Source organism: Lutispora thermophila DSM 19022, assembly GCF_900142105.1.
GTDB classification, from domain to species: Bacteria; Bacillota; Clostridia; order Lutisporales; family Lutisporaceae; genus Lutispora; species Lutispora thermophila.
This window is the reverse complement of record NZ_FQZS01000003.1, coordinates 1720-59390: the sequence shown is the minus strand read 5'-3', so window position 1 is coordinate 59390 and position 57671 is coordinate 1720. Positions and strand designations below refer to the sequence as shown.

Annotated in this window: 61 protein-coding genes, 3 tRNA genes, 1 pseudogene and 2 riboswitches (1 of these 67 running past the window's edge); of the genes and pseudogenes, 4 read left to right on the top strand and 61 right to left on the bottom strand. The window is 35.8% G+C overall.

Translation table 11 applies throughout. The annotated features are described in order from the left end of the window. The 22 genes and pseudogenes from BUB48_RS00340 to BUB48_RS00235 form a co-directional block, all read right to left on the bottom strand. Nucleotides 1-499 carry the 5' end (the start) of a tetratricopeptide repeat-containing glycosyltransferase family 2 protein gene (locus BUB48_RS00340; RefSeq protein WP_073023350.1) on the bottom strand. 821 nt of this gene lie to the left of the window's left edge, so 499 of the gene's 1320 nt are visible here — the first part of the coding sequence; it begins with the start codon at nt 497-499; its stop codon lies off the left edge, out of view. Between the two features lie 28 nt (nt 500-527). Further along, nucleotides 528-899, bottom strand: a complete 372-nt coding sequence (locus tag BUB48_RS00335; protein WP_073023348.1) for a hypothetical protein — start codon at nt 897-899, stop codon at nt 528-530. A gap of 32 nt (nt 900-931) precedes the next feature. Continuing rightward, complete coding sequence (gene rfbA / locus BUB48_RS00330) at nt 932-1789, bottom strand: glucose-1-phosphate thymidylyltransferase RfbA (protein ID WP_073023346.1); 858 nt, start codon at nt 1787-1789, stop codon at nt 932-934. A gap of 5 nt (nt 1790-1794) precedes the next feature. Continuing rightward, entirely contained in the window at nt 1795-2877 is a 1083-nt protein-coding gene (gene rfbB, locus BUB48_RS00325; protein ID WP_073023344.1) for a dTDP-glucose 4,6-dehydratase, read from the bottom strand. A 14-nt stretch (nt 2878-2891) separates the two neighbouring features. Beyond that, on the bottom strand, nt 2892-3455 hold the full coding sequence (rfbC, locus tag BUB48_RS00320; RefSeq protein ID WP_073023342.1) for a dTDP-4-dehydrorhamnose 3,5-epimerase: 564 nt from the start codon (nt 3453-3455) through the stop codon (nt 2892-2894). An 11-nt stretch (nt 3456-3466) separates the two neighbouring features. Beyond that, nucleotides 3467-4366, bottom strand: coding sequence for a dTDP-4-dehydrorhamnose reductase (gene rfbD / locus BUB48_RS00315; protein ID WP_073023340.1), 900 nt, complete (start codon nt 4364-4366; stop codon nt 3467-3469). Nucleotides 4367-4391: 25 nt separating this feature from the next. Further along, on the bottom strand, nt 4392-5468 hold the full coding sequence (locus tag BUB48_RS00310) for a DegT/DnrJ/EryC1/StrS family aminotransferase (protein WP_073023338.1): 1077 nt from the start codon (nt 5466-5468) through the stop codon (nt 4392-4394). An 11-nt stretch (nt 5469-5479) separates the two neighbouring features. Beyond that, nucleotides 5480-8707, bottom strand: coding sequence for a glycosyltransferase (locus BUB48_RS00305; protein ID WP_073023336.1), 3228 nt, complete (start codon nt 8705-8707; stop codon nt 5480-5482). Then, complete coding sequence (locus BUB48_RS17440; protein ID WP_175548313.1) at nt 8707-12000, bottom strand: glycosyltransferase; 3294 nt, start codon at nt 11998-12000, stop codon at nt 8707-8709. Before BUB48_RS17440 ends, BUB48_RS00305 begins: the two co-directional genes overlap by 1 nt. Before the next feature lie 169 nt (nt 12001-12169). After that, nucleotides 12170-13000, bottom strand: a complete 831-nt coding sequence (locus BUB48_RS00290; protein WP_073023334.1) for a flagellin N-terminal helical domain-containing protein — start codon at nt 12998-13000, stop codon at nt 12170-12172. Nucleotides 13001-13245: 245 nt separating this feature from the next. Continuing rightward, nucleotides 13246-13470: a carbon storage regulator CsrA gene (gene csrA / locus BUB48_RS00285; protein ID WP_073023332.1), complete on the bottom strand. Its 225-nt coding sequence runs from the start codon at nt 13468-13470 to the stop codon at nt 13246-13248. Further along, nucleotides 13470-13898 carry a flagellar assembly protein FliW gene (fliW, locus tag BUB48_RS00280; RefSeq protein ID WP_073023330.1) on the bottom strand — a complete coding sequence of 143 codons (429 nt, stop codon included), beginning with the start codon at nt 13896-13898 and terminating at the stop codon, nt 13470-13472. Before fliW ends, csrA begins: the two co-directional genes overlap by 1 nt. Nucleotides 13899-13911: 13 nt before the next feature. Next, nucleotides 13912-16191, bottom strand: a complete 2280-nt coding sequence (gene flgL, locus BUB48_RS00275; protein ID WP_073023328.1) for a flagellar hook-associated protein FlgL — start codon at nt 16189-16191, stop codon at nt 13912-13914. Between the two features lie 12 nt (nt 16192-16203). Next, the gene (gene flgK, locus BUB48_RS00270) at nt 16204-17679 is read right to left on the bottom strand and encodes a flagellar hook-associated protein FlgK (RefSeq protein ID WP_073023326.1); all 1476 of its coding nucleotides are present in this window, start codon (nt 17677-17679) and stop codon (nt 16204-16206) included. 11 nt (nt 17680-17690) lie between these two features. Continuing rightward, entirely contained in the window at nt 17691-19136 is a 1446-nt protein-coding gene (flgK, locus tag BUB48_RS00265; RefSeq protein WP_073023324.1) for a flagellar hook-associated protein FlgK, read from the bottom strand. A 10-nt stretch (nt 19137-19146) separates the two neighbouring features. Then, nucleotides 19147-19614, bottom strand: coding sequence for a flagellar protein FlgN (locus BUB48_RS00260; protein ID WP_073023322.1), 468 nt, complete (start codon nt 19612-19614; stop codon nt 19147-19149). A gap of 31 nt (nt 19615-19645) precedes the next feature. Beyond that, nucleotides 19646-19951, bottom strand: a complete 306-nt coding sequence (flgM, locus tag BUB48_RS00255) for a flagellar biosynthesis anti-sigma factor FlgM (protein ID WP_073023320.1) — start codon at nt 19949-19951, stop codon at nt 19646-19648. Nucleotides 19952-20036: 85 nt separating this feature from the next. After that, nucleotides 20037-20456: a TIGR03826 family flagellar region protein gene (locus BUB48_RS00250; RefSeq protein ID WP_073023318.1), complete on the bottom strand. Its 420-nt coding sequence runs from the start codon at nt 20454-20456 to the stop codon at nt 20037-20039. 16 nt (nt 20457-20472) lie between these two features. Then, entirely contained in the window at nt 20473-21045 is a 573-nt protein-coding gene (locus BUB48_RS00245) for a ComF family protein (protein ID WP_139249842.1), read from the bottom strand. Continuing rightward, nucleotides 21046-21168, bottom strand: a pseudogene (locus tag BUB48_RS19005) (hypothetical protein); the annotation flags it as partial. Further along, entirely contained in the window at nt 21131-23377 is a 2247-nt protein-coding gene (recD2, locus tag BUB48_RS00240; protein ID WP_073023314.1) for an SF1B family DNA helicase RecD2, read from the bottom strand. The gene recD2 and the pseudogene BUB48_RS19005, both read right to left, overlap by 38 nt. A gap of 29 nt (nt 23378-23406) precedes the next feature. Continuing rightward, a complete protein-coding gene (locus BUB48_RS00235) occupies nt 23407-24018 on the bottom strand; it encodes a hypothetical protein (RefSeq protein ID WP_073023312.1) in 612 nt (203 codons plus the stop codon). A gap of 197 nt (nt 24019-24215) precedes the next feature. Between BUB48_RS00235 and BUB48_RS00230 the strand changes: the two genes are divergently transcribed. Continuing rightward, the gene (locus BUB48_RS00230) at nt 24216-25538 is read left to right on the top strand and encodes an HD domain-containing phosphohydrolase (protein ID WP_073023310.1); all 1323 of its coding nucleotides are present in this window, start codon (nt 24216-24218) and stop codon (nt 25536-25538) included. A gap of 28 nt (nt 25539-25566) precedes the next feature. On the opposite strand, the gene BUB48_RS00225 is transcribed toward BUB48_RS00230, so the two are convergent. From BUB48_RS00225 to BUB48_RS00210, 4 genes are all read right to left on the bottom strand, one after another. Beyond that, a complete protein-coding gene (locus BUB48_RS00225; protein WP_073023308.1) occupies nt 25567-25713 on the bottom strand; it encodes a YvrJ family protein in 147 nt (48 codons plus the stop codon). 16 nt (nt 25714-25729) lie between these two features. After that, a complete protein-coding gene (locus BUB48_RS00220; RefSeq protein ID WP_073023306.1) occupies nt 25730-25948 on the bottom strand; it encodes a DUF2922 domain-containing protein in 219 nt (72 codons plus the stop codon). Nucleotides 25949-25987: 39 nt separating this feature from the next. Further along, complete coding sequence (locus BUB48_RS00215) at nt 25988-26209, bottom strand: DUF1659 domain-containing protein (RefSeq protein WP_073023304.1); 222 nt, start codon at nt 26207-26209, stop codon at nt 25988-25990. Between the two features lie 153 nt (nt 26210-26362). After that, on the bottom strand, nt 26363-26728 hold the full coding sequence (locus tag BUB48_RS00210; protein ID WP_073023302.1) for a helix-turn-helix domain-containing protein: 366 nt from the start codon (nt 26726-26728) through the stop codon (nt 26363-26365). Nucleotides 26729-26977: 249 nt separating this feature from the next. Here BUB48_RS00210 and BUB48_RS00205 point away from each other — a divergent pair, with 249 nt between their 5' ends. Then, nucleotides 26978-27172 carry a Spo0E family sporulation regulatory protein-aspartic acid phosphatase gene (locus BUB48_RS00205; RefSeq protein WP_073023300.1) on the top strand — a complete coding sequence of 65 codons (195 nt, stop codon included), beginning with the start codon at nt 26978-26980 and terminating at the stop codon, nt 27170-27172. Nucleotides 27173-27189: 17 nt separating this feature from the next. On the opposite strand, the gene BUB48_RS00200 is transcribed toward BUB48_RS00205, so the two are convergent. The 10 genes from BUB48_RS00200 to BUB48_RS00155 form a co-directional block, all read right to left on the bottom strand. Next, nucleotides 27190-27699 carry a sigma-70 family RNA polymerase sigma factor gene (locus BUB48_RS00200; protein ID WP_073023298.1) on the bottom strand — a complete coding sequence of 170 codons (510 nt, stop codon included), beginning with the start codon at nt 27697-27699 and terminating at the stop codon, nt 27190-27192. 124 nt (nt 27700-27823) lie between these two features. Continuing rightward, the gene (locus tag BUB48_RS00195; protein WP_073023296.1) at nt 27824-28261 is read right to left on the bottom strand and encodes a YaaR family protein; all 438 of its coding nucleotides are present in this window, start codon (nt 28259-28261) and stop codon (nt 27824-27826) included. Between the two features lie 158 nt (nt 28262-28419). Beyond that, on the bottom strand, nt 28420-30141 hold the full coding sequence (locus tag BUB48_RS18385; protein ID WP_073023294.1) for a flagellin N-terminal helical domain-containing protein: 1722 nt from the start codon (nt 30139-30141) through the stop codon (nt 28420-28422). A gap of 23 nt (nt 30142-30164) precedes the next feature. Then, a complete protein-coding gene (gene fliS, locus BUB48_RS00185) occupies nt 30165-30602 on the bottom strand; it encodes a flagellar export chaperone FliS (protein WP_175548312.1) in 438 nt (145 codons plus the stop codon). A gap of 54 nt (nt 30603-30656) precedes the next feature. After that, complete coding sequence (locus tag BUB48_RS00180; protein ID WP_073023290.1) at nt 30657-30950, bottom strand: EscU/YscU/HrcU family type III secretion system export apparatus switch protein; 294 nt, start codon at nt 30948-30950, stop codon at nt 30657-30659. Then, nucleotides 30947-32857 (bottom strand): hypothetical protein, encoded by a 1911-nt coding sequence (locus BUB48_RS00175; protein ID WP_175548311.1) that lies wholly within the window; start codon nt 32855-32857, stop codon nt 30947-30949. Before BUB48_RS00175 ends, BUB48_RS00180 begins: the two co-directional genes overlap by 4 nt. A gap of 116 nt (nt 32858-32973) precedes the next feature. After that, nucleotides 32974-34164 carry a methionine adenosyltransferase gene (metK, locus tag BUB48_RS00170; RefSeq protein WP_175548310.1) on the bottom strand — a complete coding sequence of 397 codons (1191 nt, stop codon included), beginning with the start codon at nt 34162-34164 and terminating at the stop codon, nt 32974-32976. 262 nt (nt 34165-34426) lie between these two features. Further along, nucleotides 34427-34525, bottom strand: a riboswitch (SAM riboswitch). Nucleotides 34526-34668: 143 nt separating this feature from the next. Continuing rightward, a tRNA-Tyr gene (locus tag BUB48_RS00165) sits at nt 34669-34753 on the bottom strand. 315 nt (nt 34754-35068) lie between these two features. After that, nucleotides 35069-35144, bottom strand: a tRNA-Val gene (locus tag BUB48_RS00160). Nucleotides 35145-35155: 11 nt separating this feature from the next. Then, nucleotides 35156-35231 (bottom strand) — tRNA-Pro (locus BUB48_RS00155). Nucleotides 35232-35451: 220 nt separating this feature from the next. On the opposite strand from BUB48_RS00155, the gene yyaC reads away from it, so the two are divergent. Further along, a complete protein-coding gene (gene yyaC / locus BUB48_RS00150; protein ID WP_073023286.1) occupies nt 35452-35967 on the top strand; it encodes a spore protease YyaC in 516 nt (171 codons plus the stop codon). A 415-nt stretch (nt 35968-36382) separates the two neighbouring features. Here the strand turns inward: yyaC and fabZ are convergent, their stop codons facing one another. The 8 genes from fabZ to spoIID form a co-directional block, all read right to left on the bottom strand. After that, nucleotides 36383-36805 carry a 3-hydroxyacyl-ACP dehydratase FabZ gene (fabZ, locus tag BUB48_RS00145; protein ID WP_073023284.1) on the bottom strand — a complete coding sequence of 141 codons (423 nt, stop codon included), beginning with the start codon at nt 36803-36805 and terminating at the stop codon, nt 36383-36385. 1 nt (nt 36806) lies between these two features. Beyond that, nucleotides 36807-37169 carry a rod-binding protein gene (locus BUB48_RS00140; protein ID WP_084524277.1) on the bottom strand — a complete coding sequence of 121 codons (363 nt, stop codon included), beginning with the start codon at nt 37167-37169 and terminating at the stop codon, nt 36807-36809. 19 nt (nt 37170-37188) lie between these two features. Further along, the gene (gene flgG, locus BUB48_RS00135; protein ID WP_073023282.1) at nt 37189-37983 is read right to left on the bottom strand and encodes a flagellar basal-body rod protein FlgG; all 795 of its coding nucleotides are present in this window, start codon (nt 37981-37983) and stop codon (nt 37189-37191) included. 12 nt (nt 37984-37995) lie between these two features. Then, nucleotides 37996-38778, bottom strand: a complete 783-nt coding sequence (flgF, locus tag BUB48_RS00130; RefSeq protein WP_073023280.1) for a flagellar basal-body rod protein FlgF — start codon at nt 38776-38778, stop codon at nt 37996-37998. Nucleotides 38779-38932: 154 nt separating this feature from the next. After that, entirely contained in the window at nt 38933-39958 is a 1026-nt protein-coding gene (mreB, locus tag BUB48_RS00125) for a rod shape-determining protein (RefSeq protein WP_073023278.1), read from the bottom strand. 183 nt (nt 39959-40141) lie between these two features. Then, the gene (gene spoIIID, locus BUB48_RS00120; protein ID WP_073023276.1) at nt 40142-40396 is read right to left on the bottom strand and encodes a sporulation transcriptional regulator SpoIIID; all 255 of its coding nucleotides are present in this window, start codon (nt 40394-40396) and stop codon (nt 40142-40144) included. An 82-nt stretch (nt 40397-40478) separates the two neighbouring features. Continuing rightward, a complete protein-coding gene (locus BUB48_RS00115) occupies nt 40479-41270 on the bottom strand; it encodes a M23 family metallopeptidase (protein WP_073023274.1) in 792 nt (263 codons plus the stop codon). A 53-nt stretch (nt 41271-41323) separates the two neighbouring features. Further along, nucleotides 41324-42280, bottom strand: coding sequence for a stage II sporulation protein D (gene spoIID / locus BUB48_RS00110; RefSeq protein WP_073023272.1), 957 nt, complete (start codon nt 42278-42280; stop codon nt 41324-41326). Between the two features lie 267 nt (nt 42281-42547). Here spoIID and BUB48_RS00105 point away from each other — a divergent pair, with 267 nt between their 5' ends. Beyond that, on the top strand, nt 42548-42697 hold the full coding sequence (locus BUB48_RS00105) for an aspartyl-phosphate phosphatase Spo0E family protein (RefSeq protein WP_084524276.1): 150 nt from the start codon (nt 42548-42550) through the stop codon (nt 42695-42697). 17 nt (nt 42698-42714) lie between these two features. Here BUB48_RS00105 and BUB48_RS00100 read toward each other — a convergent pair whose 3' ends face one another. The 17 genes from BUB48_RS00100 to BUB48_RS00020 all read right to left on the bottom strand — a co-directional run bounded on the left by BUB48_RS00100 (nt 42715) and on the right by BUB48_RS00020 (nt 57585). Then, nucleotides 42715-43467, bottom strand: a complete 753-nt coding sequence (locus BUB48_RS00100) for a YwmB family TATA-box binding protein (RefSeq protein ID WP_073023270.1) — start codon at nt 43465-43467, stop codon at nt 42715-42717. A gap of 184 nt (nt 43468-43651) precedes the next feature. Next, nucleotides 43652-44317 carry a CoA transferase subunit B gene (locus BUB48_RS00095; protein WP_073023268.1) on the bottom strand — a complete coding sequence of 222 codons (666 nt, stop codon included), beginning with the start codon at nt 44315-44317 and terminating at the stop codon, nt 43652-43654. Between the two features lies 1 nt (nt 44318). Then, the gene (atoD, locus tag BUB48_RS00090) at nt 44319-44972 is read right to left on the bottom strand and encodes an acetate CoA-transferase subunit alpha (protein ID WP_073023266.1); all 654 of its coding nucleotides are present in this window, start codon (nt 44970-44972) and stop codon (nt 44319-44321) included. Nucleotides 44973-45041: 69 nt separating this feature from the next. Continuing rightward, nucleotides 45042-46190 (bottom strand): non-hydrolyzing UDP-N-acetylglucosamine 2-epimerase, encoded by a 1149-nt coding sequence (gene wecB / locus BUB48_RS00085; RefSeq protein ID WP_073023264.1) that lies wholly within the window; start codon nt 46188-46190, stop codon nt 45042-45044. A gap of 51 nt (nt 46191-46241) precedes the next feature. Then, complete coding sequence (locus BUB48_RS00080) at nt 46242-47300, bottom strand: MraY family glycosyltransferase (RefSeq protein ID WP_073023262.1); 1059 nt, start codon at nt 47298-47300, stop codon at nt 46242-46244. Between the two features lie 152 nt (nt 47301-47452). After that, complete coding sequence (locus BUB48_RS00075) at nt 47453-47908, bottom strand: deoxycytidylate deaminase (protein WP_207648295.1); 456 nt, start codon at nt 47906-47908, stop codon at nt 47453-47455. Nucleotides 47909-47928: 20 nt separating this feature from the next. Next, a complete protein-coding gene (gene upp, locus BUB48_RS00070) occupies nt 47929-48570 on the bottom strand; it encodes a uracil phosphoribosyltransferase (protein WP_073023260.1) in 642 nt (213 codons plus the stop codon). Between the two features lie 161 nt (nt 48571-48731). Continuing rightward, nucleotides 48732-49181: a ribose 5-phosphate isomerase B gene (rpiB, locus tag BUB48_RS00065; RefSeq protein ID WP_073023258.1), complete on the bottom strand. Its 450-nt coding sequence runs from the start codon at nt 49179-49181 to the stop codon at nt 48732-48734. A 92-nt stretch (nt 49182-49273) separates the two neighbouring features. Further along, entirely contained in the window at nt 49274-49738 is a 465-nt protein-coding gene (locus BUB48_RS00060; protein ID WP_073023256.1) for a low molecular weight protein arginine phosphatase, read from the bottom strand. 3 nt (nt 49739-49741) lie between these two features. Continuing rightward, a complete protein-coding gene (locus BUB48_RS00055) occupies nt 49742-50782 on the bottom strand; it encodes an L-threonylcarbamoyladenylate synthase (protein ID WP_073023254.1) in 1041 nt (346 codons plus the stop codon). Nucleotides 50783-51051: 269 nt separating this feature from the next. Beyond that, on the bottom strand, nt 51052-51801 hold the full coding sequence (locus BUB48_RS00050; RefSeq protein WP_073023252.1) for a ZIP family metal transporter: 750 nt from the start codon (nt 51799-51801) through the stop codon (nt 51052-51054). Nucleotides 51802-51887: 86 nt separating this feature from the next. After that, the gene (locus tag BUB48_RS00045; RefSeq protein WP_073023250.1) at nt 51888-52307 is read right to left on the bottom strand and encodes a P-II family nitrogen regulator; all 420 of its coding nucleotides are present in this window, start codon (nt 52305-52307) and stop codon (nt 51888-51890) included. Between the two features lie 47 nt (nt 52308-52354). Beyond that, on the bottom strand, nt 52355-53494 hold the full coding sequence (locus tag BUB48_RS00040) for a cation:proton antiporter (RefSeq protein ID WP_073023247.1): 1140 nt from the start codon (nt 53492-53494) through the stop codon (nt 52355-52357). Between the two features lie 228 nt (nt 53495-53722). Then, nucleotides 53723-54793 carry a peptide chain release factor 1 gene (prfA, locus tag BUB48_RS00035; protein WP_073023245.1) on the bottom strand — a complete coding sequence of 357 codons (1071 nt, stop codon included), beginning with the start codon at nt 54791-54793 and terminating at the stop codon, nt 53723-53725. Nucleotides 54794-54798: 5 nt separating this feature from the next. Beyond that, nucleotides 54799-55671, bottom strand: a complete 873-nt coding sequence (gene prmC / locus BUB48_RS00030) for a peptide chain release factor N(5)-glutamine methyltransferase (RefSeq protein ID WP_073023243.1) — start codon at nt 55669-55671, stop codon at nt 54799-54801. Then, entirely contained in the window at nt 55665-56567 is a 903-nt protein-coding gene (locus BUB48_RS00025; RefSeq protein ID WP_073023241.1) for a DUF1385 domain-containing protein, read from the bottom strand. The genes prmC and BUB48_RS00025 overlap by 7 nt, the downstream gene beginning before the upstream one ends. 232 nt (nt 56568-56799) lie before the next feature. Next, nucleotides 56800-57585, bottom strand: a complete 786-nt coding sequence (locus BUB48_RS00020) for a transglutaminase-like domain-containing protein (RefSeq protein WP_084524274.1) — start codon at nt 57583-57585, stop codon at nt 56800-56802. 13 nt (nt 57586-57598) lie between these two features. Beyond that, nucleotides 57599-57671: riboswitch (cyclic di-GMP riboswitch) on the bottom strand.

Here is a 57671-nt window from a genome sequence, read left to right as displayed (position 1 = left end):
CACTAATGCCTATATTTTGGGATTTTATTGCAATTCCATCTAAAGGTACGATTTGCTCATGAATAATTCCTTCATATTTGTAGTGTTTTCTATTAAACAGTCTAGCAATTCTGTCTCTAGATTTCTGAACTTCTTTGATTTTATCATAATAAGAAAAATTAAGTATTATTTCTATCCTGCCTATTGCTTTTTCATTTTGAGACAAAAAATTTTGCACTTGTAATTTATCAAAATGAATTAGAAACTCATCTGCATCTAACACTAAAATCCAATCATTAGTAGCTTTTGAAATCGAAAAATTTCTAGCTTTCGAAAAATCATCAACCCAATCAAAGTCGTAAACCTTATCAGTATATTTATAGGCAACTTCTTTAGTTTTATCTTTTGATCCTGTGTCAACTACTATTATTTCATCGACATAGTCACCAATACTATTTAAGCATTTATCAAGATTCGCTTCTTCATTCTTTACTATCATACATAGGCTTATTGGTATCATTTCATCACCCATTTAATCAATATTTGCATTATGAGATCACATATGGCCTTAAAACTCTTTCAATCTCTTTTTTCCATACCAAGAAACTTGGAACAATACCTTTCTCTATTTGCTCCGATACATAAGCCTCCTTACCTTGCTCATAACTCTTTATTACATTATCCATATTATACTTAATAGATGTAGTAAAAGCGGCCAAATTATTTTCTGGTAGTTCACTCTCCATGGGTTGTATAGAGTTATAGATACTATCTAAAGCATCAACTATATCTTTAATAACAACTAATGCTTCTTCGTATTTCAATTCTGTTAGTTGTACTTGTACATAATCCAATCCTTCTTTCATAGTATCTAGGAGTTCCAGTATTCTTTCTATTACTTCACGATATCTATCCATCATAATCAACCTCTCTGTGATTTTTTTTATATATCTTATAATGCCATCAGATACTTTCCATATTCTGTCTTCATCAATGGCTCTGCCAAAGCATGAAGTTGTTCTTTTGAAATAAATCCATTTCTATATGCAATTTCTTCAATACAAGCTACATATAAACCTTGCCTTTTTTGAACAGTCTGAACAAAGTTGCTGGCTTCTAACAGAGCATCATGAGTTCCTGTATCCAACCATGCAAATCCTCTTCCCAATACTTTTACTTTCAGTTTTTTATTATTCAAATATTCCTTGTTTACATCTGTGATTTCCAATTCGCCCCTGGCAGAAGGCTTTAGATTTTTCGCAATATCAACCACATTTTTATCATAAAAATACAGCCCTGGAACTGCATAGTTTGATTTAGGTTCTCTCGGCTTCTCTTCTATAGATAATACATTCCATTGATCATCAAACTCTACCACTCCATATGCTCTTGGATTATTTACATAATATCCGAATATATAAGCTCCTTCTTTTAAACTTGCAACTTCTCTCAAAATTCCAGTAAACCCATATCCATAAAATACATTATCACCTAATATTAAAGCTACTGATTCATCTTTTATAAATTCTTCTCCTATTATAAAGGCTTCTGCAATACCATTAGGTTTTAATTGCACTCTGTAAGAAAAATTCATGCCTAATTGACTGCCATCTCCTAGCAGCTCTTCATAAACAGGCAAATCCCTAGGTGTTGATATAATCAATATATCTCTTATACCAGCAAGCATTAGGACAGATAAAGGATAATAGATCATGGGTTTGTCATATATTGGAACAATCTGCTTGCTGATAGATTTTGTAATAGGGTATAAACGGGTTCCGCTTCCTCCTGCTAATATAATGCCTTTCAAAATAACTACCCTCTTTCTCTATCGATGTACATTTTCTTATAATAATCTTCATAAGCACCGGATGTAACTTCATCAAGCCACTGACTGTTCTCTAAATACCATTTCACAGTGAATTCTATTCCCTCTCCAAAAGAAGTCATAGCTCTCCATCCCAATTCATTCTTAATCTTCGTTGAGTCAATGGCATATCTTCTATCGTGCCCTTTCCTGTCTTTTACATATTTAATCTTATCTTCGCTTATTCTTTCTTTCCTGATGTCATCATCGGAAAGCAAATCTCTTAATGCATTTATAATTGTCTTAACTATATCGATATTTGTTCTTTCATTGCCTCCACCAATGTTATAAACTTGTCCTATTTGACCTTTATTCACTACCAAATCAATTGCCCGAGCATGATCTTCTACATATATCCAGTCTCTTATATTTCTTCCGTCTCCATAAACAGGTAAATCTTTTCCACTAAGACAATTATTAATCATAAGAGGTATTAGTTTTTCTGGAAATTGATAAGGGCCATAGTTATTTGAACATCTTGTGATATTAATTGGCATCTGATAGGTTTCAAAATATGATTTTACCAACAAATCTGCAGATGCTTTACTGGAAGAATAAGGGCTTCTTGGATCAAGAGGAGTAAACTCGCTAAAATAACCTGTCTCTCCTAAAGAACCGTATACCTCGTCTGTTGAAACTTGTAAAAATTTCTTTCCTTCCTCCCATTTCTCTCCCTTAAGCCATGCTTTTTTAGCTGCTTCCAGTAATACAAAAGTACCTTCAATATTGGTCCTTATAAACTCCATAGGGTTCTCTATACTTCTATCCACATGAGATTCAGCAGCAAAGTTAATCACATAATCTATATCATATTTTTGAAAAATGGAATCTACTAACTTACCGTCAGTAATATCTCCTTTAACAAAAACATAATTTTTATTATCTTCAATATCCTTCAAATTATTTAGATTTCCTGCATATGTAAGCTTGTCCAAATTTATGACAAAAATATCATCATACTTTTTCATTATATAATGGATAAAATTAGATCCAATAAACCCTGCTCCACCGGTTATAAGATAAGTCTTCAAACCAATAGCCCCCTTTATATATCATAACAAAATCCAGCTTCATTGAATGTCTTATAATTCTTATCTTTATCAGATAGCAGCAATTCTTCAACTCCACCTAAAGGCCATTTAATATCAAATGATGGGTCATTCCATGGATATCCACCTTCATCTTCGGGATGATAAAAATTAGTACATTTATATGTAAACTCAGCCTCATCAGACAAGACTAAAAAACCATGCGCAAAACCTTCAGGTATATACATTTGCCTTCCATTTTCCTCACTTAAATAACATCCATACCATTGCTTAAATGTTGATGAGTTTTTTCTCAAATCAACAGCTACATCAAATACTTCACCTTTGAGAACACGAACCAATTTCCCTTGTGGATATTTCTTCTGAAAATGCAGGCCTCTCAATACTCCTTTTTTTGATTTTGATTGATTATCCTGAACAAATCTAACATCCAGTCCTGCTTCTTTAAAAGCCTTCTCGTTATATGTTTCCATGAAATAACCTCTGTTGTCCTTAAAGATCTTTTGCTCAATAACATATAAACCTTCTATGCCTGTTTTATTAAAAACAAAATTACTCATCTATCTATCCCCTATAGCTTTAATGTATTTTTTATAAAATCTTTTAATGCCTCTTCCCAATACCTCATGTTATCACCTATGGTGCTTCTTAACATCATGTTGTCTAAACATGAATAGGAAGGACGCTTGGCTTTCCTTGCATATTGCTCAGAAGTTACCGGCTCCACAATACACCCTATACCGGCATACTCAACTATCTTGCATGCAAAATCATACCAACTGGCAATTCCATTTCCGGTACAATGGTAAATACCATACTCATCTGTAAAAGCCAACTTAAGTATGTGACCCGCTAAATCCTCCGCATTGGTTGGATTACCTATTTGGTCATTTACCACTTGCAGTTTGCCTTTTTCTTTGGCTAACCTCAAAATAGTCTTTACAAAATTACTTCCATTTTCTCCATAAAGCCATGAAGTTCTTATAATAAAATACCTGCTGCAAAATTCCCTCACATAATTTTCTCCCAATAATTTTGTTTTCCCATATACATTAATAGGACCTGGAACATCATACTCTCTATATGGCATTTTTTCACCATTTACAATAACTCCTTTACCATCAAACACATAATCTGTTGATATGTGAATAAGCTTTGCCCCAACAAATTCTGCAGCAATTGCAAGATTTCTAGGGCCTAAGGAATTTACTCGAAAAGCCTCTTCATAATTTTCTTCTGCTTGGTCAACATTTGTGTAGGCAGCACAGTTGATAATTACGTCAGGTTTTATTGCATTTATATATTCCAAAACAAAATTTTTATCTGTAATGTCAAACTCCTTTGATCTGCTTTTATCCAATATAATTTTTTCACTTGTTTCTAAAAAATAATTATTATAATCACACTCAAGACGTTTAGTTATTTCATGTCCTAATTGCCCAGTGTATCCTGTTAAAATAATTCTTTTCAATACTATCACCTGTTATTTCGTTTTTTCATACATTTTCTTTTATAATTTTGATAATCTTTTGTTGTTGCTCTAATTCAAGATTATAATATATAGGCAAACAAAGTATATTATTTGATATGTTATATGAGTTATTTGCTTCATATTCATCTACATAACTTAATGTATTTAAAGATGGATAGAAATATCTCCTAGGATAAATGTTATTTGCTTCAAGTTTTTCTTTTATTTTTAATAAAACTTTCTCAGAACTAACCACTATAGGAAAATATGAATAATTTTGGGTGCAATTTTTATTGATTACCTGCAACTTTATTTGATTTATACCAGAAAACTCATTTAAATAATTTTCATAGACTTTTTGTCTTCCTTTAATTATATTTTCTATATCATCCAAAACACAAAGTCCCATTGCTGCTTGAAACTCATTCATTTTGGCATTGATTCCTATGCCATCTATTGTATCCGGACCTGTTATGCCAAAATTAATAAGCTTACGAGCTTTATCATATAATTGATCTTCATTAATTATTAAAGCTCCTCCTTCTATAGTATGAAATACCTTAGTAGCATGAAAGCTTAATACAGATACATCTCCATAGTTAAGAATGCTTTCCCCTTTGTATTTCACACCAAATGCATGGGCAGCATCATATATAACTTTCAGATCATATTTTTGGGCTATCTTATCTATTTCTTCTACTTCACACCCATTGCCAAAAACATGAACGGGAAGAATAGCAGATGTATTCCTTGTGATCTTTTCTTCCAACTTGTTATAGTCCAAGCAAAATGTATCGGAATCTATATCTACGAATACAGGTTTAAGGCCTTCCCATACCAGACTGCTTGTAGTTGCAACAAAACTAAAAGGGGTGGTGATTACTTCACCCGTCAAATCCAAAAGTTTATAAGCTACTTGAAGTGCTAGAGTTCCATTTGATACTAAAATAATATGCTTTACTCCTAAGTATTCTTTAAGTCTTTTTTCTAATTCTTTAACCATTTGACCATTATTTGTAATCCAACCTGAATCAAATATTTTGTCTACATATTGTTTAAACTTTTCTACATCAGGTAGGTATGTTTTGGTAACATTAATCATTTTTTCACTCCTTATTGCTTATGAACAAGAATTAAATCTTCATAAGAATTAACACCGTATCTTTTGGATTCTTCTTCTGAAAACAATTCATTGTTGTTTATTATATTTAAACTAAAACCGGCATCTTCTAACCTTTTGAAAAAGTCCAATCCATAAATTCTAACATGGTCTTCCTGTCCGTAGTTTTCTAGTCTTTTTTCTTTTGATTGTATTGAATAATCTTCATATGATTTTTCTAGTACAGGTGAGTACGGTGTTTGCAAGACAGCATACCCATCTTTCTTCAATACCCGGAATAACTCCATCATAGCCTTCATGTCATCTTCTATATGTTCTAAAACATGATTGCATATAATAAAATCAAAGTATTCATTCTCAAAATGGATTTTTGTAATGTCCATCTTAATTATCTCGCTATCCATTGGATATAGATCACCGCATATATACTCCTTTGGTTTATAACTTTTTATTATTTTTCTTAAATTTGCTTCTGGAGCAATATGCAATACTCTACTTCCAGTTATCTTGCCCCATAACTTTAACCTGTCAAAATACATTTTTAGATGCCTTTCCCTATCATGACTATAGCAATAAGGACAAGAAAAATTCCTAACATCACTGCCAACTATTCTATATTTTTCTATAGACTTTGGCATTTTAACACTATAAGGTAGAAATCTTTCTACTTGATTTCCGCATATTACACATTCATGTTTATGTTTTGCTTCTTCTGCAATAATATCTATTGCATTTTTAAATGAATCAACCAAACTTTTCTTTAGACTACTATCAATCTTTTGGTGGGGAATATCTTTTAAAATAACATTATATGAGTAAAACCATTTAGTTATATAATTTATATACGCCATCTTACTGTCAATCAAACCAGTATCATAACTATCATCTATAATTTTTTTCCACTCATTAATCCCTGTATAAAAAACCTCTAAATTTTGTGAATTTTGATTACTATGTTGCCTGAAAAAACTTAATGATTCACACATATATGCAACTTTCCCTTTTTCCAGAAGTGAAAACCATGTAACCATATCAGCAATATTCATATAGTAATTGTTATTGTAATAGCCAAAACCATCTTCTAGAAGTGACTTTTTGAATAAAACAGTTGTTGGTTCTCCAATGAAGTTTATTAGTTTATCTAAACATAATAAACATAACTCATTTCCATTTATTATCGAATCTTTATCAACTATTCTCCTTGTTGAATTATCGTCTGGTAAATATTCACCATTTTCATCTATTAATTGTCTATGTGATGTTACTAAGCTAACATCATCTCTGCTTAAGAAATACCTCATCATTTTTTCTATCTTTGTAACATGAAAAATATCATCGTGGTATAAATAATTCACATATTCCCCTTTACTTCTATTAAGTAATTCATTTACATTTGTCATCCCATAATCCATTTTTTCCTTTTTATTTTTAAAGTATATAATATTTGAATATTTATTTAAATAAGGCTTAATAAATTCTTCTACCTCATTAGTTGTGCTATCATCACCAATTATTATTTCAATATTGGGATATGTTTGATTGATTGCACTTTCCAAAGCCTCTTTTAAGTACTTTGTTTGATTATATGCAGGAATGAGAATGCTAACTAAAGGTAAATCATTATTATCTTTATGCAAAATACCAATTTTATTATTCTCTTCCTTAAGCCAATCATAGTATTTCTTAAAGTTCTCATATTCTTCTGACTTAAAGCCTGCCTCATCTAACGGCTTGATTATATTTTCTTCACCATATTTAATAAATTTCCTCACAGTGTAAATATACTTATCATCATCTGATAGAAAACCTTTTTCTCTTCCTGTGATAACTTGATGTATATAATCTGTATAGCCTTTTAGAAGTATACCCAGATTATGCTGCTGTTGCCCTTCGTGAACTCTAAAATAGCTTAATACTTCATTAATGTATACTGCTTTTCCCATAGATAAAAGATTAAGCCATGAAGCTTGATCAACATTGCAACCATACTTTCGTCCATTGAATACACCAAATGGCTCCATAAGTTTATCTTTTCTAAATAACGCTGTTGTTGGCTCACCTATACAATTATAGATATTCATTAATATAAAATCGCCAAGTTCTATTCCATCAATAACCTTATCCTCATCAAATATTCTATCTGTACCTCTAAATATCTCTTTTATTTCACCATTACCATCTATTACAGCTCTATGCGATGTTACTAAAGTAATCTCTTGTTTATCATCAAAAATAAAGTAATTCATCATTTTTTCTATTTTAGTTTCTTCAAATAAGTCGTCATCCATTAGAAAGTTAATATACTCGCCTTGTGCCATCTCATATAGCTTAATATCATTATCAAATTGCCCCAGATTCTTCTCATTGTGATAGTATTTGATATTACTATATTTATTTAAATAATTATTCTTCATTAGGCACTCTGTTTCATCATTTGTACTATCATCGCCCACTATAATTTCAATATTTTTATATGTTTGATTCAAAGCACTTTCTAAAGCCAGCCTAAAGTATTCAGGACGATTATATGTAGGTATAAGAATACTTACTAATGGAAAAATATCTTTTGAATACTCTTCTAAAAATAATTTCCTATAATCTTCATATCTATTTTTAACATTTACAATACCACAATCATGTATCACCCAAGGGGATACTTGATTAGGAATGGCTACATCATAACCCGCTTTAATAAATTCTATACTTTGCGACAAATCATAAAAATGCCATCCATCAAATATATCTTGGCGCCATGGTATATCATATTGCGTAATCATAGTAAGTCCATCTATTGCTTGAACAGTTTCATAAGCGTTTTTTACTTCTTCAAAACTTAATAAACTGACTTTACCAGCATGGTTGTCATAAACTTTTCCATACTTATTCTTTGATTCCCACCATACTCCATTGGTTGGAATAACCTTAGCACCAACTACTCCTAACATACCTATTTTTTCATTGCTTTTAAATATATTTAATATATCCTTTATAAATGACCTGTTAATTATATACACATCTTGATGCAAGTATACTTTGTATTTTGCATCAGAAGCTTTCATTGCTTCATAATATCCTCTCGCCATGGATTCAGCATTTTCTACAGAAATACATTCAACTTCATATCCTTCCGGTATTTCCAGTTGATTAATATAATAGAGGGCTTCTCTATATAGCTGTTGATTATTGACACAACTTATAAAGCATATTTTGTTATTATTCATTATACTGCCTCCTCTATTTGCTGCTTAAGTTGCTGCAACTCTATATCCTCAGTAACATTAATTCTCTCTAAAAAATCTAAAGCAAGCTTATTTTCATTTATTTGATGCAACACATAAGAAATATTGTAAATAGTATCAGTATTTTTACTATCCAACCTAAATGCTTCTTTTAACAGATATAAAGCTTTTTCAACGAAATTAAATTGATAGTAAGTTATTCCGACAATATTAAATAAATTTACTTTATCAATTCCATATTTTAAGATAAGATTTTTCAATTCTTCAACTTCTATACTATAATTGCCAATAATCATTCTTAATCGTTCTAAATTATTCTCAAACTCTATATTATTATCTAGTCTTCTAATAATATTTAGATATTCTCCTTTTACATCAATACCATCATTAAATAAACTATAATCCATATTATCTAGGTCTTCTTTTTTATAAAAGGTAAGCTTCATATCATCTGACGATTCTACGGTACAATGTTTTTCCATAGAAAATATTCTTTGCCCGTTAACTTGAATTATCTCAAATTTAAAATCTCCTAATACATCTAGCAACTTCTTCTTTAATTTATTACTTAATGTCACTTCCCCTTGATATAAACAAATAAGCGCTTTCCCTTCATCCATTAAGTGACCTTTTACATTCGCTAAAATTTCTATAATGCTTGCTTCATCCTTTTGTGGCTCAGTAATAATAATGTAATCAAATGCATTTTTCTTAAATGCTTCTATATCTTTCAATTTTCCAATCTCTATATGAGCAAAGTGGTTAGTATTCACAATGGCTTCTTTTATAGTGTCTATTCCATATAATTTGGCTGAAGGAATGGCATTTTTTATATCTAGAAGTGTTCCACCGCCAGCGCATCCTATATGCAAAACTTTAATATCATCTTTTTTGCATTCTTTATATATAAGCTCTGTTATCTCTTTTTTAATTTCAATTATATGATAAGGATCAAATCCCCATTTTTTTGCAAACTTCTCTCTATTCTTCATCAGTAGTTCTCTATATTCTTTAGAAACCTTACCAAAGGATGCACTCCCAAAATGATGAATGAAGCTATCTTTGCATAGCATAAGCTTATAGCCTGCTTTTCTTATCCTGAAAGAATAATCGTCATCTTCAAAATTACCTGGAGTAAATATTTCATCCATCAGGCCTACTTTTTGCACTACTTCATTTTTTATAAGCATACAGAAGCCAACTAGTCTTAATCTCTCTTCCCATAAAGAATTATTGCTTATGTTATTACTTTCTGCAAAACGGATCATCTCATCCAAATTAGAATAATTAACAGGTATTGCTTGATAATTGGAACAAGAATTAGTTATAGCTCCTACTGCCCCTATATCTTTACTGCTATACAAACATTTTCTCAAATTATTCAGCCAATTAGGTGTAACTATGACATCATTATTCAACAATATAATGTCATTATTCTCCTTTGCTGCTTGTATCCCTTGGTTGCATCCCTTAGGGAAACCATAATTCTCATCATTTAGTATCAACTTTAAGTCTTTCTGCTCTTTTAACCAATCCACTGTCCCATCTGTAGAATGATTATCTACTACAATAATCTCATATGTACCTTTTTGAGTATACTTTCTTATGCTGTCTATACACAACTTGGTATATTCAAGATTATTGTACGTCAATATAATTATGCTTGTATTCGGAATTGTTGTCTCTGATGATATCAGTTGGTCATCTCTGGGATTTAATTCTTGTAATATTCTGTATATTTCATCTGCATCATTTTTTTCTTTAGCATATTTAAAAGCTTTTTCATAATGGTATATAGCCATTTGATTATCGCCATTCATCTGATATAAATAAGCTAGATTATATTGTAAATCAAAACTTGTTTCATCAATTTTCAAACCTTCCTTAAAAGCCATCTCTGCTTCTTTCATATCACCTTCCATCATTGCAACAACTCCTTTGATGGAAAAGATATCTACATCATTTCCTACAATACTTTCATATTCTTTAATAGCTTCTTTAGCTTCCTTTATCATTCCATTTTCGATTAATAGTTGTATATTATCTTTTATTTCATTTTTAAACTTATAAAAATCCTCACTGCTTAATAATTCTGAGTTTACTGAAGTACCTTCGCTTCCTTTGTGGCTTGATAAATCTTTTTCCAACTGATTTAATTCTTCCAGCCTATTTTCTTCTCTTAATAAATATTTCAACTCCTCTAATCCTTGTCTAGTGACATTATGCTCATCAAATACAGCTTCTTTGTACTTAGCTATTGCTTCTTCTTTCTTTTTTTCTAGAAGAAGCACCTTTGCCCATTCAATCTTTGGCAAAAAACTGCCTGCTCCATACTTTGTAATACCCTTTTCATATTCTCCTAAATCTATAGCTTTCTTAAAATTTTTTACTGCCAAAGAGTAGTTTTTTCTTTTAGCATGAGCTATACCCCAGTAATAATATATATCTGGTATTTGTCCAATTATTGGGTCACTAACTACATTCTTTATAAATTCAATTGCCATTTTATATTTTTTCTCCATAAGCATGCACTGCAAAAGTCTTAAGACCAAATCATTGTGAAAAGCCATCCTGGTTTTATTGCTAAGTTTATGGGCTTTTATAAAATCATCAATAGCTGTGTCATAATTTCCTTCACACATTTCCATGACACCCTTATTGTACCAATGAAAAGATACTTCTGAATTTTCATCTATCTGGTTCTTAATAATGCTCATATTCCTATCCTGTTTATTTTTTTCTTTAAATACGGATTCTGTATAACCATAATGATATATTTTACATATATTCCCATCTATAATATCACCTAAATAACTCCTACCATTAACAAAAATCTGTTCATGAATAGCTCCACTATACATCGGATTCTCATTTTTATAAAGCCTAATCATGGTTGAAGAAATAATAATATTATACCTGTCCATAATATTATAAATTGGGATTATATATGCTTTATCTTCTCTGCTTTCCAGAAATCTCTCAAGCTTTTCCCTATCGCAAAAAATTCTCTCATCTGCATCTAATACTAATATCCAATCTCCAGTTGCATATTCTATAGATTTATTTCTGGCTTTGCTGAAATCATTTTCCCACTCATATTGGATAATTTTAACTTTCTCATTTTCTCCATAATTATCTAATAAAAGCTTCATAGTGTTATCTGTAGATCCGGTATCTACCACTATAGCCTCATCTACTACTTTTAAAGCTCTATCTAAACAATTAACAATGTTTTTCTCTTCATTTTTTACTATCATACAAAGGCTTATTCTCATCTGCATACCACCTTGCTTCTATAATTATAATGCCACTATATAATATATCGACACTTTTATTGATGGCTTAAAGATTTTCGACAAATAAATTACTTAAATAAATTTCCTATTTTTAATTTTATATAAAAAAAGAACCGGAGGAAAATTCTCCGGTTCTTTATAGAACTGATTATCTCAATAATTGCAACACTGTTTGTGGAGCTTGATTTGCTTGAGCAAGTATAGATGTTGCTGCTTGTTGTAGAATGTTCTGTCTTGTGAATTCCATCATTTCCTTAGCCATGTCTACATCTCTAATTCTTGATTCTGCAGCCTGTAAGTTTTCTGCTGTGTTATCAAGATTCTTGATAGTATGCTCTAATCTGTTCTGGATAGCTCCTAATTTGGATCTCTGTACAGAAACTTTTTCTATTGCAGTATCAATATCCTTTATCTTAGCTGTGATCGCATTAGCGTCTCCATTTGAAACAGCAGCAGCAATACCGCTAACTCCTATCTCAGATGCACTCATATTTCCTATTGTGAAGGAAATGAACTGACCACAGTTTGCTCCAACCTGAAGATTTATTTCTGAAGTTGCAAAGCTTCCAGACAATAGTGTCTTTTTGTTGAACTCAGTTTTTTCAGTAATAGCAGTTATTTCTTTTTCCAATTCTGCTAACTCTTCATTTATTCTAATTCTTTCTTCTGTTGTATTAGTATCATTTGCTGCTTGAACTACTAATTCTCTCATTCTCTGTAGCATTTCGTGTGTCTCAGTTAAAGCACCTTCTGCTACCTGTATTAAAGAGATACCATCTTGAGCATTCTTAGAAGCCATGTTAAGACCTCTGATCTGTGATCTCATCTTTTCAGAAATTGAAAGACCAGCAGCATCATCGCCTGCTCTGTTGATTCTGTAACCAGAGCTCAATTTCTCCATTGATTTTGATGCTGAAGTGTTTGTAATGCTCAATTGTCTATGAGTGTTCATTGCCATTAAATTGTTGTTAATTCTCATTTTTTCTTCCTCCTTGAATTTTAATTTATCCGGATTCCTTTCCGGAATTTATGTGCAAAGTTGCATCTCCTCTACATGGGCCCTATGTTTTAGAGATTTATTCATTGCTTTTGTTTATATTATCGGCTAGTATTTTATAGAACTTTATACTTTTTTAAAAAATTTTGCGGTTAATTTTATTTTTTTGTAGATTTTTTGATATACTAGCACCCGCAAGGGCTGTCACTGCAAAGCTTTTCATATCATTACTTTTTCATAACTTTGGCAAGAGCTTCCAAATCCACCTTTGATTCGGCGGAATGGATGTTTTCTTCTTTCACTTGTTCCAAAAGCTCCTTACGTAATACTTTCATGTTCTTGGGTGCTCTAACACCTATTTTAACCTTGTCTTCTGCTATTTCTGTAACAATTATTTCTATGTCATCGCCAATGAGTATTGCTTCATCTTTCTTTCTCGACAATACCAGCATTACACATCCCCCTTAAAAACCTGATGTTTCATGCTGTAATTGTCTCCATCCAAAAGCTCCTGTATTCCTTTGTTGTTCTTCACATTTATTACTATGGGAGCCCTCAGATTGGCTGTCATTTTTTTAAAGTCTTCAGGTATATTTAATATTGCTAAAGTTATAGCATCTTCTGGTTTTTCTAGTTCCAGCTTTTCTACAGCTTCATCGCTTAAATCAAAGCTATAGTCTCCCACTATAGTGGCAGGAGGCAGAGTAATGAAACATAGACTCCATTCGTCTATTGATTGAAGGAATGTGAAACCCACTTCCTCATCATTGATTAGCACATATCGCTCATATTCAGGAAAACCTGGGATTCCTTCAACAAAATTTATAATTTGCTTTTCTTCTACTTCTATTTCACCAAAAAACTTGGTTTTTATTTTCACGGCTTAAGCCTCCTTAATTAATAAAATCCACCAGGGATAAGCTTATTATCTTTGCACCTACAGACAAGGCAGCATTATAAACATTCTGCTGCATTTGGAGATTCATTATGGCTTCAGCCATATCTACATCTTCGTTCTTGGACAAGAGTCCTTTTAAGTTTATATTGTCATCCTCTATTCTGTTTAATGTTAATTCCAATCTATTTGTTTTAACTCCTATTTCTGCTCTCACAGCGTTAAGATTTGCTATATGGGCATCTATCCTGGAAAGAGCTTTGCTTATGCCTTCAGAATTGTTTGAATTCAAATCTTTTACAAGCTGATCAATAACGCCCAGTAGTTGAGTAGCACTTCCTGATTCTACCCTATCGCCAATGTAAACGCTTTCCTTTGCTGTATTAAATCCAATTGAATCCATGAGCTTACTGCTTGATGAAGAATCTGATGTTATCAATCCAGATCCATTTGCTGGCGACAGAGTTATTGGCAACTGTGAGTAAAAAGATATATTTGTACCATCATTGGAGACAATAATCTTACCTCTAAGTGCTAGTTCAGAATCAATAGCTGATTGCAAAGCTTGAGTAAAATCATCTATTGAATAACTGCCTTGAGGAAGCTTAATGGTTATTGGTGAGCCATCACCAAGTTTAATATCAAATCTATCATTAGTTGTAGTTATAGTTGGAGATACGCTTGCAAAGTTACCTTTCATTCCATAAACCAGCTCAAAAGCTTGATCTGCATAGAATCTAATGCTTCCATTTTCTTCTGTCACATTAACATAGCCTTTTAGCTCAGGTATACTGTTTATTTTGCTCTGAATGTCTTTTATCAAATCATTAAATGTCTTGGTTGTACCATAACCATATTCTTCTTCAGATAAGTTTATGGAATAGATTTTGTCTCCATATTTTATATAAAGCTGGTTTTCAGGTGCTGATATAGATATCTTATCATTAAATAAATCCAGCTTGCCTCCTTCTGCGGCATAAGCAGCTTTTGCACCTTTAAGACCACTACCGTTAACACTACTATTATCAAATCCCAATTGATCAAAGTCGGAAGTAGCTTCCAATTTAAATTGCTTATCTGCTGTTATTGCAAACTGCCCATCTTTTACAGATAATGACACATGTCCTGCCAAGCCGGGGATCTCTGCCAACTTCTTGTTAAAATCATATATGAATTCTTTATCTTCTGTACTCTTATATTCTCTATCCATTGTTATGGTATATGTGTTATCACCGTAATATATAGTAAAGTTGGCGGCTGCTGTAGTTCCAGCAAAATCATCGGAAGCTTTCAACAGGTATGTTGTAGAACCATTGAATACTCCCTGATCAATATCGTCAAGATCTGATACTGTAACCTTTGTCAGTACTGCATTCTGATCTTTTTCCATTCCCATGATATCTTTTACATCCATGGTTGTGCTGTTTTCTATGTTAAAGCCTCTTGGTCCCTTCAATACTACCTTTCCATCCTCTAAAGAAGCTTTAATTAACTGATTTAAAGCAGGAGTAGTTGCGGGAGATGCGCTGGCTATTGCATCATTCAGATCCTGAACAAATCTCAATCCATCTATTGAAGTATATTTTTCTTCAGGCATGGTAATAGTATACTGGGTTCCATTATAGCTTATAACCAATTTATTATTTGAACTGTCAAAAGATACACCTTTGAATTCACTTATACCTTTCAATACATACTCTTCATATGTAGTTGTTGACATGCTGCCGAAAATTCGCTGCCCCAAAATATTCATGCCGATTCTATCATTTACTCCAACATTGACCTCGATTATCTCTCCGCCGCTAAGTATCCCTCCATCCAAATCATAGGTCCCATCTGCATTAAGAAGGGCTTTATCTGTCTTAAAACCAGAAAATAGATAGCTACCGGCGTATGTGGTATTGCCAACGCTTATCAGTTCATTTTTTAACTCTGCAATCTCATCGGCAATCTTCTTTCTGTCTTGTTCGGAATAGGTTCCCGTAGATCCTTGCACTGTCAACTCTCTTATTCTCTGCATTACGGATATTGCATTGTTAACAGCTTGCTCACTGCTTTGAAGCCATGAGTCACAATCTTGTGTATTCCTCTTATATTGTTGCATATTGACTATCTCAGTAGTCAATCGAAGGCTTCTTGTGACACCAATAGGATCATCGGAAGGCCTGAGGAATTTTCTTTGTGAAGACAGCATTTGCTGGGATTTATCCATTTTAGTGTAATTTTTATATAGATTTCTCAATAAATTGTTTACCATCATGTTATTGGTAACACGCATAAAATCACCTCACTATCTTCCTACCAAACCTAGTTTATTGATGGTGGTGTCCAATATGGCATCCAAAGTGGTTACCATTCTAGCAGAAGCATTATATGCTTCAGAAAATTTCACCATGTTTCCCATTTCTTCATCCAACAGAACCCCAGATACAGACATTCTCCTGTTTTCTGTATCTGCTATAAGGACTTGGGAGTTTATTGACATTCTTTTCGCATGCTCAGCGTCTACTGCAAGAGATGACAATAATGCTTTTACAAAATCATCAGGCGTTCCCTTGGTGGAACTAAACATATCAGTCTTATTCTTCAATTCGATAATATTCTTTAGATTTTCATTATTGCTTTCTCCTCCCATATCGGAGGAAGCTGCTATCAAATTCGCATCTGCCAACAATGCACCGTATACGGCAAAGTTGAGGCAATTGATATTATCAGGATTCCCATCAGGAACATCAAAAAAGTTTCCTCCTGCCTTACCATTAAAGTCAATACCCTTTCTATGTATTTCATTGACCTTGTTTGAAAATTCTCTTGCAAACTCATTGAGTTTTTCCAGATAATAAGGCAATCCTCTATAATTCAGTCCAACGCCGTTTCCATCTCTAACGTCCAAGAGACCCTTTAGTTCTCCTGATTGAATTTTTACTTCCTGACTCTCTAGCCCCTTCCATACGATCTTGGCCATCTTTCCTGCTCCAAGGTCACTTATGCCTGGCACATCTTCCTCAACATAAGCCATTTCGCTATAGTTTGTATGATCAACCAATGTTATGCCGCCAATCTTTATGTTGAGGTATTCATTGTTATTTTTATCTTTTGTGGTACTTACGCTTATATCTATTATCTTGGAAAGCTTGTCAATAAGAACATTTCTCTGATCTCTTAGATCATTGGCTTGAGAATCCCCCAGTTCCATATTAAATATTTGTTTGTTTATGGCTGCTATCTGAAAAGCAAGAGAATTTATTTCATCCACCTTGCTTTTAACCTCTTCATTAACTTCTCTTATGGCGCTGATTATTTCATTTCCATGCCTATTTACAGTTTTAGCCAATGTATTGGCTGTTTCAACTACAGCTATGCGTCTTGTAGAATCCCCTGTTTTTTTAGCAAGTTCATCTAAAGCAACAAAAAACTCATCAATAACCTGTCTAAGACCTGTATCAGATGGTTCATTGAAAATGGATTCAAGGCTTTCAAGGCTCTGTTGCTTTATCCCCCATTGCCCTACAGCCCTGTTCTGAGTCCAATATTTCTTATCCAAAAACTCATTTCTGATTCTTACAATATTATAGGTCTCTACACCAGTACCTATAATGCCTCTTGGATCTCCCCATATGGGCGTAGAAGCTCTCTGCTTTACCACCTGCCGAGAATACCCTTCTGTTTCCGCATTTGCTATATTGTGGCTGATAACATCCAGGGCTTTGCGGCTGGCAAAGAGCCCGCTATTTGCTGTATTTAAGCTACCAAATGTAGTTCTCATCTAACGCACACCTACCTTCCAACTATTCCTAACCTATTCACTACTATATCAATCATTTCGTCCATTACATTCACCATTCTGGCTGACGCATTATAAGAATGCTCAAACCTTATAAGATTGGTCATCTCTTCATCAAGAGAAACGCCCATAATACCTCCTCTTTTGTTCTCCAACTCTGTATTCACGGAGTTATGAGCTTCTACATTAATGGATGCTTCCAATCCAACTTTACCTAAGTCTAAAATGATATTCCTGTAGTATTCGTCAAAATCATATTTGGCCTGTGATATATCATATTTAGTATCTCCAAAAACCTTTTTGTCCCTGATCTCCAGTATTTTCAGAGCTATCACATTATCTTCATAGTTGTAAGGTGGCGGATTCAAAGCAGCAGCAATATTGTCATAGTCATTCAATTCAGGATTGAATGCGATATTGGACATATCAATATAATCACTGGTTGGATCCCCACTATTTATGAAAAACTTTCTTTGTATATCATCACTTACACCGTAACCGGTAATATGGATGCTGTTTACTTCTGCTGCCAAACCCTTTATCATTTCATCCAATCTGGACCTAAAACTGTCTACAAGTTCATCTCTTGTATAAAATAAAGCTTTTATCCTACCGCCACTTATTTCTACTGCCTGGTTATCTCTTTCCCATACCAGCTTTATCAATCCGTTTTTTGATGGATCAGGTACTGCTTTAAGTTGTTCCACATGCTTCCCATCCACTACAGCTCTGCCTTCTATCATTACGGTGACAGATTTGCCATCAACCACCTGAAGATCTACTAATTGGGAAAGCTCATCCAAAAGAAGATTCCTCTCATCTCTAAAATCACTGGCAACTGCTCCATTTGCTTCAACCTTAATGATCAGATCATTAAGCTCTCCAATTCTCTTTGTGATTTCATTAATTCTGTCTACATTTTCCATTATTTCCTTATCTTTATCTGCTCTATAATCCTTGAGAAGCTGATCCGTGTTTTTTATGGATTCTACTAATGCTATAGCGCTTTCTTTCACCAGAGCTCTTGAAGTAAGTCTTCCTGTTGGCTTGGACAACTGTTCCCATGCATCCCAGAAATTATTCATGGCAGTTTGTATTCCTTCATCTGTATAATCATTAAAAATACCTTCCAAATCTTCCACTCCAGTTAGGAGAGCCTCCCAATAACCCAATTCTTTATTATTCTTTCTAACTTTAGCATCTAAAAATTCATCTCTATACTGTGTTATAAGAATAATATCTACTCCAGTACCTTTGCTCATTTTTGTTCCAGCACTGGTATAGCCTACCTGCACAGGAGATGAGGAAGAATGTATTGCGATTTGTCTAGAATATCCTGGTGTATTTACATTGCTAATATTGTGTCCTGTAGTATCAAGTGATCTCTGTTGAGCAAAAATACCTGATACTGCAATACTTAATCCGCCAAATGAACTCATATAATACCCCCTAAACCTTAGCATCAAATAAGGAATTGCCTCTGAATGAACCTTGCTCTTCCATGATATCGGCCACAAGATTTATGGAAAAGTTCACATACTCAAGAGATTGCTCTATGAGTTTACCATTTAAATCATTGATCTCTTTCAGTTCACTCAATGTTTTTCCAATGTTATCGGCAATCTTTTTCAAATCAACAACTCTTCTATCTTCTAGCTTGCTGCATAAATAACTTATACTCAATTCTTTCCCATCGCAGCCCAGTTCCTTTGCCAATTCATCCACAGCCTTTTCTCTTTCATCTTCCAGCTTGCTTATTTCCAGTACCAGATTGCCTTCCATCTTTATAATGCTGTCTAACTCATCTATTTTATTGTCTATTATGACATCCTTTTTCTTTTTTGATATGGATAGAAGCTCCTTATATACGTTATTCTCTTTTTCCAGAGAGAGTATTATCTTGTCTATATTATCCACGACAGCATCACCTCATAACTTTCAATTTACTTCATATCTTCCTGTCAAATCCACCTGTCAGCATCTTCTCAGCTATGTCTTTACCATCTATGTCATAAATGCCTTTGTCCATCTTTTGCTTTATTTCATTTACTTTATCTTCTCTGATGTCAGGAACTTGACTTAAGGCTTTCATGGCTTTAGACACTACTTGATAATCCTTTGCCTTCTGAGAGATGGTCAATTCATCTTTCTTTCCTTGTATAGCTGATACCTCTCTCACTCCTTTTTCTCTATCAACAGAAAAATTCTTATATATTTTGCTGATTCCAGGAATTTTATCAACGTTAATCCCCATTATATCACCTCATATATCTTCTACTCACTTTAATTATCGGTAAAATACACTGGATAGTTTATAGATAATAAAAAAAAGAAAGGCACTATTTGCCTTCCCTCTTCTTCACAATATACATTTTTTCTTTACCTGTATTCCTTACATACTCCTGCCTCATCTGACTAAGGCCAAACTCTTTTCTCATCTCGTTGGCAAGCTTGTTTTTGCATTCTTCACAGTATCTCCCAGTTCTAATCGGTTTTCCACAGTATTCACATTCAAGCACTAAATTTGAGTTTTCTGAACTTATCTCCAATCTTTCTTCTCTCAGAAACCTCATTATCTTTTCCACTGATACCCCTGTAGCCTCGGATACTTCAAATACATTTGAACCTGGATTGTCATATAAATAATCCTTAACAATCCTGAAATCTTCCTCGTCTTGTTCCAAACATTTGCTACATATAGGACTGTATGTATATGCAAAAACCCTACCACATCTAATACAATTTCTAAGTTCTGGCATCGAACCACCTCCAAAATTAGGTATTTACTCCTGCAGCTGCAGTCAGAACATATATTTGCTCGGCCCCAGATGCCAAAAGTACCTTGCTGCATTCATCCACAGTGCTCCCTGTGGTATATATATCATCTATGAGCAAGATTCTCATGTTATTTACATTATATAACATATTTAGAGAAAATGCATCAATCATATTCAATTTTCTTCCTATTTTGTCCAATGTTGATTGATCCTTTGTATCCCTCTTCCTTATAAGGCAATCCCACATGGGAATAGCCAGCATCTTTGATAAATTAGCTCCTATTATTTTAACCTGATTGAAACCTCTTCTTTGAAGCTTCGACTCATGAATAGGCACAGGTACTATAATATCAGTTCTAAGATTATTTACCTTTGCTTCATATGCCATATATCTTGCCAAAATATATCCAATTTCCAGGTTACCTTCATATTTTAACTTATGAATCAACTCCCTGCCTGCACCTACATAATAAAAGCAGGAATAGGCTGAATGGAAGCTATAATTACGCTCCAGGCAATCTGGACATGTATTTTTGCCATAATCATCTGCCAAACCCTTGCCGCATTTCATACATCTTCTTTCATGAATAAATCTGATGGAGGCACCGCAAATATTGCACAGGTGTTTTTCACATTTGACACCGCATAATATGCACTTATTCTTGGATGGAAATAGTATTTCCCATAAATTCATCCCAGTTTCCAAGCCTTCGGAGCCTGTACTCCAGGCCTGAATACCTCCTCGTCACGTAATTGTTGTTTATCATGGAGTAAATGCATCTCTCCTGTCCTACCAATACTACCATTTTTTTTGCCCTAGTCAAAGCAGTATATAACAGATTTCTGGTGAGCAGCATTGGAGGTCCTGCTATGACTGGCATTACCAATACTGGAAATTCTGAACCCTGACTCTTGTGAACCGTTACTGCATAGGCCAATTCCAGCTCATCCAAATCTGAAGGTTCATATCTCACCAATCTTTCTCCGTCAAAAATGACTTCCACAGTCTGCTCCTCATTATCCACTTTAGATATGATTCCCATATCTCCGTTAAAAACCCCTTCACCTTCGTAGTCTGAATCCCACAAGCTCTGCCACTTCATTTTGTAATTGTTTCTTATCTGCATCACCTTATCCCCTTCACGAAAAATCATATCCCTGTATTGCCTCTCATTTTTTGTGGGATGTGGTGGGTTTAGTATTTTTTGAAGTTCAGTATTTAGATTTATAACTCCACAGATACCCTTTTTCATAGGAGACAAAACCTGTATGCCTTCAATGCTGCTATAACCTGAATATTTTGGAAGTCTATCCTTGCAAAGCTCTTTAATTTTTTCAAGAATTCCTGTCTGACTCTCCTCCCTCATAAAGAAAAAATCCTTGTTCTTAATATTGAGTATGGGAGCTTCACCCTTGTTTATTCTATGGGCATTAACTACTATAAGGCTCTCCTGAGCCTGTCTGAAAATCTCATTAAGCCTTACCACTGTTACTGCCTCGCTGTTTATTATATCTCTTAAAACGCAGCCAGGCCCTACGGAAGGCAGTTGATCCACATCTCCTACAAGAATAAGCCTTGTACCTTCGCTTATAGCTTTCAGAAGGTTATTCATCAGCAATATATCAACCATGGATACCTCATCCACTATAACTACATTTGCCTCCAAGGGAGAATCCTCGTTTCTCTGAAACATCATATCTTCGTCCCTGTCTCCATAGCCATATTCCAAAAGCCTGTGTATTGTTTTAGATTCTCTCCCTGTAGCCTCCTGCATCCTTTTAGCTGCTCGTCCTGTGGGTGCACACAGAAGTACAGATAACCCCATCCTCTCAAAAAGTCTTATTATTGCCTTAATAGTTGTGGTTTTACCGGTTCCCGGTCCTCCTGTAACAACCAGTAAACCTTTTGTTACGGCTTTCTCCACTGCTTCCTTCTGGTTTGTGGCAAGGCATATGCCCTCTTCTTTCTCTATTTGGTTTATCTCATGCTCTATATCAAAATTGACTTCAAAAACCGGATATTGGGCCAAAGCTAAAAGTCTTCTGGCAACACCTACTTCTGCTTTGTAGAAAGCAATTGAATATACCGCCTTTACACCATCCAAATCATCCACTACTATTTTTCTATCTATATACAAGCCCATCAACATATTTTCTACAGCTTCTTCTCTTACATCGAGAAGCTCTGCAGCAGTCTTTATGAGCTTATCCTGAGGTATATAGCTATGACCGTTATTGTGAAATTGACTAAGCACATATCTGGTTCCCGAAGCTATTCTATATTCAGAATCAAGAGGTATGCCCATGCTTTGAGCTATTCTGTCTGCCATCTTGAAACCTATGCCAAACACATCATCTGCCAGATTATATGGGTTCTCTCTTATTACCTTTATAGTGTTGGCTCCATAAGTTTTATAAATCCTAACTGCATAAGCAGGACTAATATTATAGCTTTCAAGGAAAAGCATTATATCCTTGAGCTCTCTCTGCTCTTGAAAAGCTTCGTAAATCTTTTGAGCTTTTTTTTGCCCTATGCCGTCTATTTCGGTAAGCCTTTGAGGGTTGTATTGAATTATATCCAAGGTATCCAGTCCAAACTTCTCCACCATCTTCTTCGCAGTAGCAGCTCCTATGCCTGGTATCAGTCCCGAAGATAAATACCTTTCTATTCCATTTAATGTGGCAGGAGTCACTACCTGATAGGTCTCCATCTTAAACTGCCTTCCATAATCGGGATGTTCAACCCAAGTTCCTACTGCTTTTATGGTTTCCCCTATATTTACGTAGGGAAAATATCCTACTACAGTATTCTCTTCCACATCATCCTGCAATTCCAGAACAGTATAACCATTTACTTCATTTCTGAAGACCACTTCACTTATCATGCCTTGTATCTCATCCATGCCAATAACCCTCAATCATTTTTTCTTAATTATAACCTATTTTCATGTTCCTTTAAACTGTTTTTAATGGTTAGTATTTCCCTGGCTAATATTACAATATCCCCCTTTGTGGCCGGCTTATCTAGATTGGAATATAATCTTTCCAACTCCTCCGGATAGGCATCAAGACCTTTTTCATTTCTATAATGATCTAAAACCAGTCTGGCATTCTTGATGTGCTTCTTCACTGTTGCCACACCCCATATGACTTCTAATTTTCTTTCATCCTTAAACACAATTTCCGTTTTGCTTTTATCCCTTGATTCTCCCAGGTGAGATATTGAAGCAATATCTACATATCCCATGGCACAATCATTTCTGACTCTAGGACTTCTGACTTTCAGCTGTATAAATATCTTGGTGCTGCTTATGGGTATGGGCACACAATTTACACTTCCTATTATCTGACCATATTTTCTTCGCATGCTATAATAATCAATAGAATAAAAACGGCATAGATTATTACGAAAACTTCTCATAGTCATAGGTAAAATCTTATCTTCTCCCGCCGATACAATTACTCTGGTTACTTCCCCCATGCCATGGGAATATTCAGGAGTAAATGCCCAAATATCATGTTGTTGAAAAAAATCCAAATCCAATTAAGCCACCTCCTTTTGGGTGAAATTACCACTTTTGAAATAATTATATACGAACATATGTTCGATGTCAACAGCTCATTTTTAGCCCTGTTGTGCTACTTTTCACAAAATTTTACACTTTTCGTCAAATAATCTATTCAATTCTGTTCTCATCTGATATAATGAACATCATGGGACATAAAATTTGGAAATGAGAAATGGAGACAGCAGAGTTGCTTAAGTACATAGTATTAATCGTAGTGTTTTCTATATTTGCACATCATTATTACAGAGTTCTTGTTAAAAATAATACGGATTCAGCTGAGACTATTGCCAGAAAAACCTCAATGGATAAAGAACAGATTTTAACTTTGATAAGCCTTCAAAGGGATGAAATCGAAGCATTATATAAAGAAACATACACCATAAACAACGAACTTACCAACTATATAAAAAAATTAAATGAATCCAAAAAAGAACTCCAAGATAAAAATCAAGAATTATCCGCCTTATATACTATTTCAAAAAAGATAAACTCAAATCTCAATATTGACACATTATTTCAAGACATGGATGAACTATTAAAAGGCATATTGGCTTATGATATACTTGCTATAATGCTTCTGGATGATGAAAAGAAATTTTTGATAGTAAAGTATTGGAATGGACCTCCTATTGAAGGCTTCTTAAATATGAAATTTGCTATTAATGGTAAAGGTGTCTGTGCTCTATGCGTCAGAGAAAAGAGAGCTTTACTTATAAAAGATGTTAATAGCATAGATAACATAATCATTGTTCATGATGATATGAAACAAGAAATGGTAGCTCCCATTATGTATAATGGCGAAGTCATTGGAGTTTTCATTGTTGATACCTTCAAGGAAAATGCTTTTGATGAACATAAGCTGTCTATTTTATGTTCCTTTGCAAGCCTTGCATCTACGGCTCTTTACAATGCCAAGCTTTACAGTGATTTGAAGAAAACTTATGAAGATACTGCCAAATCTTTGGCAAAGGCCATTGAGGCCAAAGATACATATACAAGGGGACACTGTGACAGAGTCACAGAGCTTTCGGTAAAAACCGCTAATTACCTAGGACTTAGTAATGATAGGCTCTATAAACTCAAGATTGCTGCCATACTCCATGATATAGGAAAAATAGGAATACCGGAAGGCATACTAAACAAACCCGGTATCCTCACATCAAAGGAATATTCCATTGTAAAGAAACATCCCTCCATAGGTTATGAAATATTGTCGGATATCGAATATTTTGATGATATAAGAAAAATAATTTATCAACATCATGAGAGGTTTGACGGAAAGGGTTATCCTTTGGGGGTAGATGGAAGAAGCCTGTTGACAGAATCTAAAATTTTAGCATTAGCAGATGCCTTTGATGCCATGACATCAGAAAGACCCTATAGAAAGCCTTTCAGTGTAGAAAAAGCTTTAGAGGAAATAAAAAGAAACAGTGGTACCCAATTTGACCCAGACATTGCCTCTGCTTTTATAGAAATGATGCAAAAAGAGCATTAGCTGGAGCACTCCGTCTCCAGCCTCATGATTAATCAAGCCTGGAAGATATTACCCTGGACAACTCATTAATGGAGTTTGTAAGGTTCTCCATTTTGCTTTCTATTCTCATAAGGAGATAGATGGATACTGCTATAGGAAAACCTATATTGGCTACTCCATTAAAAATTTCCTCCATATATCTCCCTCCCTAATTATTCAAAATCAAGTTTCTGGATGTTAGTATCAACTATCCTGGCTCCATCTATTGCAATAAGATCTCCAGTCTCTGTTGCAAACACATTTTTTGATATGATGCTTTCCATAGCAGACTTTATAGAATCTGCAGTAAGATTTTCATCTGCATTATCTACACTTATTTTCATTATCTTTCCTAAAGCATCCCTAAACACCATTTCTAGCTTTCTTGCCATATAGAACACCTCCTTTCCCATATGCTAAAATTTATGATACTAAGCTTCTGACAGACCTGAATCTTCAGATTTACTAATGCCATATAAAGGATTAGTCTGAAGTCCAGCTATTATTTTTCCTACATCATAAATGTCCTGATTTTGCGCATTAGGTTTAACTCTATTGTAAGTCTTTGTGATATAGGTCTGTCTTCCATTTACCACCTCACCAAGGTATTTAATCTGAAGCTTTACGCTTTTTACCTCTGCTTGAACTGCCATTCATATCACCTCCCTTCGCTATATAAATAACTTCTGGGAAGGTGATTTTCCGCAAAAATACAAAAAAAATTTCTGGTAATGATAGTCACCAGAAAATCACAATTGACGTTTCATGTAAAATATGGTAATTTAGTTATATAATATTAGTAAAGTTTATTTATTCCCTTCTACGTTATATTTCTGTTTTATAAACTCTATATAGTCATTTATCTGCCTTATAGCTTCATCAGGCAGTCCAATGTTATTAAAATCATTATACCCCTTACTTTCTGAAACATAATCTTTTTCTCCCGACTCAACTTTTTCGTAAAAATTCCTAACATCGGTCCTTCCCAAAAGATAATCAATGGATACTTGAAATATATCTGCTATTGCCTTCAGTGTTTCCTGATCCGGAAATCTAACATCAGTTTCATATTTGGATACTGATGAGTAAGATATGTTTAAAGCTTTTGCAAGATCACGCCTTGACATATTTTTTTCTTCACGAAGCATAGCAAGTCGGTGAGCAAATATCATAAAACCACCTCATCAACCTTATTTTATCATACAAAACTAAATTATAACAGATTAGACTGTTTGTGTAATAATATATTGACATTGTACATTCTGTCCATTATAATATAGAAAAGGATTCATTTGGAATTATTTAAAATTTAAGGTAAACTTTTGTGATATATAACAGACAGTTTACACTGTGCTCAACAATATATTGTTAAATACAGTGGGCAAAACGCCCACTTAGAATATACCGGGGGGCGTCTTGCTATGAAAAATTTTAACGATAACCATAATGAATTAACAGTATTGGAGGCAAAAATTAACCTAATGCGAGATAAATTACATAATATGCTTTTGAATAACTTTGATCCCTTAAATGATGAAATCCTTGCTTTTAGCAAAGAGTTAGATGAATTAATCAGCAGATATACAACTCTGAAAGAGAAGCTTAAAGATGATTAATATATCTATATAAACATCTAATTATTCATCTTGTTATATATTTTGCCTAATATACTCCTCTTTCGGCGGAACAATGTTGTTCTGCTTATACCTAACTCCTTTGCTAAATCATCAAGGGTTCTTTGCTTAATTATACTTTCTTGTATTATATATCGTTCTTCATAATTTAAATCCATAAGTGCCCTATATGCTTCTTCAACTTCTGCACTTGATAGTAGATCATCCTCTATACAGCTTGATTCATCCATCAAAGTATCTCCAAGTTCTAAGCCTTCAGCTATGGGTTCATTAATCGATACAGTCTTTCTATTGTATCTTCCATAATTTAAATAAAAATATCTAAGTTGATTTTTTAGATAGTAAAATATATCAACTGATTTAGATCTATCATATTTATCCAAAGACTCAAGTATAACTATTGCACCTTCCTGATACAAATCTTCAAACTCATCCTTGCTTAGAGCATATTTATTAATTGATGAAATAATCAGTGGATGAGCTTTTTCCAATATTGCATTTTTATCCATAATGACCTTTCCGACCGGTCTTTTCTTTTATTTCCGCGGATAAGGTCATTATAGAAATTATGACGTGGAAAATAAAAAACCGACTGATTACAAGTCGGTTATAATTTTAATTCAAGTAAACATATTAGGCATATACATCAAGAAGCAGTCCACGGATCTCTCCAATAAGGCTTAGCACCTTTATTCCCTTCTCCTGCTTGTTTATCACTGCGTCCGTCAATTCCAGCAGCTTATCATCTACCTTTTGTACAATTTTGTACATTCTCATCCGTCCACCCCTGTTAAATCCTCTACTCTGTTGAATTCTCAATCCGTATTTAACAGCTTCGGACAAAAACTCTTTTACCTTTTTCTTATATTCCCTCAAGTCTTCAACGGTCATGGACTGGGCTAGCACTTTACCTCGATCATCTACTTCTTCCATGAGCTTGTTTAATCGCTCCATATCTATCTCATCTCTACGAGTAGACATCACCTCACGAAAAGATACGGAGGTCTCATCCTTGACCTTTTTCGCCGCCATATGATCTGTATTGGTTTTTTCAATATTTCTGACTTTCATATATATCACATCCTATTGCTATAGGGTATTCCCATTTGGTCAGTGGCTGGTTTCTAGCATCTACTATTCAGGTATTCCTTATGGTTCTTGATGCGTTGCCTTTAGGATTCATTCTGAGTCTTGTCATGTGATCCGTGATTAGAATATTTTTTATCATATTAATACTGTAATAGCTTCAGTATGCCTTGAGGCAGTTGATTTGCCTGAGCCAACATGGCAGTTGCAGCCTGATTTATTATATTGTTCTTAGTGAATTCCGACATTTCCAAAGCCATATCCACGTCTCTAATTCTTGATTCAGCTGCAGTTAAGTTTTCTGCAGTAGTTGTCAAGTTGGATATAGTATGTTCAAGTCTGTTCTGATAAGCTCCCAGTCTGGAACGAGACTCGGAAACTAACCTTATGGCATTATCGAAAAATACTATGGCATTCTGAGCATCTTCTTCAGTAAGTACGCTTATACCCGCTTCTGCATCAACTCCCGCTGTAGATATTACGCCTTTATGATCCGCATATCTTGCGATTCCCAAAAATGCTGAATCTACAACACCAATAAGGAGATTCATGCTTTCTCCATAATTAGCTCCTATCTGCAGCTTTATTTCCATTTCCTTGCCTGCATAGGTTTCAAAGTCATTATCTCTGAATTCTATATCCAATCCATTGTTAGAACCGGTTTTTGTTTTGCCGTCAGTTTTGTCGGTAGATAAGATCAATGAGCTACCATTAACTTTAAAATCTACCAAAGCCTCAGCTTTACTGTCATTCTTCGCTGCAGCTATAACATTATATACTTCTGCTAGAACATCGTATACGGTTCTATCTTTAACCCCTACTATTGCTTTTCCATCCTTATATGGAGTAGAAGTATCTTCAAATTTAATTTCTACACCATCGATGATCAGTTGATCTCCTGCTTTAGGCAGTTCTGTAAAGTTGAGGTATATGGTCTTCCAATTTGTGGATGTATCAGGGGCATTTAATTTATCAGTTTCAGGCTTAGTCGCTTCATTGCTTAGATTATCTACAAATTTTACATTAGCTGTCCATTTATTTACTTCAATTTGATTTGCATCTGATGGGGACATATTCTTTGATGTTTTAAGTATCAAACTAGACCCATTTATTTCACTGGCTTTAATATCAAAAGTATTATCATTTTGTCCTATTGCATTTAATAAGTTTTGCAATGTTTCTGTTTCATTACTACCAACCCTTACTGCAATGTGACCAGCTTGTACCCCCCACTTGCTATCGTTCGGATCAGTAGGATCGTCTGGCTTTTCAAACTCATAATATTTGCCATTTATAGCCAAATACTGTGCGTCAGTAGGATTCCCCAAGAGTTGAAGTTCCACTTGTCCTCGTTCACTAGGTTCTGCAACCACATTTCCATTCCAAGTTCCGCTTCCCTCATATTTTATTTCTGTGGCATTGGTTGTTATAACTGGTCTTGCTAATAATGAGCCTCTCAAAAGAGGATTTGCATTAAACTGTGTGGTCCTTGCTATTCTATCTATATCATATGTTAATTGGTCTATTTCATTCTGTATGGCTAATCTATCTTTTTCATCCAAGGTTCCATTGGCTCCCTGTATAGCCAACTCCCTCATCCTTTGAAGGCAATTATGTACTTCCTGTAAAGCCCCTTCAGCAGTCTGAATCAAGGATATTCCATCCTGGGTGTTTCTTTCCGCCATATTCAGACCTCTTATCTGAGATCTCATCTTTTCTGATATGGCTAATCCTGCGGCATCATCGCCAGCTCTGTTAATTCTCAAGCCTGATGATAGTTTCTCAATATTCTTTGAAACCTTATTTTGGCTTACAGATAGTTGTCTATAGGCATTGATAGCCTGAATATTAGTATTAATCCTCATTTTATATCCCCTTTCTTTAGATTTTATTCCACTATGTCCAAATTTGCCTCCTCATAGTACAAATGGCTCTCATAATTTTCAAGTTTTTTATTAATACTTGTTTCCAAGTCAGATACCTCCATAGCTGTAAACCAGCCTTGGGATATATTTTCCATGATCTTCAATACTTGTTGCAGCATTTCTTTATCTTTCTTAATATTTGCTTCTATAAGCCTATGGGCACAAAAGTCGTACAAGGCTTCCAATTGATCAGCTATAATTCCTGCTTTATAGTTGATTCCTGCACCTAATCTTTCCAATATGTCATTACATCCCTGAATAAGATAATTTGACCCTATCAGATCTTTTTCTTCAAGGGCTTTTATGGCCCCTCTCAACTTCTCTAAAAATGCCTGATATAACAGAGAGGTCAGTTCCTGAGGCTTCATCTCCGCTAATTCCTGTTCACTGTATATCCTCAAAATAACACCTCCAGATTTACTCAATAAGAATATCGTCATGAAATCTCTCAATCTTTATAGCATACTCTCCATTCTTTCGATGAGCAAAAGTATTTCCGCTATGACAGAATAAAGCTGAGGTGGCACATTATCTCCTAAATCCATATCAATAAGCTCTGCCACAAGGCTAGTATCTTCTTCTATAGGTATGCTTTTGGCCTTTGCCATTTCAATAATCTTTGCTGCTACGCGCCCCTTGCCGCTGGCAGTAACCTTTGGCGCATCATCGCCACCATCATAATGAATAGCAGCGGCCATCATACCAGAATTTTTTCTTTTCTGGATTTGATTAAAATTCTTGTATATCATATTCTTATGTCAAATCCTTTCTTAATTGGGTTAACTGAGCTTACTCCAGGAGATGTTAAATGGTTTGAGTTTACAACCTTATTTTCATCCTTGGCATTCAATGCTGCAAAACTTATGCTGCCTACTTCATAACCTAATTCCTTCAGGTTTTCTTTAAATCCCTGGATCAAGGTATTGGCTTTTTCCTTCAAATCTTCTCTATCATTTTTAACTGTAATGTGCAAATTGCCTCCTGAAGCCTGCAGCAAAACACCTGTCTCCCCAAGTTTCTTGGTATCTATCAAGAAAAATATGCTGCAATTTTGCCAATCTATCTTTTTCTCATCTTTTTTGGAATTGATATATACCTTCATATCGCTTATTTTTCCGTTAATGACCAAAGGCAGTGCAAAAAACATTGACTGTAAAAATCCATTGCTCTCTTTATTCAACAGTTGATTCCCAGAAATCTTCTGCACAAGCTCCGATGCAACACCATCTTTATCAGAAAATTTCATAAGCAAAGATTTGATATTGTTATGAAGATCTTCCTGGTCAACTTTTTCTCCAGCTAGAAACCTGGCTGTTTCTCCCTCATGATCTTCTCCCATCATTCTTATAGCTTCATATACCTTTCTGGGAGTATAGTCCTGATTCTTAAAATTATCATTTAGAGCTTTAAATGCGGTTTTTAGCTTGTCCTCGATTTTAGGACTTTCCATAAACCCTTCCTTTAAACTTGCCAAATGCACTACTCTGTTGTTGGAAGGTTTCCAGTTTAATGCTTCAATGCTATTTTTTACTTTATTTACAATATCCCATGCCTTGTCATAGTCTCCTTTATCCAGTAAAGCCTTGGCTTTTTGAAGAAAATTGTCTGCTTTCAGTAATTCCTTCTCCAACTTCATATCACCAAGCAATGCTATATCGCTTTTCAAAATGGCTTTATCCAATAGATCAATTGTTTTCTGCAAATTCACCTTAGCATTATGAATGTTTGTAGCTCCGGGTTCTTCAATATATTTTGCTGCCATATCCAGATTATTGGCAATTTCTCTTTTTATCTCCTTAAAGCTTTGAGCCGCTTCTCTTAGCCTTGGTGTTATCTCTGTTACTAAATAGTCTTTTCCGCTTAAGCCTGTAGCTGCCAGCAATGATGTCAAATACTCCTCTTCATGTCCCTCTTGAAACTGGCTTAATTTGCTAAAATCTATTTCATCAGGCTTTTGCTCTATCTTATATGTTTTGTCTTCAGCAGTCTCTTCTGATAGATCCTTCAAAGCCTTGTTTATTATCCTCCATGCCAGGTCATCCATCCTATAGGCAGCGGCTTGCCGTCCTTCATTGGCAGCCTTTATAAGTGTTATCTTAGCCTCTGTATCATCATCCAAGGATTCCGCTCTGGATTCCATGTGATCCAATATTTTATCCAAAGAAACTCCTTGAGCAATCAAGCTTTTTATTTCATCTACCAAACTTCTAAGATTGCTACTCCCTTGGTTTTTACTGCCACTATCGATACTTATACCAAGGCCTTTTAATAATTCACTGAAATCCTTGCCAAGCAAAGCTTCGTGCACTAATTTCAAATTATTCATATTTATGTCCAGTTCTTTGTTTATGAGGTTCTGTAACACCTGAATCTTTTCTTCAATGTTACCTGAGAACCTTTCCATATAATTTCTTATAACTTGTACAGTCTCTCTGTCCAAGGATATGTCCTTTCCAAAAACCCTTTCCAAAACTTGCTTCAATTCCGAAGGCAGTGAATTAATATAGCTTTTCGCAGCTTCCCCTTTCTCTGCTTCAAGGGATTCTTGCCCTTTTACAGACATAGCCGTTTTTTCTCCATCAATCTTTACTTCACCTTTTTGCTCCTTAATTACTCCGTATATATTTACAACATCATTTGATATTTTCATCATCATTATCACCCCTTTACCTATCTACCTCTGTTATATTTATCGGCAACAGTTAAGAAAAAGTGAACACAAAAAAATAAAGAGATTGCTGCAATTAAGTTATGCAACAACCTCTTTATATATTATAATCCAGCTTCTCTCTTTAAAGTATCTGCTTTATCTGTTTTCTCCCAAGATACGCCTAAATCAATTCTACCCATATGTCCATAAGCAGCTAGCTTTTTGTAAATGGGCTTTCTCAAATCCAAATCCCTGATTATTGCTGCCGGCCTTAAATCGAATACTTTGCTTACTATCTCTGCTATCTTATCGTCAGCAATTTTACCGGTGCCAAAGGTGTCTATCATCACTGATACAGGCCTTGCGACTCCTATGGCATATGCAATCTGAACTTCGCACTTAGAGGCCAACCCTGCAGCTACCACATTCTTAGCTACATATCTGGCTGCATAGGAAGCTGATCTATCAACCTTTGTGGGATCCTTGCCGGAAAATGCACCACCACCATGCCTTGCATAACCACCATAGGTATCAACTATTATCTTCCTTCCTGTCAAGCCTGAATCTCCATGAGGACCTCCTATTACAAATCTACCGGTAGGATTTATATAATACTTGGTCTTGTCGTCAAGCATATCTGCAGGTATTATAGGCTTTACAACATGTTCTATCATATCCCTTTCTATGGTATCATGATCCACATCAGGACTGTGCTGAGTAGAAATTACCACAGTATCAACTCTTACCGGCTTATCATCTATGTATTCCACTGTAACCTGTGTCTTTCCGTCAGGTCTTAGATAATCTAATGTTCCGTCTTTTCTTACCTGTGCAAGTCTTCTGGCTAATTTATGCGCTAGAGATATTGGCATGGGCATTAGCTCAGGAGTCTCATCACAAGCAAAACCAAACATCATACCCTGATCTCCTGCACCTATGGCTTCAACCTCGGCTTCTGTCATTTCACCCTTTTTAGCCTCCAATGCCTTATCTACTCCAAGGGCAATATCAGGAGACTGTTCATTTATAGATGTGATCACTCCACAGGTTTCCGCATCAAAACCAAACTTTGCTCGAGTATAACCGATCTCTTCTATTGTTTCTCTAACTATTTTCGGTATATCAACATAGCATTTGGTTGTTATCTCACCCATAACCACAACAAGTCCTGTTGTTGCACTAACCTCACAGGCTACTCTTCCCATTGGATCTTGCTCCAGTATGGCATCCAAAACTGCATCTGATATCTGATCGCAGATCTTATCAGGATGTCCTTCAGTAACAGATTCAGAAGTAAACAATTTTCTAATCATCCTATCTCCTCCTTATAAAAATATCTCCTTTGCATAGCCCTATCATTCTACCAAGGAAGCTAAAAATATTGTTCATTCCCTATTATGCAGTAAAATATGCTCCATTACACAATAAGAAATGCTGCTGTTAAGCATTTATAACGATCAATAAAGCTTTTTTCCAATTCATAAAAAAAGTCTACACCATTATTATTACTTTTTCTTATGAATTAAAAAAAGCTTCTTAGATGAAGAAGCTCATTTTCATTAAATTGAAAACTCATCCTCATCTTTCAGGATAAACCTGCAGGAATTGGCACCGCGCTCTCTGGCCGGTTGCCGGGTTTCATAGGGCCCTTCCCTCCACCTCTCTTGATAAGGGTTTTTTACTATTCAATTTGTAAAACATATTAGCATATATATCAAAAAATGTCAATAAGAAAGACTCTCTGTGTAAATGTTTTGCAATAAAGTAATTATTAATTTTATGTATAAAAAAACCCCTATTCGGGGTTTTAATTCAAATGGTGGGGAAAGGTGGATTCGAACCACCGAAGTCTGAGACAACAGATTTACAGTCTGCCCCCTTTGGCCACTCGGGAATTTCCCCATATTCAATTGCCCATATTTATCGGACAAAGAATATGATACAACATAAACATGGGTTTTGTCAATAGATTTTTTTATGGAATTTATTACATGTTTAAAGAACACTAAAAGACACTAAACTCCACTAAAGAGCATATACTATAATATTATATAAAAATTTTTAAAATACATAAGTTGTCATACTGAGCGAACAATAAGGATTAAATACTTAAAAAAGAATCACTCCGTGCTAATCCATAGTAGCTGCCGTGTAAATCCGTGTTCTAAAAAATCAAAAAAAGAAAACACGATTAAAAATCGTGCTTCTTATTCAATATGGTGGGCACAATAGGGCTCGAACCTATGACCCTCTGCTTGTAAGGCAGATGCTCTCCCAGCTGAGCTATGCGCCCAAAAAATAAAATGGTCGGGGTGACAGGACTTGAACCTGCGGCCCCATGGTCCCAAACCACGTACGCTACCATCTGCGCTACACCCCGACGTCACTATTTCATTATATACAGATTTTCGAAAGTTTGCAAGAGGAAATTTATTCTTCTGACAAAAATATTTTTATTTTTCTCTTCCACATTTGCTCACAAATAGATTTTCTCACAAAACCTCCAAAATTGTAATACAAAAAGAATTCAAATCCTATGTATAAATCAATCTTCCTGCCTATATACATTTTAGTAAGCAGCAACGGCAGGAGGGATTATATTGGAGGACAGTCCAAAAACCTTTTACTTTCAGAAGGATTCCCACATCATATTGGCTGATTACCTTAGCAGAAACATAAAAGGAAAATGTCTCGTATTCTGCATAGGCACCGACAGATATATAGGTGATTGCTTAGGACCCCTCACAGGAACATTTCTCAGCAAAATGGAGCTTAAAATCCCTATATTAGGTACTCTGGAAAATCCTATCCACGCGGTAAATCTTACAAAACACATGTATGAAGTGAGAAGAGATTATCCTAATCATAAAATAATAGCTGTAGACGCCTGCCTTGGCAATGAAGACAACATTGGCAGCATTCAAATAAAAAAGGGCCCCATACATCCTGGAAAAGGTGTAGGAAAGCGGCTTCCTCCTGTAGGAGATATTTCTATAGTAGGCATCGTAGATTCCTCAGAAGCAGGAGAATTCCTCTCCATGCACAACATCAGGTTAAATCTGGTCATGAAGATGGCAGAGGTCATAACCCGCGGAATTTACATAGCTTTTAAATGATATAATTACTGTAGCTGCTATATGGTCAATCTAAGGGATATGTAATATCGCATAAGTTATTAACTTTGGTGACTCTAATGCTCATCTAAAAGAGAATTCTAACTGATCGTGGCACGGGATGTTTTTGTATTCCTTTAGGGTCATTTTGAGAACACGGATTTACACGGCGGGTTTTGTTATAACCACTAAAAGACACTAAATGTTATTGTTTCGATGGTGAAGCAAACTAGAATAAGCATATGTGCAGCTCACATGGGTATTGATTTTTATAACTCCAAAGGAATATCCTGACTGCTCGTAACCCGTAGCACGCAGCAGGACGGAATAGGAATACCCTTGGCAGCGCAACCAAATTAAAAAGACCCCACCGTGTTAATCGGTGGAGTTTTCCGTGTAAATCCTTATCCTTATAAACCTAAATAATTGCAAACATGAGCTCGCCGGAGACAGCCAATTGGTCTCCTACATATGCTTCTGCTTTAGCTTTACCAATGCCTCTCTTCATGGCAAGCATAGTAACTTCCATGCGAAGAGTATCACCTGGCACAACCTGTTTCTTAAATCTAAGTTTGTCTATACCTGTAAATACAGCCAATTTACCCTTATACTCTTCCATAGCCAATATGGACACTGCACCCACTTGGGCCATTGCCTCAACTATTAATACCCCAGGCATTATAGGGTTACCAGGAAAGTGCCCCTGAAAAAAAGGCTCATTGACGGTAACATTTTTTATCCCTACAGCCCTTTTCCCCTCTTCTAGTTCAATAATCCTATCCACCAACAAGAAGGGATATCTATGAGGTATTATATTCTGAATATCCTTTGCATCCATCATATTAGACCTCTTCATCTACCTTAAGATTCTTGGATAGCTGTTCATATAACATTTCGCCTATGCCTAATCCTTTGCCTCTTGATGCCTCTTCTGCATATTGTTCATACAACATATCTTCATATATGCCTCTTGCAAAACTATTTCCAAAAAGATCTGATTTTTGAATAGTACTTCTCATACTGTTAAACATTATATTCAAAAATACAGTTTCCAGACTTCTGCATGCTTCTCTAATCTCTTCCTTGTCATTTTCTTTAGCTGCCTTCTGAAGCATATCCTCAAAGGATTCATCTTTTACGTTCTTAGCCTTATCTACTGCTGTTTTTATTTGTACATTATAATCCGAATTAATGGGATTTATCAATTTTTCCACCCCTTAAACCTTACCTTCTTAGGTTATTTGCCAAGCTAAGCATTTCGTCTGCTGTCTGAATGGATTTTGAATTTATTTCATAGGCTCTCTGAGCCTGTATAAGCTTAACCATTTCTTCTACAATTTGTACATTGGAATATTCCAAGAAACCTTGCAATACCTTGCCACCGGATCCATCATTTTCTGTATCTACAGCCTCTCCGCTGGCACCTGTGGCTTTATAAAAGTTGCTTCCTACGCTTTCCAAGCCTGCAGGATTTGCAAAGGTAACTATAGTAAGTGCTCCTATCTCCTCTAGAGTATCATCTGTCCTTTTTACAGTAATTATACCTGCTTCGTCAATCATTACCTGTTTTACATCCATACCTAACTCTATATCTCCCATGTCTCCCTGCACAAAATATCCATCAGATGTTACCAGTCTGGTAGTATCTTCATCTACAGATATTTTGAAGCTTCCATCCTTTGTATATAATTCTTCACCATTGGGTCCCATGACTACGAAAAATCCATTTCCATCTATGGCTAAATCATAAGGATTAGAAGTTTGCTCTAAATTTCCAGTAGTAAAGAACTTAGTTATGGCAGAAGTCCTTACACCATGTCCAACCTGAACGCTAACAGGTTTTCCTTCTCCGTTTCTGATAGTATCCCTCTCTAATGTCTCATAAAGAAGATCCTTAAACTCTGCTCTTGATTTTTTATATCCTATAGTATTTACATTAGCTAAATTATTGGAAATATTATCAACATTTAATTGTTGAGCAGTCATTCCAGTGCTGGCAGTCCATAGTGCTCTCATCATAATTCATACCTCCTATACTCTTCCTACTTCGTTAACTGCTTTTTCCAGCAGTTCATCATGAGCTTTGATAAGCTTCTGATTAGCCTCATAGGCTCTGTACATTGTAATCATTTCTGTCATTTCCTTAACTGCATTTACATTGGAACCTTCCACATATCCTTGTTTCACACTTCCTGTAAAAGCTTTTTCATTATTTGTCCACTCTTCTGAGATTATTGTATATAGATTATTTCCTTCCTTCATCAAAGCCATATAGTCTTCAAAATCAACAAGCTTAAGTCTGTCCACAAGTTGTTCGTTGGAATATATTTCGCCTTTTTCGTTTATTTTTATATCCTCACCATTAATCTGTATATATCCCTTTTCTCCTAAAACTCTATGGCCATCTTTGGTTACTAAATAGCCTTGTGAATCTAGGGAAAAACTTCCGTCTCTCGTATATCTCTCTCCGGCATTAGTTTCTACTGTAAAAAATCCATTCCCCGCTATAGCCAAATCCAAGGGATTATTAGTAGGAGCATGACTTCCTTGAGAAAAATCCGTAAACACAAAGCTGGTATGAACCCCTGCATTCATTGTACCAATAGTATTTAAAGGAGCAGGCAGTTTTACGCCGCTTATATTTGGAGACTCTCCTCCCATTTTCAAAGTAAGCAATTCTGGAAAGCTTTGTGTAACATACAAGTCCTTTTTAAATCCCGTAGTATTAACATTGGCAATATTATTGCTTATAGTATCTATTCTCTTTCCTTCGGTAAAAGCGCTTGATGCTGATATGTACAATCCTCTAATCATAGTCATCACCATTTTCTATATATTTTAGATTATCATTCATATTATCGGCATAGATATATAAATAGTTTAGAATGAGTTTATAAAAAGATTCCACAGTCCTAATCCGTGGAATCTTTTTCTGCTAAACCATGCTGTCCTTCTCTACAACACCTAATTAATAATTCCCTAATCTTCTACTGTTGATGTCTGAGTCCTGTAAAATATCTATGGTCTCCAACGCCTTCCCTGTGCCCATTGCAACACAAGATATAGGGTCTTCAGCAATATATACAGGAATGCCTGTCCTCTTGGCAATAAGCTTGTCTAGACCATAAAGCAAGGATCCTCCTCCTGTCATAACTATACCTCTGTCGCTGACATCTGCTGCAAGTTCCGGTGGAGTCCTCTCCAATACTGAATGTACAGCATCTGCTATAGCTGCCACAGGCTCAGCCAATGCTTCCAGCATCTCCTGAGATGTTACTTCCATGGTTTTGGGAAGCCCCGATATAAGGTTTCTCCCTCTCACTTCTATAGTAACTTCCTCTTCTCTTGGATATGCTGTTCCAATCTTTATTTTCAGTTCTTCCGCTGTACGCTCGCCAATCATAACATTATGCTTTTTCCTCATATATCTGACTATAGCTTCATCAAACTTGTCTCCAGCCATTTTTATAGAAGAAGATACAACTATACCACCCAAAGATATTACCGCAATATCTGATGTACCTCCTCCTATATCAATAACCATATTTCCGCTGGCTTTTGAAATATCAAGCCCAGCTCCAATTGCTGCAGCTATAGGCTCCTCAATAAGTCTAGTAGTTCTTGCACCAGCCTGATTAGCTGCATCTATAACAGCTCTTTTTTCTACTTCTGTTACTCCACTTGGAACACAAACAACCATCCTAGGTTTAAAAATTTTCTTCTTACCTATAGCTTTATCAATAAAATACCTGAGCATTTTCTCGGTAACGTTGTAATCGGATATTACACCATCTCTTAAAGGTCTAACAGCTACTATATGTCCAGGTGTTCTTCCCAACATAAGTCTTGCTTCTTCACCAACTGCAAGGATTTTATTGCTGTTTCTATCGATAGCCACAACTGAAGGTTCATTAAGAACTATTCCCTTTCCCTTGATATAGACCAACACACTGGCTGTGCCCAAATCTATACCTATATCCTGTCCACCAAACATTAAAAAATACCTCCATTTACAAATATATATATATATTATGACGAATAAACGCCAGGTTCGTTCCTAAAATTTACACAGTTCAGCATATATATTTCTATATAAAATACAAAAATCCTTTTTATTGTACAAATTTTAAGCTCCGGTGCTAATTATGCTTCCGGAGCTTTACATCTAAAGCGGGGGCTATAGATTTAAGGTTTGATATTTCATTTTAGTTGCTTTTCCGCCTCTGATATGCCTTTCTGCTTTATTTTTATCCATTACTTCCTTAACCTGAAGAGCTACCACCGGATTTATCTTAGGCAGTCTCTCGGTAACATCCTTATGTACCGTACTTTTGCTTACACCAAATATTTTTGCCGCATCTCTAACTGTTGTCCTGCTGCTTATTATATACTTTGCTATTTCAAGTGCTCTTTCTTCAATGTAATCCTTCAATTCATATACCCCCTTATCTGTGTCTTCTTTAAATTAATATGCAAAAATCTATCAATATAGAACATCTATTAAACTCACACCCCTATCGTTTCAATGATTGCTTGGGCAAATAAATTTTGGGGTCCAAGCTTTTGCCATCCTTCATTATTTCAAAATGCAAATGAGGCTCCTCTGCGATTTCAATAATGGCAGTTTTTCCAACTCCACTTATGACATCACCTTTTTTCACTTCCTGACCTACGGTAACCATGTCCAGCGTAGACAAGTTGCTATATATGGTTGTTACTCCGCCACCATGGTCAATTGCTATGGTCATGCCCCATTGAGGATCATTAGTTACTTCAGATATTATTCCATCCATCACGGCTCTAACTTGGCTGCCTTCTTCTGCTTTTATGTCCAATCCTTCATGAGTAGTCCACATGTCGAGAGTCTTCGAATAGACAAGTTGTGAATCTGAATAATCTAAAGATATAGTTCCAAATACAGGTGCCAGCATAGTCTCTACCTTTGGTTCTTGCAGCTTAATTGCTGTCACAGCAGTTTCTTCAGATTTTTTCTCAGATATCTTTGGTTGGGAGGGCTGAGTGGCATTTACTTCTGTAATATCTTCTCTAGAGCCTTCAGCTTGTTCTGTAGGCTCTTCTTCTACTATGCTTATGCTGCCTTCAAAAGAATTTTTCTCCTCTCCATCCTCCTCCGACTCCTCCAAGTCTTCGAACTCTTCCAATCCTCTTTCAAAATCCATTCCAGAAAATTTGTTGTCCAAGTATCTTTTGTACTGCCATGCTCCTACAGTTGCCAACATTGCAATTATTATGATTACAACAGGGATAATTATTTTTCGTTTCGATAATAATTCATTAAACTTCATTTGCTACACCTCCAACAGTATTATTGCCAGAGGTTTGAAAAATAATACAAAAATTATTGCAAGCTTTCTAATGGGACAATTTCCACACCAGTGTAATAATGCTTGATTATTTCCTGATATGTGGCACCATGATTTGCCATACCATCAGCTCCATATTGGCTCATTCCTATTCCATGTCCATATCCTATAACTTCAAATGTTATGCGATTTTTGCCAATATCAATGGAAAAATTTGTTGAGTTCAATCCGAATTGCTCCCTAATGTCCCTGCCACTGAAATATTTGTCTCCAATTTTTATTTTCATTACTCTTCCTCCACTGCTTCTCTCTATTATCTGTATCTGACTCTCAAGATTTTTTTTATCCAACGTGATAGTATTATCCAAAGATAACATTCCTGATACAAAGTCATCTATGCTTATTTCCTTCCTGCTTATAAGTTTTGGAGAGTGGTCTTCATATTGACTTAATACGCTTCTAAGGTATGGTACTTTATTAACCCATACATCCTCTGAATTTTCAGTTATCCCTCCACTGGTGGAGTGAAAAACTGCATCTATAAGTTTATCTTCATATACAATTACCTCACCTTTGGTGGAATTCACCGCTTCATAAATCTTTTTTTGATTTTTTCCAAGGGTATTGGGATCAACAAAAGCTTGACAATGAGAAGGATCTGTACATATATCTGCTTCTGGATGTTGGCTGCACCCTTTTCCTCCAAAATATTTCATCCTAAGCAGTGTATATGTCCTGGCTGCAAGAGCTTGAGCTTTCAGAGCTTCTATATGAAAAGTCGCTGGCATTTCTGCTGCCACTACGCCCGCTATATACTCTTCAAGATCCATGGTTATCAATTTTTCTTTCCGGTAATCATAAACGTTTAGATAAAGCTTGCTATCAGAAATTCTTTTTTCTGGGAGGGATTCTTTGGAACAACTAATTATTGCCACTGGTAATGCAAAAAGTAAAAAAATTAAAAAAATAATGCTCAGTGCATATCTTTTCATTTATCTACATCTCCAACTCAGTTTTTAGACCTCGCATAATTGCTAATTTATACTATTTGAGATGAACAGCAATTATGACTGTTTTTTATAACTCTTAGAAAGCTTTTCTGTTGTAGATTTTAAACGTTTCTACAAAATTTTCATTTTTTACTGTAAAATATGCATAATAATGTTATAATTTGGAGAAATTTAGATAACGCATTTCCTTGAATTTTATCTGCTAATATTATAAAATTGTAGCGTTGAAGAAAATCTGGGGGTTTAAGGATGCTTAAGAAGGAATTGCGCAACAAAATAGAAGCCATGAGGGACAAGCTCCATGAGTTCATAGAGAAATATGGAATTGATAGTGATGTTGTATTGAATTTAAGCCAAGAATTAGATAAACTACTATGCCAGTTGGAGAACATGAAATAGGCAAATGTTATACCTTTTTAGTATTCAAAAGGTATAACAGGTGATCCCACCCAGATGAATGTCTTGTCATAGTATTGACTATAACGCATACCAATCTGCATATTTATCTTATTTCCATTTGAAATTATATAGTCATCTATCTTAAGGCTATATGCAGAAATGCTAATCAACTCTTTGCTCCTTATGCTCTCAATTTCATGAGCATCAAAAGCATTAAGAATGTTGTTTATGGTGGATTCCATAATTTCCTTTGACACTCTTCCTGGAATATTTCCAATAGCAACCATATCCAGCTCCATTGGAAGCCCTATTCTTTCAAAACATTCTTCCATATAGCTTTTATCATCATATAGGTTTTTATAGGAACCTTTGAAAATTGCCATAAAAGAAATATAAGTTTTCTCTTCATTATCATTGTTTCTAAAAGACTCAATGGTTATGTTATACTTTGATTGGTTTTTGCTGATACTTAATACTCCTTTATTCATATCTTCTTTGGAATCAAATTCTTTAATTGCAACTTCCTTTTTGAAACCTAATATCTCTGTTATCTCATCAAGTTTACGGTCTATTTCCTGCTGGTTCATAAATCTTTCATTTACAGCATTCCACCCGGTTAACATACTCTCTTCAATAATAATATTTGATTTTTCAAGAAACGTTGATATATCCTCTTGATTTTTGGATATGGCTATTGCATCTTTGCATAATAAACCAGAAACAAATGTCAATATTGCAGTTAAAATAATAATTGCTTCTTTTTTTTTCATTTGACTCTAACCCCCTCTAACAGGATTATTGCCAATAATATATAAGATATACATATTAGAGCTATGAATTTTAAACTATGAGCCAAGATTGTGGGATTTCTTTTGGGTCCCGCATGCGGGACACGCGGTGTTTGGTATTAGTATGCAGCTAGAATAAAAAAAAAAAGCGGCTTGCGCCGCTATTTTATACATCCATGACTTTTAAATTTTCTGAAATGATTAAGTCTGCTTCTGTTGCTGCCAAGACTTCTTCTACAGTTGTTTCAGGAGCGATCTCTGTAAGCACTAAGCCTTTATCAGTTCTTTCAATTACTCCCATTTCAGTTACTATCAAATCAACTTCTCCTGATGCTGTGAGAGGTAGTGTGCATTTTTTAAGTATCTTTGGCTCTCCCTTTGCAGTATGCTCCATAGCAACTATAACTCTCTTAGCCCCTACTACCAGATCCATGGCTCCCCCCATACCAGGAACCATTTTGCCAGGTATCATCCAGTTGGCAAGGTTTCCTTCTTGGTCTACCTGAAGAGCTCCCAGAACTGTTACATCCAGATGACCTCCTCTGATTATTCCAAAAGAAGTTGCGCTGTCAAAGAATGCAGCACCGGGTATTACTGTAGCAGGTTGAGCTCCTGCATTTACTATATCAGGATCTATATTTGACTCATCAGGAGCCGGGCCTAATCCAACGAACCCGTTTTCTGATTGAAGCATAATATCAATACCTTCGGGTATGTAATTGGCAACCAGGGTTGGCATACCTATTCCTAGGTTAACCAAATCTCCATCCTTTAACTCCTTTGCTACTCTTTTTACTATTATTTCTCTTTTTCTGTTTTTATCTTCAATCATTTTACTTCCTCCCCTCTACTATCATATCTACAAATATAGATGGGGTCATAACATCGCTGGGATCAATTTCTCCTACTTCCACTAATTCTTCTGCTTCAACTATTACTAAATCTGCAGCGGTAGCAATCAAAGGATTGAAGTTCTTTGTTGCCTTTTTATAATATACATTGCCTTTCTTGTCAACTATGCTTCCTTTAACAAGAGCTACATCAGCTTTCAGTGGAAGCTCAAGGAGATAGTCCTTTCCATCAACATTGATTTTCTGTTTTCCTTCTTCAATTACAGTTCCTATACCTGTTGGTGTCAATATTCCACCTAAACCGGCACCAGCCGCTCTGATTCTTTCAGCCAAAGTACCCTGAGGTACAAGCTGCACTTCCATCTCTCCGGAATTCATAAGTCTTCCTGTCTCTGGATTTGTGCCTACATGGGATGCAATAACTTTTTTCACCATGCCTTTAACTACCCATTTGCCAACTCCTTTATCAGGAAAGCCTGTATCATTGCATATCAGAGTTATATCTTTAACTCCTTTTTCAATTATTGCATCGACTAATGCTTCAGGAGTTCCACAAGCTAAGAAACCTCCTACAGAAATGGTCATACCATCATGGATATGCTCTAGTGCTTGTTCAATAGTTTTTATTTTATTCACAAGCCCACCTCCATAATAAAGTTATTTGGTTTCACCCAGATATATTATAATACATAAAAATTTTGATTACTACTGTTTCGGGATAAAATCCTCCGGTCTTTCCTTTACCTTACCAAAATGATACAAAATACTCTTTGCGATTCTTTCTGAAGCATAGCCATCTCCATAGGGGTTTACAGCATTGGCCATCTTGTTATATTCATTCTTGTCTTCCAATAGCAGAGATGTTATAGCATAAATATTGTCTTTATCCGTTCCTGCCAATTTTAAAGTCCCAAACTCAATTGCTTCCGGTCTTTCTGTTTCCCCTCGTAAAACCAAAACCGGCTTGCCCAAAGATGGAGCTTCTTCCTGAAGTCCCCCTGAATCCGTAAGCACAAGATAGCATCTATCCATTAGATTATGCATTTCCAAAACATCTATGGGATCTATAAGATGTATTCTTTCCTGTTGACCAAGAATTGAAAAAACAATATCTCTCACTGCAGGATTCATATGAACAGGATATACGATTTCCACATCTTTATAATTCTCCACAATGGCCTTTAATGCTTGACAAATATTTATTAAAGGCTGGCCTAAATTTTCCCTTCTATGAGCAGTAACAAGTATCACTCTCTTGCCGTAATCCAAATCTTTAAGCAATGGATTATTAAAAGTATAATCCCCTCTCACCGTAGTCTTTAAAGCATCTATTACCGTATTGCCCGTTATGTATATAATATCCTCAGGAACTCCTTCTGCCAATAAGTTATTTTTTGAATTGCTTGTGGGAGAGAAGTGTATATCTGCCAATGCTCCTGTAAGCTTCCTGTTCATCTCCTCTGGATAGGGATAATATTTGTTAAAAGTCCTTAGGCCTGCTTCCACATGACCAATCTGTATCCTATTATAGAAGGAAGCCAAAGCACCGCAAAAAGTAGTGGATGTATCCCCATGAACTAAAACCATATCAGGCTTTACCTCTTTTATGACATTCTCTAAACCGGTCAGAGCATTTACTATAATATCTGTAAGATTTTGCCTGTCTTTCATTATATCTAAATCAAAATCCGGCCTTATATGAAAAATGTCCAAAACTTGATCCAGCATCTCCCTATGCTGAGCTGTTACGCATACCACAGATTCAAAATCATGACTTTTTTGAAGAAAGTTAACTAGAGGAGCCATCTTGATGGCTTCCGGTCTTGTGCCAAATACTGATAGAATTTTTAACATAATAGCCTCCTAAAAAAGCACAGCCAGATTGAGGCCGTGCTGTTTTTATATTTATACATCAATTTTGTTATTGGTGTCTCCTGCATTTAGCAATCCTAAATGCTTTGCCCCCATAGAGGCTAATAGAAAAACCACAAATACAAGTATATATGCTGTCTTAAGCTTTGTCTCCACCAAAGCTATTGCTCCTGCTCCCAAAACTGCACTTATAGAATAAAGAGTCAACACGGCTTTCTTCTGACTGTACCCTTTGTCTAGCAATCTATGATGCAGATGTCCTCTATCAGCCTCCACCATAGACTTCCCGCTGGCAAATCTCCTTATCATTGCAAACAAGGTGTCAAATATAGGCAATCCCATAGCAAATATTGGAACCAACATAGATAGTGCAGTAGCACTTTTTAATACTCCTAGTACAGAAATAACAGAAAGCATGTAGCCTAAGAACATGGCTCCCGTATCCCCCATAAAAATCTTGGCGGGATTAAAATTGTATGGCAAGAATCCTAAAACAGATCCTGCAAGTATTGCTGTCATAGCTACAATATAAGACTCTCCCGTCCCTGTTAGCAAAGCAACTATCATAAGAGTCACTGAAGATATGGCCGATAAACCTGCTGCCAATCCATCAAGACCATCAATAAGATTGAATGCATTGGTTAAGCCTACAATCCAGAATAGAGTGACAGGATAAGCGAGTATGCCTAATTCTATCCATTTAGCTTTATAAATAAAATCTAAGGGATTTGTTATCCTATCTATCCTTACACCACAATACATAGCTATTATGGCCGCAACAATTTGAACGGCAAATTTCGCCTTCGGCGAAAGAGGTTTAATATCGTCAAAATACCCGCATATTACTATTAATGTTGCACCTGCCAATACTCCAATAATTTTTTCACTCAAGGGTACATACAAAAGTATTCCTATAAGGCAAGCAAAGTAAATAGATAATCCACCTAATAAAGGAGTGGGTTTCTTATGAACTCTTCTATTATCCTTTGGTACATCTATGGCTTTTACTTTCTCTGCCCACTGTTTAACAAATGGAGTAACAGCGTAAGCAAAGATAGCGGGAATTGCAAAAGCCATAATCAAGTTTTTCATTATATCACTCCCGGGTATCATAATTTAGTCTGTCCAATATTTTCATTTTATATCATACAAACATTAAAGTCAAACTTGTATTATCAGGTTTTATCAGTTCTCCCCGTATTATTTTTTACTCTTTTTAAAAAATAACATGTTGCAAAATTTTCCTAATTCATTTTTACAACAACTATTCCCGATTCTTCCAACATTTCAATCGCCAGAGGATCATTATATTGTTCCCTCAACACTATCCTCTTTATTCCGGAGTTTATGATCATTTTTGCACAAAGAACGCAAGGAAATAATGTGGTATAAATGGTTGCCCCATCTATAGCCGTACCGAACACTGCAGCCTGTATAATTGCATTCTGCTCCGCATGAAGTCCACGACAGAGTTCATGCCTTTCACCAGATGGTATGTTATAGTTGGCTCTGGTACAACCTACCTCCTGGCAGTGTCTAAGCCCCTTTGGGGCTCCATTGTATCCTGTGGACAAGATACGGTTGTCCTTGACAATAACAGCTCCTACCTGCCTTCTCGTGCAGGTTGACCTTTTCTTCACTACTTCGGCTATTTCCATAAAATATTGGTCCCAGGAAGGCCTTTTCATATCATTATCCATAATACTCTCCTCACGGATATTTATTTTGTACCGAACAATCTGTCACCAGCATCCCCTAGACCTGGTACTATGTATCCATGATCATTTAATTTCTCATCAACAGCTGCTATATATATTTCTATATCAGGATGAGCTTTTGTTACTGCTTCAATGCCTTCTGGTGCTGCCAGCAAATTCACAAGCTTTATGTTCTGGGCTCCCTTCTCTTTCAGAAAGGTTATCGCTGCTATGGCTGAACCTCCTGTAGCCAACATTGGGTCTAAAACAATGAGTTCTCTTTCTGCCACATCACTGGGCAACTTGCAATAATACTCTACGGGCTTTAGTGTCTCAGGATCCCTGTAAAGACCTATATGACCTACTTTAGCTGTTGGCACCAAACTTAAAAGTCCATCAACCATTCCTAATCCTGCTCTAAGTATTGGGATTATTCCAAGTTTTTTACCCGATATTACCTTTGACGTAGTTTTGCATATAGGAGTTTCAATCTCTATATCTTCAAGTGGGAGATTTCTTGTAACTTCATATCCCATAAATAACGCTAACTCTCCAACAAGCTCTCTAAACTCCTTGACGCCTGTATTCTTGTCCCTCAAAATAGTCAACTTATGCTGTATCATAGGATGATCGATTATGTGTACATTGTTACCGAAATTTTTCATACTAATCCTCCTTATAATTAGCTATTGGATATTCCTATAGCGTCGGTCTCTGGCTACTGGCTTCTAGCCGCTAGTATAAGGTCCTATTGAGTCTTAGCCACGATACGGAACACAGGCCTCATGACTCGAAGCATGTAGCTCGCGTCTCGTAGCACGCAGCATTATTTTGCATACTTTTCTTCTATAGCACTTATTTTGGACACTCGCCGTTCATGTCTTCCGCCTAGAAATTCGGTTTCCAGCCATATATCTACTATCATCTTCGCTAATTCTACCCCTATAACCCTTTCTCCTAAAGCCAGTACATTTGCATCGTTGTGCTCTCTTGAAGCCTTTGCGGAGAAACAGTCACCACACAGGGCCGCTCTTACACCCGGAACTTTGTTTGCGGCTATTGATATGCCTATACCAGTACCACAAATCACAATTCCTCTGTCAAATTTTCCAGAAGCCACAGCTTCACCGACTCTCTCACCATAATCAGGATAATCTACTGATTCATCAGAAAATGTACCATAGTCTTCATATTCAACATTCTTATTCTCCAAATGTTTTATTATTTCCTGTTTCAGTCTATAACCGCCATGGTCACTGGCAATAACAACCTTCACAATATCAACTCCTTTTGCTACAAGGTATTTCTCTTGGGTTTCACACGAGACACATAGCACGAAGCTCGCAGCTCGTGGTACGTCACGCAAGTCTATAACTTATCACCTATTTTTTTAACTACCATTTCCAAGTATTTGAGAATTTCATCTCTGCATCTTTTATATGTCTCCAGATCATATCCGAAGGGATCAGATATGTCTCCCAACTTGCCATCAGTTGCATATTCCACCAAAGTAAATACTTTGTCTTTTGCATCGGGGCTTATGTTTAATATATGTTCCTTATGAGCTCTGGTCATTGTAAGAACCAAATCCGCTTCTCTCAGCATGTTTATATTAAGCTTCTGAGACCTATGGTCTGTAAGGTCCAGTCCTAATTCCTTGACTGCCTCTATGGCATTATCAGAAGCAGGTAAAGGAGTATATACTGATGTTCCTGAAGACTTTACCTTCACCTTATCATCAAGTTGTTCTCTCTTCAATATTTCTTTAAATAGTATTTCAGCCATGCTGCTTCTACAAGTGTTGCCCGTACATACAAACAATACATTGAACATATCTTACACCTCAATAATATTAAATCCTGCGGCCTTTTTCATTCTATTCATTACCGCCAGACCAAGATGTTCTTCACTTACAGCTTCAGCATATATGATATCCACCATCAACTTGTCAAATTCTCTCAAAGTATTGAAAAGATTGTGGGCTGCTTCTGCAGTGTCCTCTTTACTTCCCATAGATAATGTAACAAAACCATTGTAGTAGTTTATATTTTCATCTACTGTCAATATTCCAACCTTTAAGCCTCTTTCCTTATCTTTTCCTGCAAGTTCCAATATTTTCTCCATTACCATGTTATAATCTCCCCTGACTATAGTCATAGGAGCTTTTGGAGCATAATGGGTATATTTCATGCCCGGAGATTTAGGTATAGTTCCCGGATCCAATATTCCTTTATCAATCTGTACTTCTCCTAACACTTTTTTAAGTTCCTCCAGTGTGGCTCCTCCCGGCCTTAATATGGTTGGAATATCTCCTGTTATATCTATGACCGTTGATTCTACTCCTACTCTTGTATCTTTGGAACACAATATTATATCCACTTTTCCTTCCATATCCTTTATAACATGCTCTGGCGCAGTTGGACTTGGTTTGCCGGAAATATTAGCACTTGGTGCAGCTATGGGTACTCCGCTTTTATCTATTAATTTCAGAGCTATAGGATCATCAGGCATTCGAATTGCCACAGTATCTAAACCAGCCGTAACTTCATCTGGAATTGCTTTGGATTTTTTAAATATTATGGTGAGAGGACCTGGCCAGAAGTGTGCTATAAGTTTTTGAGCTTTTTCAGACAAAGGCTCCCCTATACAATAGAGGAGCATATCATAATTTGAAATATGTACAATTAATGGATTATCCGAAGGTCTGCCTTTAGCTTCAAAAATACGGCTAACGGATTTTTCATCAAGGGCATTGGCACCTAATCCATAAACTGTCTCAGTAGGAAATATAACGGTGCCGCCTTGTCTTATAACCGCTGCCGCTTCATCTAAAACTTCTTCTTTTATATCTTCAAAGTAGTAAACTTTTGTTTTCACTGGTATTTCCCTCCTATGTTGAACAAGGCTTCAACTATGTGCTATGATGGATTTTGCAATTACTTCCTTGTTATAATAGCACAAAATATATTACAGGGCAATAATATATTTAGCTTTATGGTATTCCTTATGGGTCTTGTCACGAGTTGCGTTGCCCAGGATATTTTTTTTCCATCCTGCTACGGGCTACGTGCATTTTCTCAGGGTATTCCTCTTGGGTCCTAGCACAAGGTTCGCGGCATGCAGCCCCCAGCATGTAGCACGAAGCATTATCCCAATACCCTCGTTATGTAAAATCCTACAAGTATTCCTATCAATGTTCCTATGGTAGGAGTTCTGCCTCTATAAAGGGTCTGGGTTTTGGGTATAAGCTCTCCACATGTGATATAAAGCATTGCTCCACCTGCAAAGCCTAAACACAGTGATACCAATGCAGGAGATATGTCACCCAACAATGCTCCTACAAATGCTCCTATCCCTGTTGGAATACCTGCAATAATAGTGTACATGACTATTTTGAGCCTGTTATAGCCTCCTATTCTCAAAGGCACCGCCATTGCAATTCCTTCCGGCATGTCATGAAGTCCTATTACAATTGCAAGACTCAAACCCATTGAATTTGCTGCTGCAAAACCTGAACCTATGGCAAGACCTTCAGGAAAATTGTGAAAGGCTATGCCTAATCCCAAGATAATCCCGCTCTTTATAAAGCCTTTGTTGAAGCCTGGTGCCATGGTTTTAATCTCAGAAACTTGAGGTATTATGGAATCTGTCATAAAAACTGCAGTCACACCTAATAGTATTCCTGCAAATCCTATAACCATTCCACCTATTTCAAAAGCATGAGGCATCAAATCAAAACACACAACTGCAAGCATTATTCCACCGGTAAAACCCAAGAGAGTACCCATAAATCTTTTCCCGGGATTTCTAATGAAAAAGACCATTGCACCGCCCAAGCCTGTACCCACCATCCCTGATATAAAACCAATCAATGTAACAGCCAATATTCTACTCATATTTTTACCTCCAATCTCTGTATAATTTATTCTTTTGGAGATAAAAAAAGAACAAGGAACAATGTGTAAAACATTGCCCCATAAATCTATTCGGCTTTATATATTTTTGATTCCTTATCCTTTACTCGGCTTACGCTGCCTCCCCTTGTAACTGCAATAGGAACTGCAAACATTATACCTGTATCAGGTTTTGACATATCTCCACCACATATTTTTTCAATCTCATCCATAACTGAATCAAGCTTTTCTTTGCTCTCTACCACAGTAAAAAGCGTTTTGTTATTAGCAATATCTGTATCAAGCGATTTCATTATGCCTCCTATGAGAGGGATCTCCTTGCCTATACTCCTTCTTAGCCTACCAGCTCCTACACTATCAACTATAGTAGCACCTGTTATGCCAATGCTTTTCATCTGCTTTAATATTTCATTCAAATACTCAGCCTTATTCAGAACTACGAACAATGCATACATGATGGCACCTCCAGTTATATTTTTATTGCTCATCACTATTTTACTCCCTTTCCTTGAATATAGCAGTACAATTTTTAAAATTATGCTACTTTTTCAAAAGATTTTTTCAAAAATGGCGGTGTCACAATTGTGGTAACTAATATCATAAATATTATAGAAGCAAATAACCCATTCGGAACAACCCCCAGCTTCAATCCAATATCCGTTACTATCAATGCCACCTCTCCTCTAGGTACCATACCTATACCTATCTGCAATGACTCCCTTTTAGCAAAGCCCATTAATTTTGCCACCGCTCCGCAGCCTATGATCTTACCGAGCACTGCAGCAATCAGTAATGTAATTCCAAAAGGCAAGTCAGAAAGCATAGTGCTTATATCAACCTTCATTCCTGTTACAACAAAAAATATCGGAGTTAGAAGCATGTATGATAACTCCTGCATGCTATAGGATATTTTTGTTTTAAAAGGCGTAGCTGAAAGTATCATGCCCGCTAAATATGCGCCTGTTATTGCTGCAACCCCCATTTCCTCTGCCAGATACCCAAGAAGAAGGCAGAATATAAGTCCTATTACAGCAATGTTCTTGCTTGTATTTTTTAGTGTAAAATATTTTTTTGAAAATCTTATTATAACCAAGCCTACTATAAAGGCTACTATGAAAAATACTATAAGTTTGACCAGCACGATGATTAAACTCTGGCTTTCTTCTGGATTTACAAGTCCGGTTACCAATGATAAAAGTATAATGCCTATTACATCATCAATGACTGCTGCTCCTAATATGGCCATACCTTGTTTTGTTTTAAGTTTATCTATTTCCCTGAGAGTTTCTACAGTTATGCTTACAGAAGTAGCTGCCAAAATTACGCCTATAAAAAATCCTTCTGTTACAGAATTTCCAAACAAACTGCTTGCAGCTATACCTAATATTATAGGCATTACAACTCCTCCTATAGCTATTGTTAAGGAAGATTTACCGGACTTAATCATCTCATCCAGTTCCGTTTCCAATCCAGCTATAAACATCAGCAATACTACACCTAAGTCCGACATATGAATAAAGGTTTCTGTAGGCGATACAATTTTCAATACAGAAGGACCAATTATTATACCGGATATAAGCTGCCCCAGCACTGCTGGCTGATTCAACTTTCTGCATATGTAACCTCCAAATGCTGCAGCTGCTAGAATAGCCGAAAGCTGCAATAAAAAAATCATTGTCTCATCTCCTTTGTCGTTTTGCTGCATTTTAATCTGCTAAAGTGCTATATCCAATTATATTCTTTATAAATAAAATATCAAATGTAGTTAGTTGAAGTCTTAAAATCATTTAGTAAATAAAATGCAAGAAAAATTGCAAAAAAATATATGTGATTGTAGCAATCACATATATTTTTACCATTTAGTTTGTTTATATGGTGCTTCATCAGATCACATTTAATAAATTTACTCTTCACTACTTTTCAGTTTCTCTGCCTGATCTGTAGTTATCAAAGCTTCTATCATTTCATCCAAATCTCCGTCAATAAAGGAATCAAGCTTGTAAAGAGTAAGACCTATTCTATGGTCCGTCACCCTTCCTTGAGGGAAATTATAGGTTCTGATTCTTTCGCTTCTGTCGCCTGTTCCTATCTTGCTTCTTCTTTCGCTGTCAATTTCCGCATTCTTCTTGGCTATCTCTGCCTCCAACAACCTGGACTTAAGAATCTTCAAGGCTTTTTCCTTATTCTTCAATTGTGATTTTTCATCCTGACATGATACAACCGTACCTGTAGGAATATGAGTAACTCTGACTGCCGAGTCTGTAGTATTTACGCTCTGTCCTCCATGACCACTGGAACGGAAAACATCTATCCTTACATCATTCATATCCAATTCAAACTCCACATCATCTGCTTCTGGCATCACAAGTACTGTAGCAGTTGATGTATGAATCCTTCCACTGGCTTCTGTGGTTGGAACCCTCTGAACTCTATGGGCACCGCTTTCATATTTCAATCTGCTGTAGGCACCGGTACCGTTTATCTCAAATATTACTTCCTTGTAACCACCGATGTCCGTAGGGTTGGAACTCAATACTTCTACCTTCCACCCTTGGCGCTCTGCATATCTGGTGTACATCCTAAACAAGTCTCCTGCAAATAATGCAGCTTCTTCTCCCCCGGCAGCACCTCTAATTTCCACTATGACATTTTTCTCATCATTTGGATCCTTGGGAAGAAGCATTATTTTTAATTGCTCTTCCAAAGCCGCCTTCTTCTCCTCCAACTCATCCAGTTCCATCTTTGCCATCTCCAGGAGTTCTTTATCTTCCTCTTCCTCAAGCATCTGCTTTGAATCCTCAATGCCTTTTAATACAGCCTTATATTCTCTAAACTTTTCCACCAGTGGTTCAATATCAGAGTGCTCCTTCACTAACTTTTTCCATTGACTTTGATCCGCAATTATTTCCGGATCGCTAATCTTATGACTTAGATCTTCATATTTCTCCTCTATAAACTCAAGTTTATCAAACATACAATCTACTCCTCCATATTACAGTATACAACTCTATCCAATCCTGCCAGATCCTTTACTATCATAATATCCTTAAATCTTCCACTATCTTCTATGAGTTTTCTTACAGCACAACCCTGGTCGTATCCAATTTCAAAAGCCAATAGACCACCTTTTTTTAAAAATCTAGCAGCATCTTTCAAAATTCTAATATAAAAATCCAAACCCTCTTCACCCCCATAAAGGGCTAAGTGGGGTTCAAAGCCTCTGACACTAATGGGTAGGGTTTCCATATCATTTTTTGATATATATGGAGGATTTGACACCAATGCATCCAGTTTTCCCTCCAGACCTTCTTCATATAATGGCCCCAGCAAATCCCCCTGGAGCAGCTTCATCCTTTTTCCCAATCCATGCCTATCTATATTTCTCTTGCAGCATTCCAATGCATCATCAGAAATATCAGAAGCATACACAAAGGCATCTGATATATAATAGGCAAGGCTCACTGCAATAGCCCCTGTACCTGTACATATATCTCCAATTACAGGTTTGTCCCTGTTTTTTAATAGTTCAAGAACTTTCTCTACTAAAATTTCAGTATCCGGCCTAGGTATAAGCACATTTTCATTGACATAGAAATCCAAGCCCATGAACTCCTGGTGTCCTGTAATGTATTGTATAGGCTTTCCTGCCTTTCGTTCCTCTATAAGCCGGAAAAAATTCTCTGAAGTATCCTCTTCTAATATCTTATCCCTGTCTACTATTATATCTACTTTACTTAAACTGGCAATGTGGCACAATAAAACCTGAGCATCCAGATAAGGGCTGGGAGAACCTGATCCCTTAAGTTTAGCGGCACCTTCCTTCAATATGTTTCCTACGGTATAACCTACCATAAATCAGCATCCTTGTCTTCCACCAAAACATTCTTTAAAGCAGTAATAGCCACTTCTATCTGGCTGTCATCAGGCTCCCTGGTTGTGATCTTTTGTAACCACATTCCAGGAGCAGATACTATACACACCAATTTCGAATCACTTCTACCTGCCCATTTGATTATCTCATAGGATATACCGGCAACAATGGGCATTAATGCTATCCTTGTTATCACTCTTACAAAAACATTGGGCCATTTAAATAGTGAAAAAAGCAAAATGCTCACAATCATTACTATGAACAAGAAACTGGTACCACATCTAGGATGAAGTCTTGTATACTTTCGCACATTTTCTACTGTAAGCTCTTCGCCATTTTCATAGCAAAATATTGTTTTATGTTCTGCACCGTGATACTCAAAAACCCTTGCAATATCCTTCATCTTGGATATCATTGCAATATAGGCTATGAAAATGATTATTCTCACAATACCTTCCACTAGATTCATAAGTATAGGTGTTCTAACAACATTTCCTATGAAGCTTACTGCCAATGTAGGAAGCAATATGAATAAACCAACTGAAAAGGCTATGGACAACAATACAGCTATTGGAATCATATTCCTTTCCATAAACTCATCTAATTTTGAAGGTTTTTTATCCTCTTTAATCTCTTCCTCTTCGAAAAACTCCGCAGAATAGGAAAGGGCCTTTACACCTATAACCATAGAATCTATAAAGGCATACATTCCTCTGATAATAGGTATCTTAGAAATTTTTTTCCTATTGGCGTTAACTTTTTCCTTCTTTAAAGTTATTTCTCCATCGGGTTTTCTTACGGCGATGGCAATATCTTCTGGGCCTTTCATCATAACCCCTTCAATTACTGCTTGACCGCCTATACTGGTCTTTTTCATTTTTATTCCTCACAATCTACTAACAAATCCTTCTGTTGAAAGCATTTGCTGGTTTCTAGTTTCCTACCTCTAGCTCCTAGCATTATTATCCTTATGATCTACAAACCAGAGGCTTGTGGCATGAGGATAACAACTGAAATAATTACTGCGTAATTTTTATTATATATTAGCCAATTTAATATTACAATAGAAGGGTTTTACTAATAAAAAAGAACCTGAATTATTCAGGTCCTTAGTATTCTTTCAATTTATTATAATTATTTTTATCTTGGAATATACTATGGCTTGTCCCATTGTCGAGCAAATAAGCATCATAAGTAGTGTCTATGATCTCCCATCTGCCGTTAATATAAACTTCGTTCCATGCATGATATGCATTTATACCATTTCTGTAACCTTTTACTAATTTAGTAGGTATTCCCTGACTTCTTAACATTGCAGCAAAAAGCACTGAGTAATCGTAACATATTCCTTTTCCATCTTGTAGAATAGTATCAATATCCGGTGTATAATCTGTACTAAGCTGGTCCAACTTAGAATAATCATATTCAATATTACTTACAATGTATTCATATATGACTTGTATCACTTCTTCGCTGCCTTTTTTACCTTGTGCTATGCTATTAGCAAGCTTTATAGCTTTCATATCTTTATTCCAAGTAACTGGTTGGGCTGATTTAAGATAAACAGAATTCTCTTCTACATCTACTTTAAAGCTCTTCTTAGTGAGCATCTTATATTTGGTTCCTGATACATTCTCCAGAACTGCAACTGTATAGTCGCCGTCTCCAAACTGAAGAGGGAAGAAATCTTCTTCATTCTTCAAGTCATAATAATATACTGTTGAATCTTTCTCTACCATGACCTTAGTCTTTTTATTTAGACCTGCGTATGATATTCTCACTATGCCTTCATTGGCTTGTTTAGTATCTATGGATACATTAGATGCATCTACTACTATGGGGCTCCATAGAAGCATGCATATCATAAGCAATGAAATATATCTAAATTTTCTCACTGAAAACTCCCCTTTCGGTAGCTGGCTGCCATTTTACAGGCCCTATAGCTTTGCGTCCCACGGTTTCCCATGGTTTGCCATTATCG

Coding starts and splice junctions, on each gene's coding strand:
- BUB48_RS00335 (WP_073023348.1), bottom strand. CDS start 899: ATGATGGATAGATATCGTGAAGTAATAGAAAGAATACTGGAACTCCTA.
- rfbC (WP_073023342.1), bottom strand. CDS start 3,455: ATGAGTAATTTTGTTTTTAATAAAACAGGCATAGAAGGTTTATATGTT.
- BUB48_RS00310 (WP_073023338.1), bottom strand. CDS start 5,468: ATGATTAATGTTACCAAAACATACCTACCTGATGTAGAAAAGTTTAAA.
- BUB48_RS00305 (WP_073023336.1), bottom strand. CDS start 8,707: ATGAATAATAACAAAATATGCTTTATAAGTTGTGTCAATAATCAACAG.
- BUB48_RS17440 (WP_175548313.1), bottom strand. CDS start 12,000: ATGAGAATAAGCCTTTGTATGATAGTAAAAAATGAAGAGAAAAACATT.
- BUB48_RS00290 (WP_073023334.1), bottom strand. CDS start 13,000: ATGAGAATTAACAACAATTTAATGGCAATGAACACTCATAGACAATTG.
- csrA (WP_073023332.1), bottom strand. CDS start 13,470: ATGCTGGTATTGTCGAGAAAGAAAGATGAAGCAATACTCATTGGCGAT.
- flgL (WP_073023328.1), bottom strand. CDS start 16,191: ATGCGTGTTACCAATAACATGATGGTAAACAATTTATTGAGAAATCTA.
- flgK (WP_073023326.1), bottom strand. CDS start 17,679: ATGAGAACTACATTTGGTAGCTTAAATACAGCAAATAGCGGGCTCTTT.
- flgK (WP_073023324.1), bottom strand. CDS start 19,136: ATGAGTTCATTTGGCGGATTAAGTATTGCAGTATCAGGTATTTTTGCT.
- flgM (WP_073023320.1), bottom strand. CDS start 19,951: ATGGGGATTAACGTTGATAAAATTCCTGGAATCAGCAAAATATATAAG.
- BUB48_RS00250 (WP_073023318.1), bottom strand. CDS start 20,456: ATGCCAGAACTTAGAAATTGTATTAGATGTGGTAGGGTTTTTGCATAT.
- BUB48_RS00245 (WP_139249842.1), bottom strand. CDS start 21,045: ATGAAATGCGGCAAGGGTTTGGCAGATGATTATGGCAAAAATACATGT.
- recD2 (WP_073023314.1), bottom strand. CDS start 23,377: ATGGATGAGATACAAGGCATGATAAGTGAAGTGGTCTTCAGAAATGAA.
- BUB48_RS00230 (WP_073023310.1), top strand. CDS start 24,216: ATGGAGACAGCAGAGTTGCTTAAGTACATAGTATTAATCGTAGTGTTT.
- BUB48_RS00225 (WP_073023308.1), bottom strand. CDS start 25,713: ATGGAGGAAATTTTTAATGGAGTAGCCAATATAGGTTTTCCTATAGCA.
- BUB48_RS00220 (WP_073023306.1), bottom strand. CDS start 25,948: ATGGCAAGAAAGCTAGAAATGGTGTTTAGGGATGCTTTAGGAAAGATA.
- BUB48_RS00215 (WP_073023304.1), bottom strand. CDS start 26,209: ATGGCAGTTCAAGCAGAGGTAAAAAGCGTAAAGCTTCAGATTAAATAC.
- BUB48_RS00210 (WP_073023302.1), bottom strand. CDS start 26,728: ATGATATTTGCTCACCGACTTGCTATGCTTCGTGAAGAAAAAAATATG.
- BUB48_RS00205 (WP_073023300.1), top strand. CDS start 26,978: ATGAAAAATTTTAACGATAACCATAATGAATTAACAGTATTGGAGGCA.
- BUB48_RS00200 (WP_073023298.1), bottom strand. CDS start 27,699: ATGGATAAAAATGCAATATTGGAAAAAGCTCATCCACTGATTATTTCA.
- BUB48_RS00195 (WP_073023296.1), bottom strand. CDS start 28,261: ATGAAAGTCAGAAATATTGAAAAAACCAATACAGATCATATGGCGGCG.
- BUB48_RS18385 (WP_073023294.1), bottom strand. CDS start 30,141: ATGAGGATTAATACTAATATTCAGGCTATCAATGCCTATAGACAACTA.
- BUB48_RS00180 (WP_073023290.1), bottom strand. CDS start 30,950: ATGATATACAAGAATTTTAATCAAATCCAGAAAAGAAAAAATTCTGGT.
- BUB48_RS00175 (WP_175548311.1), bottom strand. CDS start 32,857: ATGATGATGAAAATATCAAATGATGTTGTAAATATATACGGAGTAATT.
- metK (WP_175548310.1), bottom strand. CDS start 34,164: ATGATTAGAAAATTGTTTACTTCTGAATCTGTTACTGAAGGACATCCT.
- fabZ (WP_073023284.1), bottom strand. CDS start 36,805: ATGATGGATGCAAAGGATATTCAGAATATAATACCTCATAGATATCCC.
- flgG (WP_073023282.1), bottom strand. CDS start 37,983: ATGATGAGAGCACTATGGACTGCCAGCACTGGAATGACTGCTCAACAA.
- flgF (WP_073023280.1), bottom strand. CDS start 38,778: ATGATTAGAGGATTGTACATATCAGCATCAAGCGCTTTTACCGAAGGA.
- mreB (WP_073023278.1), bottom strand. CDS start 39,958: ATGTTTGGTGGACAGGATATAGGTATAGATTTGGGCACAGCCAGTGTG.
- BUB48_RS00115 (WP_073023274.1), bottom strand. CDS start 41,270: ATGAAGTTTAATGAATTATTATCGAAACGAAAAATAATTATCCCTGTT.
- spoIID (WP_073023272.1), bottom strand. CDS start 42,280: ATGAAAAGATATGCACTGAGCATTATTTTTTTAATTTTTTTACTTTTT.
- BUB48_RS00105 (WP_084524276.1), top strand. CDS start 42,548: ATGCTTAAGAAGGAATTGCGCAACAAAATAGAAGCCATGAGGGACAAG.
- BUB48_RS00100 (WP_073023270.1), bottom strand. CDS start 43,467: ATGAAAAAAAAAGAAGCAATTATTATTTTAACTGCAATATTGACATTT.
- BUB48_RS00095 (WP_073023268.1), bottom strand. CDS start 44,317: ATGATTGAAGATAAAAACAGAAAAAGAGAAATAATAGTAAAAAGAGTA.
- wecB (WP_073023264.1), bottom strand. CDS start 46,190: ATGTTAAAAATTCTATCAGTATTTGGCACAAGACCGGAAGCCATCAAG.
- BUB48_RS00080 (WP_073023262.1), bottom strand. CDS start 47,300: ATGAAAAACTTGATTATGGCTTTTGCAATTCCCGCTATCTTTGCTTAC.
- BUB48_RS00075 (WP_207648295.1), bottom strand. CDS start 47,908: ATGGATAATGATATGAAAAGGCCTTCCTGGGACCAATATTTTATGGAA.
- upp (WP_073023260.1), bottom strand. CDS start 48,570: ATGAAAAATTTCGGTAACAATGTACACATAATCGATCATCCTATGATA.
- BUB48_RS00060 (WP_073023256.1), bottom strand. CDS start 49,738: ATGTTCAATGTATTGTTTGTATGTACGGGCAACACTTGTAGAAGCAGC.
- BUB48_RS00050 (WP_073023252.1), bottom strand. CDS start 51,801: ATGAGTAGAATATTGGCTGTTACATTGATTGGTTTTATATCAGGGATG.
- BUB48_RS00045 (WP_073023250.1), bottom strand. CDS start 52,307: ATGAGCAATAAAAATATAACTGGAGGTGCCATCATGTATGCATTGTTC.
- BUB48_RS00040 (WP_073023247.1), bottom strand. CDS start 53,494: ATGATTTTTTTATTGCAGCTTTCGGCTATTCTAGCAGCTGCAGCATTT.
- prfA (WP_073023245.1), bottom strand. CDS start 54,793: ATGTTTGATAAACTTGAGTTTATAGAGGAGAAATATGAAGATCTAAGT.
- prmC (WP_073023243.1), bottom strand. CDS start 55,671: ATGGTAGGTTATACCGTAGGAAACATATTGAAGGAAGGTGCCGCTAAA.
- BUB48_RS00025 (WP_073023241.1), bottom strand. CDS start 56,567: ATGAAAAAGACCAGTATAGGCGGTCAAGCAGTAATTGAAGGGGTTATG.